Origin of the sequence: Pseudomonas sp. AMR01 (assembly GCF_041946035.1) — a bacterium.
In the GTDB taxonomy this organism is placed as follows: domain Bacteria; phylum Pseudomonadota; class Gammaproteobacteria; order Pseudomonadales; family Pseudomonadaceae; genus Aquipseudomonas; species Aquipseudomonas antarctica_B.
This window is the reverse complement of record NZ_JAUTYR010000034.1, coordinates 1-46,713: the sequence shown is the minus strand read 5'-3', so window position 1 is coordinate 46,713 and position 46,713 is coordinate 1. Positions and strand designations below refer to the sequence as shown.

Sequence of the window (46,713 nt, the reverse complement as noted above, 5' to 3'; positions counted from 1 at the left end):
CCCCAAAACCAGCGGCCGAGGAGTATCTGACTCACCGCATTCTTCCTTTTTAGGGTCGCTTCGCAACCCAACGCGGGCGGTGCGACGATTCGACAAGCCCGCTCGCCACAGAGTACTTATCGCCTGTTCTGTCTAAAGATCTTGAAAGAGCTGGGCGCTAGAACTGAATGTCCTGTGCTTTCACCCGCTTAACAAATGCCCCCGCCAGCGTGGTGTTGTGATGCTCGATGATCGCCTCGGCCTTGAGCGCCGCAGTGTCCATGCAGGTGTGGGCGTCTTCCGGCAGTACAACCGAGAACCCCAGCTCCACCGCCACGCGGCAGGTTGTGTCGACACAAAACTGGGTTTTCATCCCTGCAACCACCAGCTGATCGACCTTCGCTGCTGCGAGGTGTTGCGCCAGGTCTGTACCCAGGAAACAGCTCGGCCGGGTTTTGTTGAACACGTGGTCGTGGGTTACATCGACATCCAGAGCCGGCCACAGCTGCCAGAGCGGGCTGCCGGCCTCGATGGGGGAACCGGCCGGGCCGGTGTGGCGTGCGACGAAGACAGGCGCACCGGCGGTGCGAGCGCGCCAGATAAGTGCATTGATGGTGCCCAGCACACGTTCGCGTTCGAACGGTTTATCCGGGCCATCAAACAGGCCGATTTGCATATCGATGATCAGCAGGGCTGTGTTCATGGTGTTGCTCCTTGTGATCGCCAGGTGGCGGAGCAAAAAAAGCCCCGTCCATTGCTGGCGGGGCCTTTGGTTGTTTACTGGGTGTAGCTAGTTCAAGCACCCACGGCAACCACGCGACCCGCCAGTGGCGGTCGTGGTGGTGCGGGTGAGGCGGCGCTGGATAAGGTTCATGGCCCGATCATGCTGGCACGGGCGCTTGGCTGTCAACGAAGGCATCTGAATTCGTTTCGGGCAAAAGCGTATTTCGTGCGGCCTCAAGGAATTCATCTGACAAGCGACTGCCGCGCGCCACGGTTAAGGTGCCGTTCCTCAGCTAAGTCTTTGCTTATTCAAAAGAATCCCGGACAATTCGGCCCCTTCTATGGCTGGGGCGCTGCCTGTCAGGTTTTCTGACTCGTCCTGGCCGTGTCAATGCGGAGATCCGACCGGATGAATGATCAGGCCAATAGCGTCGACGAACGCTATGAGACGACACCTGCAACCCTCGCAAGCTGGAGCCGCCAGGACACCACCTGGATGCTCGGTCTGTTCGGCACCGCCATTGGCGCCGGTACGTTGTTTTTGCCAATCAATGCGGGCCTCGGGGGCTTTTGGCCGCTGGTGATCCTGGCGCTGCTGGCGTTCCCGATGACGTTCTTTGCCCACCGTGGCCTGACCCGTTTCGTACTGTCTGGCCGTGAAGGTTCCGACATCACCGACGTGGTCGAGGAACACTTCGGCATCAAGGCCGGCGCGCTGATTACCTTGCTCTACTTCTTCGCAATCTTCCCGATCCTGCTGATCTACAGCGTGGCACTGACCAACACGGTCGGCAGCTTTATGGAGCACCAACTGCACATCATGCCGCCGCCTCGGGCGATCCTGGCGTTTGTGCTGATCCTCGGCTTGCTGGCCGTGGTGCGGTGTGGCGAGCAAGTGATCGTCAAGGCCATGAGCCTGATGGTGTATCCGTTTATCGTCGCGTTGCTGTTTCTGGCGGTGTACCTGATCCCGCACTGGACCGGCGGCATTCTCAGCACCGCGCGTGAGGTGCCGGCGCCGTCGGCGTTGCTCAGCACGCTGTGGCTGGCGATTCCGGTGATGGTGTTCTCGTTCAACCATTCGCCGATCATCTCGGCCTTTGCGGTTGACCAGAAGCGCCAGTACGGCGCGAACGCTGATGAGCGCAGCTCGCAGATCCTGTCCCGCGCGCACCTGCTGATGGTGGTGATGGTGCTGTTCTTTGTGTTCAGCTGCGTACTGACCTTGTCGCCGGCACAGCTGGCGGAAGCGAAAGCGCAGAACCTGTCGATCCTGTCGTACCTGGCCAACCATTTCGACAACCCGACCATCGCCTTCGCCGCGCCGTTGATTGCGTTTGTGGCGATTGCCAAATCGTTTCTGGGCCACTACATCGGCGCCAGCGAAGGCCTTAAAGGCCTAGTGCTGAAAACCGGTCGCCGCCCAGCCGCCAAGTCTCTGGACCGCATGACCGCTGCGTTCATGTTGGTGGTGTGCTGGCTGGTCGCCACGCTTAACCCAAGCATTCTCGGCATGATCGAGACCCTGGGCGGCCCGGTGATTGCGTCGATTCTGTTCCTGATGCCGATGTACGCAATCCGCAAAGTGCCGGCCATGGCCAAGTACCGTGGGCAGGCGTCTAACGTGTTTGTGACTGCTGTTGGCTTGGTGGCGATTACGGCGTTGGTGTATTCGCTGATTGGGTAAGCCTGACACGGTAAAAACTGTGGGAGCGAGCAAGCCCGCTCCCACATTTGTTTTGTGGTGTTGCTGAAACCGTATGTCAGGCATAAAAAAACGCCGCGTATCGTGAGATACGCGGCGTTTTTTCACATCAACACCTTAGGCTTGAATCACCGGGATGTTGGCGCTTGCTGCGATTTTGCGGAACTCGGCGATCTGGTCGAAGTTCAGGTAGCGGTAAACGTCACTGGCCATGGTGTCCAGTTTCGCTGCGTAACCCATGTACTCTTCGACAGTCGGCAAGCGACCCAGCGTGGAAGCGACTGCCGCCAGCTCAGCCGAGGCCAGGTAGACGTTGGCGCCGTCACCCAGGCGGTTCGGGAAGTTACGGGTCGACGTCGACACAACAGTCGAATTCGGCTCTACACGTGCCTGGTTACCCATGCACAGCGAGCAGCCCGGCATTTCCATGCGCGCGCCAGCCTTGCCGTAGATGCCGTAGTAGCCTTCTTCGGTCAGTTGGTGAGCGTCCATCTTGGTCGGCGGCGACAGCCACAGACGGGTTGGCAGCTGACCCTTGACCTGTTCCAGCAGTTTACCGGCAGCGCGGAAGTGACCGATGTTGGTCATGCACGAACCGATGAACACTTCGTCAATCTTCTCACCGGCAACGCTGGACAACAGACGGGCGTCGTCCGGGTCGTTGGGTGCGCAGAGGATCGGCTCGTTGATGTCCGCCAGGTCGATCTCGATGATTTCGGCGTATTCCGCGTCGGCATCGGCTTCCATCAACTCTGGGTTGGCAACCCAGGCTTCCATCGCTTGGGCGCGACGTTCCAGGGTGCGTGGGTCACCGTAACCTTCACCGATCATCCAGCGCAGCAGGGTGATGTTGGAGTTCAGGTATTCGGTGATCGACGCTTTCGACAGCTTGATGGTGCAACCGGCAGCCGAACGTTCAGCCGAGGCGTCGGACAGCTCGAAAGCTTGTTCCAGCGTCAGGTCGTTCAGGCCTTCGATTTCCAGGATGCGGCCGGAGAAGGCGTTTTTCTTGCCTTTCTTCTCGACGGTCAGCAAGCCCGACTGGATCGCGTAGTAAGGAATGGCATGAACCAGGTCACGCAGGGTGATGCCAGGTTTCATTTTGCCTTTGAAGCGCACCAGGATCGATTCCGGCATGTCCAGCGGCATAACACCAGTGGCTGCGGCAAACGCGACCAGACCTGAACCGGCCGGGAACGAAATGCCCATCGGGAAACGGGTGTGCGAGTCACCACCGGTGCCGACGGTATCCGGCAGCAGCATACGGTTCAGCCAGCTGTGGATGATGCCGTCGCCTGGACGCAGCGATACACCGCCACGGGTCATGATGAAGTCAGGCAGGGTGTGGTGGGTGGTCACGTCGATCGGCTTTGGATAGGCCGCGGTGTGGCAGAACGACTGCATCACCAGATCGGTCGAGAAGCCCAGGCACGCCAGGTCTTTCAGTTCATCACGGGTCATTGGACCGGTGGTGTCCTGAGAACCCACGGTGGTCATCTTCGGTTCGCAGTAGGTGCCAGGGCGAACGCCTTTGCCTTCTGGCAGGCCACAGGCCTTGCCGACCATTTTCTGTGCCAGGGTGAAACCCTTGCCGGTGTCGACCGGGGCTTCAGGCAGTTTGAACAGGTCGGTAGGGCCCAGGCCCAGCTCGGCACGTGCCTTGTCGGTCAAGCCACGACCGATGATCAGCGGAATACGGCCGCCGGCGCGCACTTCGTCCAACAGCACCGGGGTCTTCATTTCGAAGGTGGTCAGGACTTCGTCGGTTCCGTGTTTGCAGACTTTGCCAGCATGCGGGTACAGGTCGATCACGTCGCCCATGTTCATGTTGGTCACGTCGAATTCGATCGGCAGTGCGCCGGCATCTTCCATGGTGTTGTAGAAGATTGGAGCGATCTTGCTGCCGAAGCAGAAGCCGCCAGCGCGCTTGTTCGGCACGTTGGGAATATCGTCGCCGAAGAACCACAGTACGGAGTTGGTTGCCGATTTGCGCGAGGAACCGGTACCGACCACGTCACCGACGTAGGCAATAGGGAAGCCTTGGCCGCGCATCTCTTCGATCTGCTTCATCGGGCCGGTTTTGCCTTGCTCGTCCGGCACGATGCCTTCGCGAGCCATTTTCAGCATGGCCAGGGCGTGCAGCGGGATGTCAGGGCGGGACCAGGCGTCCGGGGCAGGGGACAGGTCGTCGGTGTTGGTTTCGCCGGTGACCTTGAACACGCGCAGGCTGATCTTGTCGGCCAGGGTCGGGCGGTTTTTGAACCACTCGCCATCGGCCCAGGACTGGATCACGGCTTTGGCGTGTGCGTTGCCGTTACGGGCCTTTTCAGCCACGTCGTGGAACGCATCGAACATCAGCAGGGTGTGCTTGAGTTGGGCGGCGGCGACTGGTGCCAGCTCGGCATCGTCCAGCAGCTCGACTAACGTCACGATGTTGTAGCCGCCTTGCATGGTGCCAAGCAGTTCAACAGCGTGTGTCTTGTCGATCAGGGGGGAAGTAGCTTCGCCCTTGGCCAGGGCAGACAGGAAACCGGCCTTGACGTAGGCAGCTTCGTCAACGCCTGGTGGAATGCGGTTGGTGATCAGGTCAACGAGGAATTCTTCTTCGCCAGCCGGGGGATTTTTCAGCAGCTCGACCAGGCCTGCGGTTTGTTCGGCGTTAAGCGGCTGGGGAACGATACCCAGTGCTGCGCGCTCTTCGATATGTTTGCGGTAGGCTTCAAGCACAGTTATTACCCTCATCAGTGGTCCCACGGGACGCTCATCCAGAAATGACCGGCACGCGTGCGCTCGGGGGCTTTTTGGGCCGCAAAGCCAGCGCTGCCGGCATTTCTCACAGAAGCTGCTTTCAAAGTTTTACGCCTGCAGAGCGGAGCTGATGAGGGTTGGCGCTGGCTACTTACAAGGTAAATAACCGTCGCCAACACCGCTCTGAAGGAACGACTGTGCTCGTGACGCTTTGAAAACAGCTTCCAATGGATTATTGGCGCCTTACAAGGCCGGATGATTCTACGGCAAAAAAAATCTAAAGGTAAGTTGCCAAGCCAAGTTTGCAGGGTGATGAAGGTTAGACAAAGGGCTAACATGGCGCACTGTTTCGCCACATTGCGTGTTGTCGCCCATGTCCAACCACACTATCAAGACCCCCTGCGTCGGCCTGTGCTCCACGGTTTACGGCGATCTCGTGTGCCGCGGCTGCAAGCGCTTCCACCACGAAGTGATCCAGTGGAACGGCTATAACGAAGAAGAAAAACGCGCGGTCTGGCTGCGGCTTGAGCAGCTGTTGGTGCAGGTGATGGCGGGAAAAGTGGAAGTGTTCGACCCCAAGACCCTGCGCGGGCAACTGGAGCAACGCAAGATTCGCTTTGTGCCGCACCAGTCCGAGTATTGCTGGGCCTACCAGTTGATCGCGCGGGGCGCGCGGGTGATTTCCAACCTGGAGGCGTATGGCATGGTGTTGCTGCCGGAGTTTCGCGGTTGGGCGTTGCCGGAGTTGCGGGATGCGATTGATCGGGAGTTTTTTATCCTGTCCGAGGCGCATTACCAGCGCTACATCGCACCCGGGTTTCTGCGCGATGCACTGGCTCCCACACTTTGATCCTCATTGTTTGAATGGTCGCCATCAAGCCTCTGTCGCCAGCTCTTCCAGGTGATCCATCAGCTCCTGCGGCTTGAGCACCAGCACATCGCCTTCCACCTCATCCAGCACCACTTCAGCCGTATTGCCAATCAACGCCCCTGAAATCCCGGTGCGCGCCACTGTGCCGATAACTGTCACGGCCGCCTGCCATTTATGTGCTGCAAACGGAATCAACACATCCGCCGGGCCTTCTTCGATGTGCAGGTGGGCGTCATCCACATCGAATTCAGCCTGGAACGCTTTGCACTGCTCGCGATAGCGCCCTTCAATGGTTTCCTTGAGTTGAAAGGTCGGGTCTGCCGCCGACAGCATGGGTGACGGGTGCGCGCTGATCACGTGCAACTGCGCCTTGGCCAGGTGCGCGATGTCGAAGCCGTGATCCACGATGGTGTTGTGCAATGCCTGGTGTTCGCGGTCGGTATTGCCCACGTCAATGGCCGCCAGTACCACCTTGCCGGCCCAGGGTGTCGCGGTTTTCACCAGCAGCACCGGGGTAGGGCAATAGCGCAGCAGTTTCCAGTCCGCCGGCGTCAGCAGGGCTTTTTTCAGGGGGCTGTCGGGGAAGTGCTGTTTGACGACAAGGCCGCAGCCTTCGGCCTGCTGCACGTCGATGATGGTTTCATGCAGGCTGTCATTCCACGCCTGCTCGGTGGTCACGCTGTAGCCGTCCTCCTGCAAACCGGATTTAAGCAGGCTCAGCAATGCCGAGTGTTCATGCTTTTTATCGCAGACCAGCAAATGCAAGTGCGCGCCGGTGACCCCGGCGATCAGCTTGGCGCGCTTGAGGGCCAGGCTTTCTGCATGCTCGGGCTCAATGACCACCAAAATGCTGCGAATGGCTTGCATGCTCGGGTTCTCCAGATAAAGACGGGGCGTGGAACAACTATAGTTGCTGGCGGGCGTACGTCATGTTGATGCACATCAAGGCCGGTGGCTGGTGGTCTGCGGCGCGGTCGGTATAATCGGCGCCCTTTTGTGATGCTTTTGCCCGTGAGCCCGATGAACCTGCCCGAAATCCACGAATTCCTCGGTTGCCGCACCCCTGACGCCTGGGTCCAGGCCGCGTTGGCCGATCAGGACACCCTGCTGATCGACCACAAGAACTGCGAATTCAAAGCCGCCAGCACCGCCATGAGCCTGATGGCCAAGTACCACGGCCATGTCGACCTGATCAGCATGATGTCGCGTTTGGCCCGTGAGGAATTGGTGCACCACGAACAGGTCATGCGTCTGATGAAAAAGCGCAAGGTCGAACTGCGCCAACTGCATGCCGGGCGTTATGCCTCGGGTTTGCGCAAGGTGGTGCGCACCCATGAACCGGTCAAACTGGTAGACACGCTGGTGGTCGGCGCCTTTATCGAAGCGCGCAGTTGCGAGCGTTTCGAGGCGCTGGTGCCGCATCTTGACCAAGAACTCGGCAAGTTCTACTTCGGGTTGCTCAAGAGTGAAGCGCGGCACTTCCAGGGGTATTTGAAGTTGGCGTACCAATACGGCGACGCCAAGGACATCGCCCAGGTCATCGAGCGGGTGAGGGCGGCCGAGAGGGAACTGATCGAATCACCCGATATCGAGTTCCGCTTTCACAGTGGCGTGCCAGCCTGAGGCGACGGCTATGCCGATCAGCGCGGTGATTGCAGTTAACAGCAGGATCACCGTTTGCGTGCCCAAGGGCGCCGCCAACACGGAAATCAGCAGCCCCGCCAACGGTTGGGACAGGTTGTTGAGCAGTGTGATTACGCCCACAGTCTTGCCAAAGTCCTGCACCGGAATCACCCGTTGACGGGTGCTGCGCAGGTAGACGTTGAACATCTTGTCGAAACCGGTGATCAGCAGGAAACCAAGGGTGTAAGCCCACAGGTTAGGGCTGATCGCGGTGATCAACGCGCCTGCGCCGATCATTGCGTAAGACAACCCGCCCAGTAGTTTCAGCGGCAACGCGGCCCGTGCCAGGTAAAACAGAATCGCGATGGTCACCGCCGCGCCCGCCGCTTGCAGCACGGCATAGGTGTCCTTGCCCGCCGCGAAGTGGCCCGTCACCAGCGCGGCAGAGGTGGCCAGCGTTACGCCGATGATCAGGTTTACCCCAACCGCCAGCGTGATGATTCGCTTCAATTCCACCAGCGTGCGGATATGCCCGAATGCGATGCGCAGTGGTTGCCACCAAATGTCGCGATGTTGCTCAAAGCTTTCCAGCTCCACAGCGCCTGTGCGCTGCCAAACCCGCATTGCCACGTCTGCCAGCACAAACAGCCCGGCCACGCCCAGCACCACCAGATGCCAGGCCCATACCTCCAGCATCAATGCGGCCACCAATGGCCCGAGCACCAGCCCGCTCTGGTCGGCGATTTGTGAATAGGACAGGGTTTTGGCGTAGGTGTACTGTTTGAAAATATGCGGCAGTAACACTTCCCGCGCCATGATGCCCTGGGTGGTCAACACCCCGCATAGCGCCGACAGCGCGACAATCCAGTAAATACCGTCGAACAGCCCATACAGTGCCACTGCCACTACGCAGGCCAGCGCCCGATACACTTGGCTGATATGCAGGATGCGCACCGGCGAGAACTTGTCGCACAAGGCGCCGCACACCGGAAAAGCCAGGTAGCGCGGCAGCGACTCGACAAAAAAAGCCAGCCCCGCCCACGAGACGCTTTGGGTGGTTTGAAACACGATCAACGGCACGATAAACAACAGAATCTGATCGGCCAGCCGTGACAGAAACAGCGAAACAAAGAACGCCAGGTAATCCTTACGCATACAGCTCCCTGTGATTGGCGTTAAAGAGTGCGGGGTATTTGTTAAAAACGCTTAAAAGCATGAAGCTTGGTCGGGCGGTAATGGCCAGGCGCTTCTGCCGCGCAGCTTGCCACCTATAATGCCCGCACTTCAATCTGCGCATCCACACTGAGAATTTATCAGCTTGAGTTGATCCAGCTTAAGCAGCAGGCTGACCCGCGTCAGCGTGCGGGCAGGTGGAGGTGCTGGATTCGGTGTGGGGCGGGGCGTTGTTTCGGATGAGGTGGGGGATGCTGAGGAGTGTGGGCTGGGTTGTCTGCGGTGGCGGTCCTTCGGTCTTTCGGTCGGGGTACATATCCGTTGCTGCGGTGATGGCTTGGATGGGTTCCGCTCTTACAGCGGGTCACTTTTGGCAAACGCCCCAAAAGTAACCAAAAAGTCTTCGCCCCACCACTCGGCACCTCGCTATGGCTCGGTGTGCCCTCACGCCGGCTTGAATCCGTGGGCCGCCGCGATGGGCCATCCTTGGCCCAGCGCGGCTAACCCGGCGTCCTGCCGGGTTACCCACGGATTCAAGCCTGCGTGCGGCCATCGTGGTTAACGGGCGCCTTAGATCAAGATCAAAATCTAAAGCACGGCGGCCTAGTAGCCGACCTGAGTGGTTGAATCAAAAGCGCTGTTTTTGCGAGGGCGGATCGCATTCTTCCTGATGTATGAAGATCCACTGTGGGAGCGGGCTTGCTCGCGAATGCGGTGTATCAGTTGATGGATGAATTGGCTGACCCACCGCATTCGCGAGCAAGCCCGCTCCCACAGTTTTGACCGAGTACAACTTCAATAGCTGCACAAGTCTGCTCTTCTGTGGGAGCTGGCTTGCCTGCGATACAGACACTTCGGTACAGCAGGCAAAACCAGTATTGCGCTCTTCAAAAAGTGACCCGCTGTAAGAGCCAGCCCTTTCAAGGTCTTTGGAAATCTATCTGACAGGCGAACACTATCCCTGTGGCGAGCGGGCTTGCCCCGCGTTGGGCTGCGAAGCGGCCCTAGAGAGGAAGAATGCGTTGAGTCAGACAATCTCCGGCCGCTGGTTTGGGGCTGCTGCGCAACCCAACGCGGGGCAAGCCCGCTCGCCACAAGGTACTTATCGTCTGTTCTACCTAAAGACCTTGAAAGGGCTGGCTGTAAGAGCGGAACCAATCCAAGCCCTAACCGCAGCAACGGATATGCACACCGACAAACCGCCATCTCCGCGCTAAACCCGGAATTGCCGCAACAACCCACCAAGCTGTTCACTCAACCCACGCAATTGCGCACTCGCCACACTCGACTGCTCTGCCGCCAACGCCGTGCTATGCGACAACCCCGCAGCCTGGGTCACATTCTGGTTGATGTCTTCCACCACATGCGCCTGTTGCAACGTGGCGCTGGCAATCGACGCATTCAGCCCATTGAGGTTACGCAATGCCTGGCCAATAGCGTTGAGGCTCTCACCCGCCTGGCCCGCTTGTTCGATGGTTAATTGCGAAGCGCTGTGGCTGTCGCTGATCACCTTCACCGCCGCTTCCGAATGACCCTGCAAACGCTCGATCATCACCTGAATCTCAGCGGTCGATTTTTGCGTACGCTGCGCCAGTAGCCGCACTTCATCGGCCACCACCGCAAACCCGCGGCCTTGCTCACCGGCGCGCGCCGCTTCAATCGCGGCGTTGAGGGCCAGCAGGTTGGTCTGGTCGGCGATCGAGCGGATCACCTCCAGCACGCCGCCAATCTGCGTGCTTTCGCTGGACAGGGTGCGGATCACGTCCACGGCCTGGCTGATCGTGCTGGAAAGCCTGTCGATCTGCTGCAAGCTGCTGTCGATATTCACCTGGCCCTGCTGCGCCTGAGCCTGGGCGTCGCGCATTTCGCTGGCGGCGTGCTCGGCATTTTTCGCCACGTCCTGCACACCGTAGGTCACCTCGTTGATGGCGGTGGCAACCAGTTCCATCTGCTCCGACTGCTTCTGGCTGCGGCTGTGTGCCTGGGTGGCGTTGTCTCCCAGCTCGGTCGAGGACTGCCCCAGCGCGTTGGCGCACACTTGCAACTGGCTGACCACTTGGCGCAGCTTGGCGGTGAAGCTGTTGAAATGCTCGGACAGTTGGGTCACCTCATCACGCCCATGGGTTTCGAGGCTGCGGGTCAAATCGCTTTCGCCGCTGGCGATATCGGCCATGGCGTTCACCGCTGCCTGCAACGGCCGCACGATGCTGCGTGCGATGAGCATCACCAGCAGGGCCATGACCATGGCAATGACGAGACCAATCAGCGAGGCCTTCCACACCTGGCCGTTGAACTCGGCCTGCACGTCGTCCACGTACACCCCGGAGCCGATAATCCAGCCCCACGGCTCGAACAGTTGGATATAGGAGGTTTTTTCCACCGGCGCCTGCGCACCGGGTTTCGGCCAGCGGTAGTTGACGATGCCGGCGCCCTTGGCCTTGGCCAGGATCACGAATTCGTTGAACACCGCAAACCCGTCCGGGTCCCGAATGGCCGAGAGGTTCTGGCCGTCGAGCTTGGGGTTGGCCGCGTGCATGATCATCACGGGGGTCAGGTCGTTGATCCAGAAGTAGTCGTCGTGGTCGTAGCGCAGGCCGCGCACGGCGCTCAAGGCCTGCTGTTGCGCGGCGTCGCGGGTCAGCACGCCGTTTTTTTCCAGGTTCTGGTAATAGGCGAGCACGCCGCTGGCGGTCTGCACCACGTGCTGGGTTTGCTGGCGCTTGGCCTGGTAGAGGTCGTCGTGAATCTGCTTGAGCATCAACAGCCCCAGTGTCAGCAGCATCAACACGGCGACTATCAGGATCAGCCACAACCGGCGGCTGATCGACATGCTGCGCAAACTGTTCATCGTCCTGTCACTCCATGCTTTTTATAATTGTGGGTGCTGCTTCGACATTTCCGGCGCGTCTGATAGGCTTTCGGCCAGCGCGCGGAAAACCTGAGTACTGCCTGATTTTTCACGGAATTTTTGCAGTCCGGCATTGATCAATCGATGCCCGGCACTTCAGTGCGCCTGCGTCAGTGAACGACTAAAAAAGACTAACGAGGCATGCCACGCGCATGACCTTTGGGGGAAATATGGATTTGTGGACCGCCATACAGGCATTGATTCTTGGCGTAGTAGAGGGTTTGACGGAGTTTTTGCCGATCTCCAGCACCGGGCACCAGATTATCGTCGCCGATTTGATCGGCTTCGGCGGCGAGCGCTTTGAAGCGTTCAACATCATCATTCAATTGGGCGCGATCCTGGCCGTGGTTTGGGAGTTTCGGCGCAAGATCCTTGACGTGGTCATCGGCTTGCCAACCCAACGCACTGCGCAACGCTTCACCGTCAACCTGATGATTGCGGTGATGCCGGCCGTGGTGTTGGGGGTGATTTTTGCCGACCTGATCAAGCACTACCTGTTCAACCCGATCACCGTGGCCACGGCCCTGGTGGTGGGCGGCGTCATTATGCTCTGGGCTGAACGTCGTCAACACGCAGTGCATGCGGAAACCGTGGACGAGATCACCTGGAAAGACGCGCTCAAGGTCGGTATTGCTCAATGCCTGGCGATGATTCCGGGCACCTCGCGGTCGGGCGCGACCATTATCGGCGGCCTGTTGTTCGGCCTGTCGCGTAAAACCGCCACCGAGTTTTCGTTCTTCCTGGCCATGCCGACCATGGTCGGTGCAGCGCTGTATTCGGGCTACAAATACCGTCACCTGTTCCAGCCGGATGACCTGCCGGTATTTGCCATCGGTTTTGTCACCTCGTTCATCTTCGCGATGATCGCGGTCAAGGCCTTGCTCAAATTCATCGCCAGCCACAGCTACGCAGCGTTTGCCTGGTACCGCATCGCGTTTGGCCTGGTGATTTTGGCGACCTGGCAGTTCGGCTGGATCGACTGGTCGGCGGTCAAGCCTTGAACATCCAGCACCCGCGTCTGAAAGCGCTGATCTTTGTGCTGCTGTGCGCTGCGCCGCTGCTGGGTTCTACGTTGTTGTGGCATCGCGGCGAGACGGTCATACCGCTGGTGGCGTACGGCGTGGTCAGCGTGGTGGCGTTTCTGTTGTACTGGAACGATAAACACAAGGCGCAAACCGAAGGCCGGCGCACGCCGGAAAACATCCTCCACGCCGTGGAGCTGGCGGGTGGTTGGCCGGGTGCGCTGATCGCCCAGCAAGTGTTCCGTCACAAGACGCGCAAGGTGTCTTATCAGGTGCTGTTCTGGGTGATCGTGCTGCTGCACCAGGTGTTTTGGCTGGACCAACTGTTCCTCGGCGGCACGCTACTTTCAATCCTCTAGACGCAAACCGATCTGCGTGCGCTTGGGCAGTTTGCTCACCACCAATTGGTGGGAGCGCTGCAACAAGCCACGCAGTTCTTCGGCGCCCAGCGGGTAGGGCGTGTTCATGATGATCCACTGCGCCCGCGCCAGATACGGCGCCGGGTGGATGCCGGGGCGGTCGACATGGCCCAGAAACAAGTCCTTGTCGACTTTAAAGGCCAACGATTCGCCACGCAGGTTTTGCAGGGCAAACATCTTGTTGCCGGCAATCGAGAACACGCGCACACCGCCCCATTTGTAGTCTTCCCGCGCGCCGGGCAGGCTCAGGCAGAACGCGGCGACTTGCACTTCGGTCATGTTCATAGCAAACGGTCCCCACAGCCTTTAAAGCCTTCTTCCAGGTAATCGATCCAGGCCCGAACAGCTGGCGAAACGCCGCGCCGATGCGGGTAAACCGCCTGCAACCAACCGCCGGGCAGTGACCATTGCGGCAGTAGTCGCACCAATTGGCCGTTGGCCAGTTCCGCTTCGCAATACATCATCGGCAGTACGGTAAAGCCCAGCCCCTGGATGGCGCAGAATTTGCGCACGATGAAATCCTCGATGCCCAGGCGCGCCTCCATGGCCAATTCCTCAATAGTGCCCTGTGTGTCGATCAGGCGCAGGTGCACCAGGCGGTCGGCATCCAATGCGCCCAGCAACGGCAATTGCTTGAGGTCGTCGACGGAGTTGATCTGCCGACCCTGCATGAACTCCGGGCTTGCGACCAGGATGGTCTGGGACTGGCGCAGGCGCTTGGTCACCAGCAGCGGGTCTTCGTCCCCCAGCTCGCGAACGCGCAGGGCGACGTCTATACCTTCGGCCACCAGGTCCACGCGGCGGTTGACCAGGGTCATATCGAGTTGCACATGCGGGTGCGCGGCGAGGAAGCCTGCGACAATTCCCGGCATCATGTGCTGCGCCATGCCCACCGGGCAGCTGACCCGCAGTCGCCCACGAGGTTCGCTGGACATGCTGGCCACGGCCTCATCGGCCATTTCCGCTTCCAGCAGCATTGCCTGGCAATGGCGCAGGTAGCGCTCACCGACGGCGGTGAGAGTCAATTGCCGGGTGGTGCGTTGCAGCAAGCGGGCGCCGAGGCGCTCTTCAAGCTCGGCAATGCGTCGAGACAGGCGTGATTTGGGTATGCCGAGCATCCGTCCGGCCGCCGCGAAACCGCCGGCTTCCACGACTTTGGCGAAATAGTAGAGGTCGTTAAGGTCTTGCATGGTCTGCCTACTGTCCTGTTTATAGGACAAACTATCGCAATTTCACCGTCTAATCGACTATTGGTTTCATCTGTAGGATCAACCTCACTTGATCGCCACGTCGCGATCCTCATTTGGAGATCCCGCATGAAACTGTTGCATATCGATTCCAGCATCCTCGGCGACAACTCGGCTTCCCGCGCGCTCAGTGCAGGTGTGGTCAAGGCCTGGCAAGCGGCTCAGCCAGGTGTGGAAGTGACTTACCGTGACCTGGCGAGCGAAGGCATCAGCCACTTTTCCGGCTTGACCCTGGGTGCTCTGGGCACCGCTGCCGAATTGCGTGACGCGGTACAACAGCATGAAGCTGAGCTAAGCGCTTCGTCGCTGGCCGAATTCATCGCTGCCGACGCCGTGGTGATCGGCGCGCCGATGTACAACTTTTCAGTACCTTCCCAGCTGAAGGCCTGGATCGACCGCATTGCGGTCGCCGGCCAAACCTTCCGTTATTCGGAAGCGGGCGCTGAAGGCCTGTGCGGCGGCAAAAAACTGATCATCGTGTCAACCGCAGGTGGCGTGCATGCTGGCCAGCCGAGCAATGTGGGTCACGAAGACTACTTGAAGCTGGTGTTTGGCTTCCTTGGCATCACCGACATCGAATTCGTCCGCGCCCAGGGCCTGGCCTATGGTGAGGAATTCCGCGCCAAGGCCCTGAGCGACGCCAACGTAGTGATCAGCGAACAATTGTTCGCCGCCGCGTAAGGCTTGTGTAAATTTCGCCTCTGCCCGGTTTCAATCTGAAACAGGGCGCCTAAACTCTGTATTCTGATCGCCTCAAAACGACCGGAATACGGAGTTTTTTCGTTTGCCCGCTGTCTCTACTTTGGCCCAGGTTATGCACGCATGGGTATATCACCCGGTGCGAGCGCCTTGAACCATGGACTTTTCAACTAGACATGCCGCGGATGTTGAACGTAGCTGCGCAGCAAAGGTGGACATCCCCATGATGCGTCTCTGTGCTGTTTTGGTTCTTTGCCTGCTCGGTGGCCTGATTTCAGTGCAAGCCGCCCCCGCGCCGCCCCCGCATTGGAGTGTGGGCTTTCATCGCATGTCATTCCTCGACCCGCTGGATTCGCAGCCGATGAACGCCATCGCGTTTTACCCCTCCACTGACGACGAACACTCGACGCAGCTGGGCCCTTACCATGTCTCGGCCACTCAAGACGCTAAGGTCGCCATGGGGCGTTTTCCGATGTTGATGCTGTCCCACGGCAACACTGGCACGCCGTTGGCCCTGCATGACCTGGCCACGTCCCTGGCACGCAAGGGGTTTGTGGTGGTGGCCGTGCTTCATCCTGGCGACAACTACAAGGATCACAGCCGTCTGGGCACCGTGAGCAACTTGTATGGGCGGCCTATCCAGATTTCCGAAGCGATCACCGCCACCCTCGGCGACCCGATGCTGTCGCCGTTCGTCAACGTTGATCAAGTGGGCGTCATCGGCTATTCGGCCGGTGGCGAAACCGCGTTGATCCTGGCGGGTGCCAAACCTGACTTTGACCGCCTGCGCCGGTATTGCCAAGAACGCCCGGAAGACCGAGATGCCTGCACCACCAAAGGCGAGCTGGTGGTTGACCGTGACGACCTGCAACCGCACGCCGACCCGCGCATTCATGCGTTGATGCTGATGGCCCCGCTGAGCCTGATGTTCGGCCGCCACACCCTCGCCGATGTGCACGTGCCTGTGCTGCTCTACAGCGGCGATGGCGACCAACTGGTGGCCGTGGACAAGAACGCCGCCGCCCTGGCGCGCAAGTTGCCCGAACCTCCGGATTTCAAACTGCTGGCCGGTGCCGGACACTTTGTGTTCATGGCGCCGTGCGACAGCGATCAATTGGCCGCCATGCCGGCCGTGTGCACGGATGCCGACGGGGTTGACCGCGAAGGCATTCACCGCGACCTGATTTCAGCCGCGGGGCGTTTCTTCTTGCATACCCTGGACCTGTCGACCCGGGCTGGCTTGCAGACGGCTGATCAATAAGCGCGGCGTTTGAGCATCACGGTCAGGCCCAGCGCCGCGACTGACAGCAACGCCGCACAAAAGAAGATCCAGCCGTAGCCAAGGTTCAACGCTACGGCGCCCATCAATGGCCCGGCAATCGCCAGGGCCAGATCAAAAAACACCGCGTAAGCACTCAACCCTGCGCCCCGGCTGCTGTTGGGCACCTGTTTGATGGCTTCCACGCCCAGCGCCGGGTACACCAGCGACAAGCCGAAACCGGTCAGCCCGGCGCCGATCAAGGCGACCCCGGTTGTAGGCGCCAGCCACAGCAGGGTCAGGCCCAGGGCTTCGATGGTCATGCAGGCAATCGCCGCACTGAACCCGCCAAAGCGGCTGATGGCCGAGATAAACACCAGTCGCGAAAGGATAAAGCACAGCCCAAAGACCGTCAGGCAATACGCCGCGCCGGTCCAGCCACGGTTGAGGTAATACAGGGTAATAAAGGTGGTCAGCGTGCCGTAGCCGATTGACGCCAGGCACAGGCTGGCGCCAAACGGCGCGATGCGCCCGAACACGTTCCAGAACGGCAGGCGCTCGCCGCGCACCACGGGTACCGAGGGTTTGTTGCGGATCAACACCAACCCCAGCGCAGCCAATACCGATAAGGCGAGGCCAAGGCTGATGTAGCCGTATTCGGCGACCATTACCACGCCCAGCGGCGCGCCAATTGCGATGGCGCCGTAGGAGGCGATGCCATTCCAGGAAATCGACCGCGCGGTGTGTTCCGTGCCGACGGCGCCCATGCACCAACTGATGGTGCCCACACCGATGAGGCCCTGGGCCACGCCGAGCAACAGCCGGCCGGCGATCAGAATGCCTAGGCTCAAGGCGGGCATGCTCTCGACCAGGGTGGCTAAAAACGTCAGCACGCCGCTGAGCAGAATCCCGGCAAGGCCCAACACAATCGCGCGCTTGGTGCCTACGTTGTCCGACATGCGCCCGGCCATGGGACGGCTGAGCAGGGTGGCCAGGTATTGCGAGCCGATGGTTACCCCGGCCACTACGGCACTGAAGCCCAGTTGCTCATGGACATAGCCCGGGATGACCGCGATCGGCAGGCCGATGCAGATAAAGGCAATGAAGGTGTAGAAGACGATTGAGACGATCTGCAGGGTGACCGACAGTGAGGTGGGGGAGGCGGCAGGCATGGGAACTCGTTCGCGGGCGGGCGGTGAGGGCATGATGGCAAGGGTGCAGGGGAAAGGAAAGCAGCCTAACTACTTTCTTGGGTGACGTTGATTCTTGTGGCGAGCAGGCTTGTTGTGGCGAGCAGGCGTCTTGTGGCGAGCAGGCTTGCCCTGCGTTGGGCTGCGCAGCGGCCCCAATAAAAAACACCGCGTTCTGCCTGGCGGAACGCGGTGTTTGATTTTAGGGCCGCTGCGCAGCCCAACGCAGGGCAAGCCTGCTCGCCACAACAAGCCTGCTCAGCACAGAGGGTGGGTTCGTTAGAACACCACGCCTTGGCTGCGCAGGTAGTCGTCGTACGTGCCGCTGAAGTCGATCACGCCGCTAGGGCTCAGCTCGATGATGCGGGTAGCCAGGGACGATACGAACTCACGGTCGTGGCTGACGAAAATCAGTGTGCCAGGGTAGTTTTCCAGCGCCAGGTTCAGCGCTTCGATGGATTCCATGTCCAAGTGGTTGGTCGGTTCGTCCATGATCAGCACGTTCGGCTTTTGCAGGATCAGCTTGCCGAACAGCATGCGGCCTTGCTCACCACCGGAAATGACCTTGACCGACTTGAGGATCTCGTCGTTGGAGAACAGCATGCGGCCCAATGTGCCACGGATGACTTGCTCGCCCTGGGTCCACTGGCCCATCCAGTCGAACAGGCTCATGTCGTCTTCGAAGTCGGACGCGTGGTCCTGAGCGTAGTAGCCCAGCTCGGCGGCGTCGGTCCACTTGATGCTGCCGGCGTCCGGGGTCAGTTCGTTGACCAGGGTGCGCAGCAGAGTGGTTTTACCGATACCGTTCGGGCCGATGATCGCCACGCGCTCGCCGGCTTCCACCTGAAAGCTGAAGTCCTTGAACAGCGGCTTGCCGTCGAAACCTTTGGCCATGCGATCGACGATGACCGCCTGACGGTGCAGCTTTTTGTTTTGTTCGAAACGGATAAACGGGCTCACGCGGCTCGAAGGCTTGACTTCGGCCAGCTGAATCTTGTCGATCGCCTTGGCGCGGGAAGTGGCCTGCTTGGCTTTCGAGGCGTTGGCCGAGAAGCGGCTGACGAAGGATTGCAACTCGGAGATCTGCGCTTTCTTCTTGGCGTTGTCCGACAGCAGTTGCTCGCGGGACTGGGTCGCCACGGTCATGTACTCATCGTAGTTGCCCGGGAACAGACGCAGCTCGCCGTAGTCCAGGTCAGCCATGTGGGTACACACGCTGTTCAGGAAGTGACGGTCGTGAGAGATGATGATCATCAGGCTCGAACGCTGGGTCAGGATGTTTTCCAGCCAGCGGATGGTGTTGATGTCCAAGTGGTTGGTCGGTTCGTCGAGCAACAGCACTTCCGGGTCGGAGAACAGCGCCTGAGCCAGCAATACGCGCAGTTTCCAGCCTGGGGACACTTCGCTCATCGGGCCAAAGTGTTGTTCCAGGGGAATACCCAGGCCCAGCAGCAGTTCGCCGGCGCGGGATTCGGCGGTATAGCCGTCCATCTCGGCGAATTCGGTTTCCAGCTCGGCCACGGCCATGCCGTCGTCTTCGCTCATTTCCGGCAGCGAGTAAATTCGGTCGCGCTCGGCCTTGACCTTCCACAGCTCCTCGTGGCCCATGATCACGGTGTCGAGCACGGTGAATTCTTCGTAGGCAAACTGGTCCTGACGCAGTTTACCCAGGCGTACGTTCGGCTCCAGCATGACCTGGCCGCCAGACGGATCAAGGTCGCCGCCGAGGATTTTCATGAAGGTCGACTTGCCGCAACCGTTGGCACCGATCAAACCATAACGGTTACCGGCGCCGAACTTGACCGAGACGTTCTCGAAGAGCGGCTTGGCGCCGAACTGCATGGTGATGTTAGCTGTGGAGATCAATTACTTTACCTATCAATGGGTTGCGAGCGTGGCGGCAGGAGCCTTCAGGCATGCGTCAACAGCGACATCAAGGCGCGAAACCCGGTCGCTGAGCAGAATATGTTGGATGTGTGTTGGAATTTGGCGCGCATTGTCGCATATGTCAGGCGACAGTTGTAATGCGTGCGAACGATGGTTTTCGCAGGGTCTCGGGCATTGCCAGCCATAACAGCGCCAAGGCTGCAGCCGCCACACCCGCCAGGGTCAGGAATGCGGCGTTGTAGCCGGCCTGTTGCACCACAAAACCCGCCAGGCTGCTGCTTAACGCCGCGCCCAGGCCGAAGACCGTAGACAGCGCGCCCAGGCTGACGTTGAAGCGCCCGGTGCCTTGGGTCAGGTCCTTGACGATCACCGGGAACAGCGCGCCAAAAATCCCCGCGCCAATGCCATCGAGCATTTGCACCGCCACGAGCCAATAAGGGTCACTGGACAAGGTGTACAGCACGCCGCGCAGCGGCAGAATCATGAAACCCGCCAACAGCAGCGGTTTGCGCCCCCACACATCGGCCTTGAGCCCCACCAGCCAGGCCATCGGCACCATCACCAACTGCGCGGCGACGATGCACGCGGACGTCAGCGGCGTGGCCATCTGCAGGTTGATTTGCGCCAGTCTCTGGCTGACCAGCGGCAGCATGGCGGCGTTGGCCAGGTGAAACAGCGCGCAACAGACGGCGAACATCAGCAACGGGCGGTTAGCCAGCAACACCTTCACGCCGGACGGTTGTTCATGATCGCCGCTGTGCGCCGGGTCAAAGCCCCGGGCCACCTCGTGGTCGATTGCCGCTGCTGGCACACAACTGATCGCCACAACGCTGGCCACTGCCATAAAGGCCATCAGGTAAAACACCACCACTGGACCATACAAATACGCCAGGCCGCCTGCCAGCATGGCCGCCACGGCGTTGCCGGCGTGGTTGAAGGTCTCGTTGCGCCCGGTTCGGCGCGTGAATGCGCGAGGCCCGGTAATCCCCAGGGAGATCGCCGAAATGGCCGGGGCAAACACTGACGCGGCGACCGCGCTGGCCGCCTGGGTCAGCGCCACCCAACTGAATGAACTGACAAACGGCAACAGCAAACAACTGACGGTGACCAGAATCGCCGCAGTCGCCACGACTGCGCGTTTGCTGCGGGTGCGATCAATCAGCGCGCCTGCCGGGCCCTGAGTGAGCAGGGCGGTAATACCGGCCAGGGTCATGACCACGCCGATACTGGCCGGGTCCCATTTATGCACGGCCAACAGGTAGATCGCCAGGTACGGCCCAAGCCCGTCGCGCACGTCCGCCAGGAAAAAATTGAGGCTGTCCAGTGACAGGTTGCTGCGCAGGTCGGAGTGTTGAGCCACGGCGAGGTCTTCAAAAGCAGCGTTCAGGGGCTGAACACTTATAGGTTTAGTGACCTATGGGTTTTGCCATAAGTTTCAGCCCTTTCAAGGTCTTTAGATACAACAGGTTATAAGTACCCTGTGGCGAGCGGGCTTGTCCCGCGTTGGGCTGCGAAGCAGCCCCAAAACCAGCGCCCGAAGAATGCCTGACTCACCGCGTTGTTGCTTTTAGGGTCGCTTCGCAACCCAACGCGGGCGGTGCGACGATTCGACAAGCCCGCTCGCCACAGGGATAGTGCTCGCCCTATCAGACAGATTTCCAAAGACCTTGAAAGGGCTGCCCATAAGTTTCCGAATGCTGAGAGTTTCACCCGCAAGGTATTTGGTTTATTTTTCGGTTCCCGCTGTACTGACGCTCTGGAGACGCAATGGATATGCCCTCAGCTGAACAGGCTATTAGCAGCAACAAGGACGCTTGGGACGCATCAGCCCAACTGCACAAAGACACCGCCACCTGGAAGACGCTGCTCGAATCGGTCGCTGACGCCGAATTCTCCTGTCTCGATGCGACCCTCACCGGTCTCCTGGAAAGCGTAGGCATCACCGGCAAGGACGTGGTGCAACTGTGCTGCAACAACGGCCGTGAAAGCCTGTCGTTGTTCAGCCTCGGTGCCCGCTCTGTGGTGGGTGTCGATCAATCCGGCGCCTTCCTGCAGCAAGCGCGTGATCTGGCAGAGGCTTCGCCTTACGGCCCTGAATTTGTAGAAGCCGATATTCATCACTTGCCCGAGCGCTTGCTCGGCCGGTTTGATGTGGCTCTGGTGACAATTGGTGCAATGAACTGGATGCCGGATGTGGCGCTGTTTATGCGTCATGTAGCCAGTACCCTGAAGCCCGGCGGCACTTTGGTGATTTACGAGACTCATCCGTTCCTGGAGATGTTTGATCCCCGGGCCGCAAACCCGATGCTGCCCGCCAGTTCGTATTTTCAGCGCGACCCGTTCGTGCTGCAGTCTTCCATTGTTTACGAAGGGCAGGCCGAGGTGGCCGGGCCGACATCCTATTGGTACGTGCACACCCTTGGAAGTGTGGTCAGTGGGGCAATTGCTGCGCAGCTGCGCATCACGCATTTGCAGGAGTACCCACACTCCAACCGCGAAGAGCTCTATGACAAATATGAGCACCAACCCGCACAGCTGCCATTGTGCTTCACGTTGACCGCGACCAAGGCATACGCCTGAAGCACTTTGCCGCGCGCAAAAAAAAGCCCGCGAGGAGAGGCGGGCCAAGTGATTCACTGGAGTAGGTAGGCCTCACCCTATAGGCCGAGAAGTGAAGAGGGCGTGAAAATCGTGTCGCAAGTTCGGATGCGATTCAGCTCAGGCCCTGCGCACAAACGTGCGCATGGTTTGCCCGGGGCCGGTGCTGAAGACGCTTGGCCGCGGCATGCCTTCATCTGCCGCGATAAACACAAAATTTTGCGCATCCAGGTAATAGCTGGCGGGCAAGGGCTTGCCTGCGTCATCGCCGATGGAATCCACCCAGGTAATGCTTTTGGGCGTGGTGGCACTGTCCAGCACAAACCGTCCTGCCAGCAACACATCGCCAGTGACGGTGGTCACCTCGAATCGGTCATCTGTGATGGTAGTGATTGCCCCGGGCGCGCTGTGCGCATCGATGGGGTTAAGCACGCCGCTGTCTTCAAGAGAGGTTTGCTCCCATGTGCCTTGAAGCGCCTGATAGTCGGGGTCAAAAAGCGTTGTCATGCAAATTCCTTATTGCTGAGAGGGGGCGAGGTGACTAAAAGCCAGCGAGAAAATGATCGCAATCGTAACAGTGAGCATGCAGAACCCATGCAATAGGACTTATTCCCTAGCTGACAGGGATTTGACTGTTGTGTGATGATGTATGTCCTGCGCCATTTTGTGAATGCTCCTACACGCTTTTTAGCATTCGTCTGTCAATGACATGAAGCAGAAACAATTTCCGAAAAGACGGACTTTTCGTTACGCCAACAGGTCGGATTCTGATCTGAAGATGTTCAAAGGGCGTTGTCCCTGATTTTCCAGGTCATGCTTTCTCCACGGAGTAATGGCTTTTTAATGTTATTTCATAGGTGTTCTAATCTTGAATCGAACTTCACCACTCAACGTCCCTGCAACGCCTGATGAAATTGACTTGTTCGAGATATTTCATTCCATCTGGCGACAGAAAAAACTGGTAGTGGGCTGTACGATTGTGGCTGGGCTGTTAGGCGCAGGTTACGCATTCCTGGCCCCCAAAATTTATGAAGTCAGCAGTGTGCTCCGGCCTGCGGCAATCAACGAACTGGATGCCCTGAACCGTTCGGAAGTCTATAAGTTGCCTCCGGCAGACGCGCTGGCAAAAGTGGGTACGCAACTGGATTCCTACGGCGTGCGCCTGGAGTTTTTCAAAAGCCACGAACAACTGTTCAAGGCCTTTCAGAAGCCCGGGCAAACCCTCGAGCAGAGTTTTGAAGACTTCAACCGAAATTCGGTCAATTTGGTGTTGCCCGACCCGAAACGCGCGGACTTGGCCAATAGCTACCTGCGTCTGGAGTTGCAATATCCCTCGGACATCGATGGGGTAGCCATTCTCAACGGGTTCGTCGATTACGCCATTGCGGCCGAGCGCGAGCAGGTGGGTGCCGACCTTAAGGTAATTGTCAACAACCGTCTGACTGAGCTCAAAGGCAAGATCGACGCCGCCCGCGCCAACTACGACACTGAAAAAGAATCGAAAATCGCCAAGCTGCTTGAAGATGACAGAATCAAGCGTGCCCGCTTGCAGGATGAGCTCAACGGGTTGCGCTTGCAGATGAAAATGCAACGTACGAACCGTTTAGCCGAGCTGGCTGAGGCGATCAGCATCGCCAAGTCTATGGGGATCAGGACGCCGACGACGCCATCTTCCATGGGCGATACCTCGCGTGAAGGTGCCGGGCAGGTGATGCGTACCGAGGTCAACAACCAGAATATCCCCTTGTTTTTCCTGGGCACAGAGACGCTGGAAGCTGAACGTGCTGCATTGAAGCTGCGCACCAGCGATGACTTCACGAACGGCCGCATTGCTGAAATTACCAAGGAACTTGAAATGCTGGAGACCAACCGCGAGGTTGAGACTCTGCAAAAACGTTCGAACGAGGATATTTTCCTGCGAGACGTCGAACCATTGCGTGCCGAAATTGCCCGACTGCGCAGCCTCAACATTGATATGACCAACTTGAAGCTGGTCTCTATCGACCGCCGCGCTCAGGAACCACTGTCCCCAATCAAGCCGAAAAAGTCTTTGGTCCTGGCAGTGAGCCTGGTCATCGGCTTGCTGATCGGGATGTTTGTGGCGTTCGTTCGCCATCTTGTTCTCACCCGACGTGCCAGCGGGGCCACTGTGCCGGTGATTTCTCGCGCTGAACGTCAAGACGACCCGCGGTCGCTGTAACAAAGCCTGCGCGTGGGCGTGCGCAATGCACGCCCACGTTGTGTGGAGTTGAACGTGTGGACAGCTTTTCACAAATCTTAGTTAACCTTTGGTTACAAACTGTGGCTAAATAACTGCCAACGAGCTCTGACCGGATTGTCGCCAACCGGTTCAGGCGCCAACGTGTAACTGTGATTTCAGGCGCTGCTATTTCATCCTCGGCCGTTGTGGGCACGCAGGAGCAGCCTGTTCTCTACTGACTTGTGACGAATACTTTGAAACTCATCATTGTTGCTCTCTACGTTGCCTCCATCGCGTATGTACACTTGCGTGGCCGGGTGCGACACAAGCTTGGGCGCCAGCTCAGCGATCACTCGACGTTCCTCGCGCCGATAAACTGCTTCCTCTATTTGTTCTCCCCGCAGCCAAGTCGCCCGTTCCTGTCGCCCAGCGATTTCCCTGACCTGAGCCCGTTGCAGGAGCATTGGCAGGAAATCCGCCAAGAGGCCCAGAACCTGATGCGCGCAGGCGAGATCAAGCGCTCCGACCAATACAACGACGTGGGTTTCAACTCGTTCTTCAAGTCGGGCTGGAAGCGTTTCTACCTCAAGTGGTACGGCGACAGTCATCCTTCCGCGACGAAACTGTGCCCGCGCACCACTGAGCTGGTGCAAAGCATTGGCTCGATCAAGGCCGCCATGTTCGCCGAGCTGCCGCCGGGCTCCAAGCTGGTACGCCACCGCGACCCCTACGCGGGTTCTTACCGCTATCACTTGGGCCTGGATACACCCAACGATCCTGGCTGCTATATCAATGTGGATGGCGAGAACTATTACTGGCGAGATGGCGAGCCGGTGATCTTTGACGAGACGTACATCCATTACGCTGAAAACACCACGCAGCAGAACCGTATCATTCTGTTTTGCGACATTGAGCGACCCATGAAGTATCGCTGGGCGGAGGCGTTTAACCGTTGGTTCAGCCGTAACGTGATGGCGGCTGCGGGCTCGCCCAATGATGAGGGGGATAAAACGGGCGGTTTGAACCGTGCCTTTACTCACCTGTACAAGATTCGTCTGCGCGGCAAAGAGCTGAAAAAACGCAATCGCACGCGCTATTACCTGGAAAAGTGGGCGATTTTTGCCGGCTTGGCGCTGATCTTTATCCTGATCTGAAACCTGTCGGGGGCGCAGGCCATTACGGTGGAGTCGCGCCCAGTTTGTCCCACATCTTCTTGCCAATCTTCTGCCTATTGGCGTACCCGGCCCACGGGTCAGCCTTCAAACTCTGCAAGCGCTCTTGCAGATTGGCCACCGTCCATTGCTGTGCGCCCCGCAACCCTTTCAATTCTCCTCGACTGACCGGCACTGACACCGGCAAGCCCGGCCGCGCGCGCACTGAATACGCGGTGACGGTACTTGCGCCGCGCGCGTTGCGCAGGTAGTCGATAAAGATCTTGCCCACACGGTTTTTCGGGCCGGACGTGGCGGTAAAGCGCTCGGGCAGTTGACGAGTCATGAACTGCGCGATGGCCTTGGCGAAGGCTTTTACGGTGTCCCAGTCATCCCGGCGCGCCAGCGGTATGACCAAATGCAAGCCTTTGCCGCCACTGGTTTTGACGAACGCGTCCAGGCCCAGCTCGTCCAGCACGGCTAACGTCAGTTGCGCGGCCTCCAGCATGGTTTTCCATGGCAGCGCCGGGTCCGGGTCGAGGTCGAGTACAAAAAGGTCGGGGGTCTCGATTTTGTCCGAGGTAGCGCCCCAGGTATGCAGCTCAACTGTGCCCATCTGCACGGCGCCGACCAGAGCGCCGACGGTGTCGATTTCCATCAGCCGTGCATGGCCAGGGTCCAGCGCCGGGTCCAGCTGCTTGATATGGGGAATGGCCAAATGCTCGGAATGCTTTTGGAAGAACTGCTCGCCCTCGATCCCGGCGGGCGCGCGCAGCAAGGACACGGGGCGGTGGCGCAGGAAGGGCAGGATCCATTCGCTGATGCCTTGGTAAAACGCTGCCAGCTGCTGTTTTTGCGTTCCGCTTTGCGGGTCAATAATGCGCTCGGGATGAGTGATATTGCCCGTGACGGCGGCTTTTTTGGCTGCGGGTGGCTTGAGTGATTTTGCCGTGCGGGGTTGCTCATGAATGATCTGCGAGGCTGGCTTATCGGTGCGCAGTGCCACGAATGATGCGTGGCGCACCACGCCTTCGCGGGTCCATTCGGCGAACTGGACTTCGCCGACCAGGCGCGGCTCAATCCAATGCACGCCGCGTGCCTGGGTGCTTGTAAGCGGTTTTTCCAGGGGTGAAGTTTTGCGTTCCAGAGGCTGGAGCTGTCCGTAAATGGCTTTCAGTGATGCCTGATCGAATCCGGTGCCTACGCGCCCTGCATAGACCAGCCCGGTGTCGTCATTGACCGCCAATAACAGCGCCCCGAAGCCACTGCGCGAGCCCTGCGGGCGTGTGTAGCCAACGATCACGAATTCCTGGCGCAAGCGGCACTTGAGCTTGATCCAATCGGTATTGCGCGTGGACATGTAAGGACTGCCCAGGCGCTTGCCGATGATGCCCTCCAGCGCCAGGTCGCAGGCACTTTCGAAGATGTCACGCTGATTGGCAACAAACGCTTCGGAAAACCGCAGCAGTTTGCTGCGGCTGCCGGACAGCGCGGACTTCAGCGCGGCACGGCGCGCCTCAACGGGTTCGTTGCGCTGATCGTGCCCGTTTAGGAACGGCGCATCAAACAGGTAATACACGATGTCCAGGCTGCGGCCGATATCGAAGGCATTTTGCAACGCCTGAAAATCCGGCAACCCGTCACCGTCTAGGCTCACCATTTCGCCGTCCAGCCAGCTGTCCTCCAGCTTGAGCGCTTGCAGGGCTTTGACCTGGCGGGGCAGGCGCTCGGTCCAGTCGTGGCCGTTGCGTGTGAACAGGCGGACTTCACCGTCACGGATGCGCGCCAGCATGCGGTAACCGTCGAATTTGATTTCGTAGTGCCAGTCGCCGTCCGGCGCGCGGTCGACCAGGGTCGCCAGTTGCGGCGTGAATTGGTCGGGAAGGGCAGCGAGGATTTTCTTGCGCTTTGCCTTGGCTTTGGTGCGTTCAGGGGCTTTGGACTTGCCGACGGTGGCTTCGCTGATCACGCTTTTCGGCTGGGCCACGACGATATTGTAGTCGGCGGCCGGCCGGGCTTGCTCATCCTTTTCCTTGATCAGCAACCATTGTTCCTTGTCGCCACTGCCCTTGAGGCGGGTGCGTACCAGCGCCCAATCGCCGGAGAGCTTTTCGCCGATCAGGGTGAATTTGAGTTTGCCGGCCGCGTAGGCGGCGTGCGGATCTTCGAGGGGTTGCCAGACGCCGCGATCCCACACGATCACATCCCCCGCGCCGTATTGGCCGGGGGCGATGTTACCTTCAAAACTGCCATAGCTCAGCGGGTGATCCTCAACGTGCACCGCCAGACGTTTCTGAGTCGGGTCCAGGCTGGGGCCTTTGGGCACCGCCCAGCTTTTAAGCACGCCGTCGAGTTCCAGGCGAAAGTCATAGTGCAGGTTGCGCGCGTCATGTTTTTGGATCACGAACGTCAGCGCCGACGCCTTGCGTTTGCCCGCAGGTGCTTCGCCTGCGGGCTCTGCAGTGATCTTGAAGTCGCGCTTGCGGTTGTACTCGCTCAAGGGTTTCGACATGGCGGTTGCCCTGAATCAGGAGGCCTTGGTGGATTTCTTCGCCGCAGGCTTTTTGGCAGGCTTGCCCGCCAGGCTGCGTTTGAGCAATTCCGTCAGGTCGAGCACATCAGCGGACTTGCGCTCTTCGCCACCTTTAGGGGTTTCCACGTCTTCGATCTTGCCGGCCTTGGCCTTCTTCTTCACCAGCGCCATGATCTTTTCCTGAAAGCTGTCGCGGTACTCGCCGGGCTGCCAATCCGCACTCATGTCTTCCACCAGGCGCTTGGCCATGTCCAGTTCACCCTTGGCGAGAGTGGGCTTAGTCACGTCGCTGCTCAATTCAAGTTCGTCAAGGCTGCGCACCTCGGCGGGCCAGCGCAGCATCACCAGCACCAGCGCCGATTCCAGTGGCATCAACGCCGCCAGGTGTTGCTTGGTGTGCAGCACCACATTGGCCAGAGCGACCTTGCGGGTTTTCTTCAGGGTTTCACGCAGTAGCGCATAGACCTTGCCGCCGCGTTTATCCGGCGCGAGGAAGTAGGGCGTGTCGATGTTTTGCAGCGGGATCTGATCACTGTCGACAAACGCGATAATTTCGATGGTTTGGGTCGACTCAGGGTGCGCCGAGCGAATCTCCTCTTCGCTGAGGACCACGTAGCGGCCTTTCTCGAAGGCCACGCCCTTGACGATATTTTCCTTGGTCATTTCCTTGCCGGTGACCTTGTTGATGCGCTTGTAGCCCACCGGGTCCATGGTGCGTTTATCCAGCCAGTCAAAGTCGACGCCCTGGGAGGACGTCGCCGAGACCAGTGAAACCGGGATATGGACCAAGCCGAAACTGATTGCGCCTTTCCAGATTGCCCGCGGCATGTGTGCGATTCCTTAAGTAGTCCCTGTGTTCAGGTGACTCGCTGACGCGAGCAAAAGTTTCGACGCACGGATGCGCGGACAGATCGTGTTACACCTGATGAGAAAGTATTTAGTGTCACAGGCCGAACCCAAGGCGTAGCGTGTTATCGAAAGCACGTACTACTTGTCCCGGAGAGACTTCGTCATGAACAGCTGCATGCGTCATCTCGCAGTGCTTGCATTGGGCCTGGCATTTGTTCCACTCGCCCAAGCGCAAACCCTGCCGGGTCGTAGCGACTCCAACAACAGTCCAATTCATCGGGCTAACCCCAACAGCATGCAGGGCACCCAGCCCAATGCGCCGGCCACGCGAGGGATTCAGACCGGGCCGACCAGCCCCGCACCGACCGTGGAAAACGGTGGCATCGGCAATCGCTATCCCAAGCGCGATGCGCCCCCGAGCCGCCCTTCGACCGAAACCAAAGCCCCCACTTATGATGCCAACGGCAATCGCCGGTAAGGATTTCGCCTTATGTTCGTACGCAAAACCCTGTTAGCGGCCATCTGTGCCAGCGTGATTCTTCCTCTGTCGGCGGTGTATGCCGCCGACGCCCAGCAGTTTCCCAGTGAGCAAGGCAGCATCACCGCTACGCCGATCGCCAAGGGCCTTGATCATCCCTGGGCCGTCGCGTTTCTGCCGGACAAGCAAGGCTTCCTGGTCACCGAACGCCCAGGCCACCTGCGATTTATCAGCCCGGACGGCAAGCTTTCGGCGCCACTGACGGGCGTGCCCCAGGTGTGGGCCAAGGGCCAGGGCGGGTTGCTCGATGTGGTGCTGTCGCCAGACTTCAAGCAGGACCGCATGGTTTACCTGTCGTACGCAGAAGGCGGCGGCGAAGGCGGCAAGGCCGGCACCGCCGTGGGGCGTGGGCGTCTGGCCGATGACTTGAGCGGTTTGCAGGACTTCAAGGTGATCCTGCGTCAGGAACCCAAACTGTCCACCGGCAATCACTTCGGCTCGCGCCTGGCGTTTGACCGTGATGGCTACCTGTTTGTGACGTTGGGTGAGAACAACGACCGGCCGACGGCGCAGGATCTGGACAAGCTGCAAGGCAAGGTGGTGCGGATCTTCCCGGATGGTCGTGTGCCGGATGACAACCCCTTTGTCGGCCAGTCGGGTGTGCGGCCGGAGATTTGGTCCTACGGTCAGCGCAATCCTCAGGGGCTGGCGCTGAACCCCTGGAGTGGCACCATTTGGGAGAACGAACATGGCCCGCGTGGCGGGGATGAAATCAATATCATCGAGCGTGGCAAGAATTATGGTTGGCCGCTGGCGACCCACGGCATCAACTATTCCCTGACGCCGATTCCCGAGGCCAAGGGTAAGACCGTAGAAGGCACGGTGCCGCCTCATCACGTGTGGGAGAAATCTCCCGGCATCAGTGGCATGGCGTTTTATGACGCTGACCGGTTCAAGCCTTGGCAGCACAATCTGTTCATCGGGGCGTTGGCGAGTCAGGAGCTGATTCGTTTGCAGTTTGACGGTGACAAGGTGATTCACGAGGAGCGGTTGCTTGGGGACTTGAAGGCACGCATTCGCGATGTGCGGCAAGGGCCTGATGGTTATTTGTACGTGCTGACGGATGAGGATAAAGGGGTGTTGTATCGCGTGGGGTTGAATCAGGATTAGTGGGTTCCGCTCCAGCAGCAGGTCCCTTTTTTTGAACCGCCCCAAAAGAGTCCGAGATGTAAGGAGATCCAAATGTGGGAGCGGGCTTGCTCGCGAATGCGGTGTGTCAGCCACTGAATTCATCAACTGGCACACCGCATTCGCGAGCAAGCCCGCTCCCACATTGACCTCGGTTTTGGTCTTAGACCCAACTCTTTCAAGGTCTTTGGACAGAACAGGCGATAAGTACTCTGTGGCGAGCGGGCTTGCCCCGCGTTGGGTTGCGAAGCAGCCCCAAAAACAGCAGCCGAAGAATGCCTGACTCACCGCATTTCTCCTTTTAGGGTCGCTTCGCAACCCAACGCGGGGCAAGCCCGCTCGCCACAGGGATCGTGTTCGCCCTACCAGACAGAGTTCCAAAGACCTTGAAAGGTTTTGGTCTTAGACCTTAAGCCTAAACACCCATCAGCTCTTAGAGCCCCAACTCAGACAGCCCCGGATGATCATCCGGTCGCCGCCCCAACGGCCAATGAAACTTGCGCTCACTCTCCTTGATCGGCAGGTCGTTGATGCAGGCAAAACGATTGGCCATCAACCCGTTTTCGTCAAACTCCCAATTCTCATTGCCGTACGAGCGAAACCAGTTTCCCGAATCGTCGTGCCATTCATAGGCATAACGCACTGCAATCCGGTTACCGTTAAATGCCCACAGTTCCTTGATCAACCGATAATCCAGTTCTTTGGCCCATTTACGCGTCAGAAACCCCTTGGCCTCTTCGCGGTTATGCGCGAACTCGGCACGGTTACGCCATTGCGTGTCCAGGGTGTAGGCCAGAGACACCCGTTGCGGGTCCCGGGAATTCCAGCCGTCTTCGGCCAGGCGCACTTTTACGATGGCGGACTCACGGGTAAACGGCGGCAGGGGTGGACGTGTTTCAGCAGTAGAGGTCATTCGGCATCTCCTTCATACACTACGGTTTAATCGAGCGTTGCGAGGCGTGTGGGCTCACAGTCCCAGTAGCTTTCGCGCCATGCATTGGGCGTTATCTGCGGCGGTGATATCACCCATCACCAGGGCGACGGTAATGGCGCCATCGATCAGTATCAGCAGTTGCGCGGCCTGCCGCTGCGGGTCGGAGGTGCCGTGGGCTTCACACAGTTCAAGGGCGTACTCGAACAGTTTCTGTTTATGCGCCTTGGCCAGCAGGCGCACCGGGTCTTGCGGGTTGCCGGTTTCGCCACTGGTGTTGATGAAGGCGCAGCCGCGAAAATCCGCCGAGCCAAACCAGGCCTTGAGGGCACTGAACACTGCCAACAGGCGTTCACCGCTGCCTTCGCTGCGCTCCACTTCGTCACGCAGCCACTGCATCCAGCGTTCGTCGCGGCGTTGTAACGCGGCAATCACCAGTTCGTCTTTATTGGCGAAGTAGCGATAAATACTGTTGCGCGAGACACCGGCGGTTTTCACCAACAAATCCATGCCAGTGGCGGCGATGCCATGGCGATAGATTAACTTTTCGGTGACGTCGAGGATAACGTCGCGGGTTTCATTACTGATTATATCGTTCATGATTTAGACAGTAGAACGATCGTTATTCTTGGTCAATTAAATTTTTTCCATGCCGCGCGGCGAGACCTGAGCACCCCCATGGTGTAAGCTCGGGGCCTCTTCGGATTCGACCCATTGCGAGCCTTATGCCGTCGTTCTTCAAACGCTCCCTGTTGCCCAAACTGCGCGGTTTTCAATTGTCCCCCGATGCCATCGAGGTGCTGCCCAGCGCCGATGCCTATCGCCGTTGCCTGCTGGAAAAAATCCCCCAGGCCACACAGCGCATCTACATCGTTGCGCTGTACTTGCAGCAGGACGAAGCGGGGCAGGAGATCTACGATGCCTTGCACGCCGCCAAGGCTGCCCGGCCAGCGTTGGACATTGTGGTGGTGGTCGACTCGCTGCGGGCCCAGCGCGGTTTGATTGGCGCCGGCAAGCAGCCAGGCAACAGCGCCTGGTATCAGGCCATGACCCAGTCCCACAGCAGTGAAGTGCCGGTGTATGGCGTGCCGGTGCAAACCCGCGAGCTGTTCGGCGTGCTGCACCTCAAGGGTTTTGTGATCGACGACAGCGTGCTGTACAGCGGCGCCAGCCTGAACAATGTGTACCTGCACAAGTTCGACAAGTACCGGTTTGACCGCTATCACCTGATCCATAGCCAGCCGCTGGCAGATTCGATGCAGCACCTTATCGAGCATGGCCTGGTCGCGTCCAAGGCGGTGCATCGCCTTGACCTGCCGAACCCGCCGACTACCCGCAGCCTGCGCAACGATATCGGTGACCTGCGCAGCCGTTTGAAGCACGCCGCCTACGACACCACGGCGGGGCAATTGCCCAATGGCCATCTGTCGGTGAGCCCGTTACTCGGGGTAGGCAAGAACAATGCTTTGAGCCGCGTCATTCTCGAATTGATCGCCAGCGCCCAACACCAGCTGACCATTTGCACGCCTTACTTCAACCTGCCATTGCCGGTGACCCGGGAAATCAACCGCGCCCTGGCGCGCGGTGTGAAGATCGACATCATTGTCGGTGACAAAACCGCCAACGATTTCTATATCCCGCCCAGCGAGCCGTTCAAGGTGATTGCCGCGCTGCCGTACCTGTACGAAATCAGCCTGCGCCGCTTTGCCAAACGCCATCAACCCATGATCGAAAGCGGCCAGTTGAACCTGCACCTGTGGCACGACGGTGACAACTCCTATCACCTTAAAGGCATGTGGGTCGACCAGCGTTACACCTTGCTCACCGGCAACAACCTCAACCCGCGTGCATTCCGCCTGGACCTGGAAAACGGCCTGTTGATCGATGATCCGCAGGGGCAATGGCTGGCGCCGCGCCGCCTCGAACTGGCGCAGATTTTCCAGCACGCCACGCGCATCGAGGGTTACCAGCAATTGCAGACACTGGTGGACTATCCGCCAGCGGTCGGCAAGTTCCTGCGCCGGGTGAGCCGGGTGCGCATCGAGCGGTTGCTATACCGCATTCTGTAGCCGTTTAGCTGCGTCTTGCTGAGACCGCGCCCGGACGGGCGCGGGATGTTGATGCTTGGGATTTTCCTTACACCGCCGTCAGAGTCGGAGTCTTAAGGTCGCCTGTGCTGCTCTGGATTTAGAGCAGTAGCTTCATCCATCCAAACTCAGTGGGAGAGTCGTTATGCCAATTTCCGGCATTAGTGCTTCCAGGACGTTTAATTTCAGGGATGTTATCAACTCGCAAGCCTCGGATACGCTGGCCGCAGAGCCAGAGACCCGCGCCAAACGCAGCCCGCCGCAGGGTACAACCCCACAGAAAAAAAGGCCCGGTTGGGCTTTTCTACCGCAAACCGCCCGCAGCAAAAGGCTCACGCCACTCGGCGACCGCAAACTGCAAGACGCCCTCAGTGGTGCGGCCTTCGGCGCGACCGCAGACAAGCGCGTGCATGTGCCGACCACCGCGAGCATTTTTCCCGCCTTTGACGCCTATCGCAGCACAATCAACAGCCCTCAAGCCGCCGCCTGGTTCCTCAAGCAAGGCTTGGACATGTCCACGGTTGTCGTTAAACCCGACTCAGTGTCGGGCAACGTCACGCGCGATGGCGTCACCCGCCTTGCAACGTTCACCCCCACGGATGCATCTGGATGGTGGCGGCTCAGCCCCCGAATCAACGCCGCTGCGGCGGCCCTTGATGTACAAGGCACGGGGTTGCCTTACATCAACGAAGGCAGCGATATGCTGTCGCGCAACACGGTTTTACAGGCGTATGGCATCAAACCTCCCGCCAGCGACAGTGATCTTTGGCGAGTACAAAGTGAACTCGCCGCATCGGATTGGTTTTCTCTGCCGGCCAACACCAAGGCTCAACTTGAGCAACGGATACTCACCGCCAGAGCCCTGGTCGACACCCTCGACGAGCGCAGGAGCCTGGCCAGTCAGCTGGGCGCACTGCTGGGCGACAAGCCTGACGATGAGGCAATCACACTGGCCGGAATTCAGGCGCAGATTGGCAGCAGTTCACCGCTTGCCAGCAAGGCGGCGGCGACTGCTCCGATCGAGGCCGTGCTGCAAGCGCACGCCCTGGCGTTGCCGAAAACGGCGGGAGAGCTGCGCAACGCCATCCGTTGGCTCAACGCCTCGCTGCCGCCGGCGCCGGCCTTGGGCAACTATGCGCAACTGATCTCAAGCCCATGGGCGCCGGGCGGTTTGTCTGGCCCCGACAAGGATTACCTGGCCGGGTTGAGCGATACGGACCCTGCTCACCGAAATCCGTCACGGGATTTGCTGTCGGCGGGCGTTGCCAACACGGGCTCCGTTGATGAACTGCGTACCCACGCTGAGTCTTTTATCACCCAGGCGCTCTATCGAGGCCGTCCGCAGGCGACGTGGGCGCACATTGCAGCGAGTCGACAGTTCCTGCCAGCGTCTGGCGAGCAAGGGCTCTCGACGGACGAAATCCAGCAGTGGGCCATGGCGGCGATCATGCTGCAGATTGACCCCCAAGCGCCCGGTGAGCCTGGGTTCATCGCCGGTTATGACATTTACCAGCCCGCCAACAATGGCCGCTCCCTTGCCGCCGTGCGCGAGGACATAGAAGCGCACCTCGCGCAAAAGTTGGGCGCCGATGCCAAGGTGGCTCCGCTGGTGGCGCATTTGTTCCTGGCGAGCGCTGCCCCGGAGTTTCTGGTTCCGGGCGTCTCGCCCACATTGCGCATGGGCACCACCGAATGGGCAGACTTGCGCCTGGGCGTCGCATTCGCCGAGCGTCAGGGCGGGCCGGGGTGTTCTCGTGCCATGAATTACCAGGAAATCCTTTCCCTCACGCGGTTGGACCCCCGTTCGCCGGAAGAGGCCGCCGTGCTGGATAACTACGCGATGGCGGCTCTGCTCGACTGGGGCATGATGCAGGGGCTCTACACCAAGCCGGTAGACGGCGTTTACACCCCCCAGCATTACCAAAAGGCTGCCAATGCCTTTGAGTCCCAGCGCGGGCAACTGCTTCAGGCCCTTGAGGCATTCAAGACGCCGCTGCCGACTCGACGGGACTTGGCCATCGCTCAATTGCACACGGCGTTTCCAGAGTACAGCGTCCAACAGCTGCAAGGGCTGCGAGTGCACATCGCAGACCCGAATGAGCGGCGCAGCATGAAGCTGTCGGAGCCCAGAACCCGCTCCCTGGTTGAAACCTACATGACCGGGGACCTGAAAAAGGACCGCTGGATGCTGTTGGCGCCGGGTGAGCAACCGCCTCAACTGACGAAACCGAAAACCCCTTACGCGGCTGCGATAGGGCTTAGCCCGGCTGATAAAGCCGCCGTGGAGCGCAATGTGCAGGCCTTGAACGTCAAGATCGACACATTGCCGGATGTGCAAGCCAGGGTTGGCGCAGAAGTCGACGCTTACCTGTCCAGGCTTAAACAGGGCCTGAGTACCGTGACCCGTCAGATGATTGCCAACTTGCCGCTGGCTGATCGTCAGGCGCTGGAACTGGGCAGTGTTGAGTTGTTTGCCTTGCGCGAGCAAACCGACAGCGTGCCCACGGTGGATCAGACGCCGGGGCAGGTGGAGGAACGGCGAGGGCGCAAAGGCACGGTGATGCGTTGTGAATACAACGGGGTGATTCGCTACTTCGAAGTCTTCCCGGACAAGATGCTGATCATCAAACGCGAGGGTCTACCCGATACATTGAACCTGGGCGGCACCTTGCACGATCACCCAAAAACCTATGGCCCATGGGCGCCAACCACCACTCAGTTGCAGAACGGGGCGGTGGAACCTTTCGATTTCACAGCCTACAGCACAGACGCTCTGCCCAGGTCCGGCACGACGTCGCCGGGCATCATCATCGATAAACTCGGTGACACCCTGCCCGCAGCGCCAACGGCAGTGACGGGGGATGAGGCCAGCGTTGTGCCCAATAGCTTTACCTCTGAGCGCAGTCAGGCGATTGTCGACCGCATCATGCAAGGCAACTTTATCCATCACCGAGACACGGTGTTGAGCGCCGCCGAAGGTAAGTTGCCTCTTGAGCAACGTCGCGAGGTATTAAGCCGCAACGACAGCATTCTGCTGGGCATGATTCCTTTTGTAGGCGCAATCATGGATCTGACCAAGGGCAATTGGGTCGAGGGCACACGCGGCCTGATAATTGACACTGTCGGCGCCTGGGTGGGCGGCGCTGGCGCGACGCTTGGGCCGTTGGTGAAATCCACCAAAGTCGTTGCGCCTTTCGGTGCCAAGGCTTTTCGTGTGCTGGAAAAGGGCGTTGCCGTGGTCAGTGGGTTTTTGAACCCGCTGGATGGTTCGGCCGATCTGCTGTTCGCCGGCGCAAAAGGGATTTTTTCCGTGCCCAAACTGTTGAGCAAGGGGCCAAAGCCAGCCATGTTGAAGACGTTGGGCGGCGTGGAGGAAAAGCTGCGCACCTACCTCGGCGTGAGCAGCGGGGTTCAACAACGGGCGGCGTCCCAAAGCGCACGGCCGCAGGCTGCTACTTCCGACGGGCAATATCATGGGATCAGTGTAAAGGCGATGCAGGTGGATGGCCTTTGGTATGCGACTGATCCGAAAACCGGGCTGCCGGTGGGTACGCCGCTGGAAGGGTTTTTCACCATTTGACGCCATCACGACGCTCAACATGACCCAGGCCTGATTCAGGCCTGGGTTTTTTTTGAACGGATAGGTCGGAATATGCTTTTCAGTAACGTTCAGCTTTCCGTGTTGCGCATTCGGACGACTCCTACAGGCCCGAATGATATGACCTCATAGGCTCCCGGTTGATGGTTCTTAAGGACAAGAACTCTTGCGATTTCAACCGTTAAGAGAACTTGAAATGTCTGTAAACACTGTAAGTAACACCGTCATGCCTGCTCGTATTCCGACGATAGGCAACGCCAGCAACTCAACGCATCAACCGGCCCCTGCACCAGGGCCGCAGGACGGCCCTGGCGAGACTGGGCAGTCGGTGGTCTCGGGCGTCCCAAGACATCGGGATGGACAGCTCACCCAATTAAAACTCGAACAATCACTGCCACGCCTCAAGCGTGAGGTTTCGTCCGAAACGCCCACTCACGTCGCTGATACCGAGCGTAAAAGCCCGGTTTTCCCTGCTCCCTCCGCTGCCAAAAAAGCGGACGATAAAGCGCGCAAAGCCCTCGCTCACTGGCTCAAAACCGGCAAACTCAACGCCAACCCCATCCCTTCAAACTCATCTATCAAGCCCTTTGTCGAGGCCTACAAGGACGCCCTGCGTGAGCCACAGGTGCAGGCCTGGTTGAAATCAAAAGGCCTGGACTTGTCGACCGTGCGAGTCTTCAGCGACGCGGTTGAGGGGGCGGTGGTTGTCGACGGGGTAAAGCAAGTTCGCAGGTTTACCACGACAGACGGCTCTGGCTGGTGGGAGGTCGGCGCCAAGGTCACCGAAGCGGTGAAGGCACTGCATCCCGGTTATATCGGGGTTTCGTTGCCACTTGAAAAAACCGGCGAGTTCCTCGACGCAAACGTGCTGTTTGGTTTTTACGGTGTTGAAGCGCCAAATAGCCACGATGACAGAAAGAAGATTTCCAAGAAGCTCCACAAGGAAGGTTGGCCGGCGATAACCGACGAAAAACGCAGCCTATGGAACGAGCAATTCAACACACTCCAGCAAAAAATCAGTGATGACGATGTTCGGTCGCGCCTGGCGTCACAACTGCAAGCGCTGCTCGAGGAGAAAGTCGGGACAGAGGCATTCGATTTGAGCGCGGAGCGCGCAGTCGTGTATCCGCAATCGTCTTTGGCGCAAAAAAGCCAAGTGCCGCGTGAGCGTTTTGTCGAATGGTTGGACGCGCCGCTGTTCAAGGCGTTTATCAAGAAAATCGGGTACGGCGGGAGTGAAAACGACTACAGGATATCCGACGGAACGCTCGAGCTGCGTCGTGGTTCCGGCAACAATTGGATTTCCTTGCAACCCTATCTGGACGATGAGATCAACAAGGTCATGGTGGGCGGTAGCCCGGACGAAAAAGCCGCGATCAACCGTTTCAGTCAGCAATTTGATCAGTTGGTGGCCTTCAGTAGAACCACCGGGAATACCTTGTATGCGTCGGCGACATACGACGTACGCCAGGTGCTCGAGTTTTCCGGGCTGGGTTGCCCCGGTACGGCCACACAACTGAACTCAGCGATTGGCTGGCTGGCCACTAAGCTGCCGCCAGCCCCTGTGGTGGGTGATTACGCCGGCCTGTCGCCTTATAGCTGGGAGCCGGGCGCGCTGTCGCCCGGTGATGTGGCGCTGCTCAAAGAACAGTCGACGCAGGCCGGATCGGTCACCCAATTGTTGGTCAGCCATTTGGCGCGGCACGACGTGCCGAATGATCCGCACCTGGAACTTCAAGTGTTCTTCGACTCACCGGAAGCCGTCGCCAAGGCGCAGGAACTGGCAGGTGTGTTGAAGTTGGCCGAGGTGGCTGATGGCAAGGTGCTCTCGAGAGCCACCCGTCATCAGCTGTTGGCCTGCGCCATCAAGGCTGGCGTCACTGCTGAAATGCCCGGTAAACCTGGAGTGGTGGCCGGATACGCGCTCTATCAGCCGGGCAACCTTGGCCGCACCCTGAATGAGGTGCGAGCCGACGTCGAAACCCACTTGCAACGCCAGGGTGCCAATGCCAAGACGGCGCCGCTGATTGCCCATATGCTGCTGGCACAGGCGGCGCCTGAGTTCTTGATCAACCCTGACCCCAACATTTCGTCAGATGCCCCGGCAGCGCTGAAACTGTCACCCGGGCAAGTCAGCATCGGTTCGACGTCCTGGATGAACCTGCGTCTTGGCTGTGCCATGGCTGATGCGCTCGGTGGCAAAGGCAGTTCGCGGTCACTGAACATTACTCAGGCTCAAGCCCTTGCACGGCTCAGTCCTATGGGAGCCGAGCAAGAACAGCTGATCAAGAGCCTTGGGGTGCCTCCGTTGCTCGATTGGGCCGTGATGAATGGCGTATTCCCCAAGACCTCGGATGGGCGTTATTCGCCAGGCGATTACACAGCGGCTGCGCAGGCGTTCACAGACCGGGAGAGAGGCGTCTATGACGCCTTCCAGAGCATGACGAGCGAGCCTCCCAGCCGAACAAACCTGCTGGTAGATCAACTGGCAATACTGTTCCCTGAGATGACCAAAGATGAGATTCGTACATTCAAGCTTGAGCTTGTTACCGATACTCCTTTTAACCCACGCCAGCACGGGCACCTGGAAACCCGTCAGCCGCTGTTAACCGAATTGCTTTTGACCGGGCAAACCAAACAGGACCCGCTTTTTGTCTTTCAGAAGTGGCTGAACGAACTGTTCTCCGGCGAGAAAAAATACACCTTCACTCACCCGCTTATTTCTCAGGAAACTTTCAACGAGCGCATCAAAAAACTGCCGGATATCGCCCCCATGGTGACGCCAGCTGTGGATAAATACCTGGCCGACAGTCGAACTGCACAAGAAACCATGGTTCGGCTGACGATCGCCAATGCACCGCTGGACGTGCGCAAAGCGCTGGAAGCGGGCGATGTAGAAATCTTCACCTTGCGTGACGAGACCGGAAAAACTCTGGATGAGGACCAGGGCGCCGACTCGAAGGTGTTTGAAAAACGCGCCAAGCAAGGCGTGCTGTTGCGCTATAAAACCCCAGGGACACCGGACGGGTATACCTACCTCGAGATGTTCCCAGGCTCTTTGAAAATAGAAAAGCGACACCTGCCGTTCTCCAGCCTGAAACTGAATGGGGAAATTCAAAACATCCAGGTACCTTTTAATGTTTTCGCCTACACCATGGAAAATTTTCGAAAGGCGACCCCGGTGGACTTTGACCTGCGGGCTTACCAAACAGGTGACGCACCCCGCCCTGGAGTGCGTACGAACGCAATCATCGAAAAGTTCGGAAAGACGCTGCCGGGGCGCACTCAGCCCCCGCGCTTTGCGACGTCGTCGGAGCATGCCCCAAACAGTTGGTCCTCGACTAAAACCCGCGATATTGCAAAAGCGATTGTTGATGCCACGTTCGATGTAAAACGCGAAGCGTTGATGGAATACGCCAACAAGCCCACAGCACTTCAGCGAAGACGCACCTACCCGTTCGATTCCGGACAGGTCTTTACCCGGGAGAACCTGAGAACGGTGCTAAGCCTTATCCCGTTTGTCGGCGGGATTGCCGACATAGCCGACGGTAAGTTGGCGGCGGGGCTCACGGGGCTGGTGATTGACTTTGCATCGTTCGCGGCGACGGGCGGGCTCCCAGGCGCCGCAAAATTTTTCCGGGGTCTCAAGGCAGTTGTCCGGTTTAACAACCGTGCATTCGGCGTGCGGGAGGTGAAGGGCGCCTCGCCGTTTTTCCGCAGTGTGTTCAACCCTTTCGATGGTTCGCTTGATGTAATCAGGTCTGGCCCTAAATTGGCAAAGGCAGCCAGGAAGATACTGGCGGGTGAGAGGGTTGTTGTGAGCGAGGGCTTTTTTCTGACGACTACTGCGTTTGAGAAGTGTCGCTGGGGCGTGGGAGCCTTCGATACCCTGGTTCCTGAGACCTTGGGTGAAGCCGCGAGTAAGTACCCGGGGAGCCAGACTGGCTATAGTCAAAACTGTGCGGTCTACGCCGTGCAGATAAACGCCAAATGGTACGCGATTGACCCTGCCACTCAAAAACCCACCGGAGCACCGCTTGAAGACTTCCAGCCGGATGCTCCCGTGAGCTAAATGTTGGTCGCCCCTCGGTCGCGCAGTGCGCGATACGAGGGAGCAGGTCAGTTCAGGCCCAATTTGCCACGCAGGGTCGACAGGTCTTCCGCGAGGGTGTTGACCGGACCCACCAGCGCCTTGCGGTCGTTTTCCTTGACCTTGTCGTAGGTCTCATACCCGCCATCCTTGGTTTTGTACTTGGCGAGTATTTTGTCCACGGCGGCGAAATTCTTGTCGACCTTGGCCAGGAAGGCTTTGTCTTGTTTCTCGATCTGGCCACGGAACAGGTCGACGATTTTCTTCGCACCGTCGATGTTGCCCTGGAAGTCATACAGGTCGGTGTGGCTATAACGGTCTTCTTCACCGGAGATTTTGGTGGCAGCGACTTCTTCGAGCAGCGCTGCAGCACCGCCGACGACTTTTTCAGGCGGGAAGGTCAGGCCGTCAACGCGGGTTTTGAGGTCGTTGACGTCGGTGTTGAGCTTGGCGGTCAGCGCTTCCAGGCCTTTGGTGGTCTTCTCGGAGAACAACACGTATTCGATGCGGTGAAAACCGGTGAAGTCTTCAGCGGTCACGCCTTTTTCGTGGTCGTCGACACGCGAATCAATGGAGGCGTCGAGGTCGCTGAACAGCTCGGCGATCGGCTCGATGGACTCATAGTGCACGCGGGTCGGTGCGTAGAGCTTTTGCGCTGTGGCCAAGTCGCCCTTGTTGATGGCGTCGGTGAAGGCTTGGGTCTGGGTGACCAGCTCGCCGATTTCTTCGGTGACGTAAATCTTGTAGTCCGACACCGGGCCTACCAGGTCCAGCGGTGCGGTAGCGGCGAACGCTGCCAGCGGCGAAAGGGTCATTAACAACGACAACGCAATAGTCGACTTCTTCATGGGACGGTATCCGCTCTGGTTTGTTTTAGGTGTTGGCAGTGGTTTGAGGATGCGTTGCAGCGAGCAGCGTGCGCCCAATGAAATCCTTGGGCCCTGCGACACCTGGCAAGGTGAAGAAATACCCGCCGCCGACCGGCTTGAGGTATTCCTCCAGGGGCTCGCCGTTGAGCCGGGTTTGCACGCTGATAAAGCCTTTCTCCAGGTCAGCCTGGTAGCAGATGAACAACAGCCCCATGTCCAGCTGACCGTTTTTGTTGACGCCGTTGGAGTAGTTGAACGGCCGACGCAGAATCAGGTTGGCCTGGGTCTGCGGGGTGCGCGGGTTGGCCAGGCGGATGTGGGCATCGAGCTTGGTCAACTTGCCTTCCGGGTCCTTGCTGTAATCGGGAACCTGGGTTTCTTTATCGCCATCCATCGGTGCGCCGGAAGGCTTGACGCGGCCGATGATGCTTTCCTGCTCTTGCAGCGGAGTACGGTCCCAGCGCTCGACGAAGTTGCGGATGATGCGCACCACTTGATAGCTGCCGTTGGCCGCCCAGGCCGGTTCTTCGCTTCCAGGTTGCACCCAGACAATCTGGTCCATGGCCTTGTTATCGGTGGAGTTCGGGTTGGCCGAACCGTCACGAAAACCGAGGAAATTGCGCGCACTTTGTGCCGGCTCGCCAGGTTTGACGGGTGCCTGGGGCGGCACGCTGCCTTCCTGCTTCCAGCGCACCAGCAGCAGGTCGGGCAGGTTTTTGACGATGTCGCGCAGGGCGTGAATGTTGGTATCAGTGGTGTTAGAGCAAAACTGCAGGCTCAGGTCGCCGTGGCACTGCGCCGGTTCCAGTGCGTCATTGGGAAAGCCGACCATGCGGCTCAGGCGCTTGGGCTTGACCGCCGTCAGGCCGAAGCGCTCATCGAACAGCGACTCGCCAACCGACACGGTGATGGTCAGGTTATCCGGCGTGACCACCGGGCCGAGGATGCCGGAATCGGTGGGCGGCAGTTTCGGATCGACTTGCGGCACGGGGCCGCCGGTCATCAGGAACGCGATGCGCTCGTTCAAGGTGCGAAACAGGCGTTCGAGGTCGTCGCGGTCGCTGGCCAGTACATCGAACGCCACCATCATGCCGCACGCCGGGCGCGGCGTGACGATGCCGGTCTGGTGCTTGCCGAAAAAGTCGTGGTGGTCCTGGGTCTTGTCACTGCGCGGCGCCGTGGTGACCTGTTCGGCGGCGGCTGCCAGCGCAGGGCAGGTCAAGGTGCTGCCGGCAATCGCGGCGCCGGTCGCGGCCATGCCCAACAAGACACGGCGGCGCTGAAGGTTAAGCTGTTCTGAATCACTCATCTGTGCGGTCGTCTTCACTGCAGGCCGGAAAGGCCAAGGGCGGGGTCGATTCCATCGAGTGCAACGGCCAGAGCCTTGGCCTTGTCGGCGATCTGCTTACGCTGATCGGCCGTAACGCTGTCGTACGCGCTGTAGCTGTTATTGACTTTGAACCCGTCGAGTTCGGCATCGAACGCGGCGAGGGCGCTGTCGATCTTCGGCAACAGGTCGTCGGCGGATTGGGTCAGCAACGGGCGCATCAGCTCGACCACTTTGTGCGCAACGTCGAGGTTGGCCGCGAAACCGTTCAGGTCGATATGGCTGTAGCGTTCCTCTTCACCGCTGGCGGCGCGCACCTCGGCCAGGCTGTTGAGGTTGCGCACCACGATGCTCACCAGTTGCTCCGGTGGCAGCGACTGAGCCAGCAGCTGCGCCTTGAGGGTGGTTACGTCGGCGACCAGGCGCTGCGCAATCGGCGCCAGGCCGTCGAGGCTGCGTTGCTGGAACAGGCTGTACTCAATGCGGTGGAAGCCGCTGAAGGCCGGGTCCTGCTCGCGCTGTTCAAAGTAGTCGGCGCGGGCGTTGATCGCGTTGTCCAGCTCGGCGAGGCGTTGAGCTGCCGGCGCCAGGCGCTGGTAAGCCTCACGGGCTGGCACATACAGCGCCTGGGCCTGGGCGATGTCGCCGGCATCGATGGCGTGTTGCAGCGCCGTCGCCGCCTTGACCAGCGCACTGCCTTGGCCGCTCAGGTACACGCGAAATTCCGACAGCGGGCCAATAAACGCCACCATCGACGGCTTCGCCTTGGCCTGGGCGTCGGACTCGGCGGTCGGGGTCACATGCAAGGTGCCGCGCGGGTTGCTGAGCAGGCCGCAGGTGATTGCGTAGTCGCCGGGCAACAGGTTGGCATTGATGATTTGGCTCAGGCCAGGGGCGATATTTTCCCGCTCCTCGATCACCAGCACGCCGTCGAGAATTTCCCACTCCACCGCGCGGTCGGAGCGGTTGATGATGCGAAAGCTCGCATGCCCGGCGGGCACAGTCAGCGCGTTGGGCTCGCAGGCATGGTCGTGAATCGTCACGGTGATTTCATTGCTGTTGGTTTGGCGCTTGGCCGCCGCCAGTTGCGAGGCGTAGTAGAACAGGCCACCGGCGGCGATCATCACGACCACCGAGCCGGCCACCGCCCAGCGCAGGGCGCGGGCAGGCGGAGCCGGTTGAGGAGTTGGGTTGGACAAGAGACGGTCCTTACTGGCTGGAAACGGAAGAGGTGTTGGCAACAGGCTTGGGCGGCGCTGAGGGCAGGAAAAACATCACCAGCGCCACCACCAGGTAAATCAGATAGGCGCCCAGGGTGCTCACGGTCGGCGCCTCCTGGTAGCCGAACATCCCGGCGAGCACCGAACCCAGCGGGCTGTCCATCGGCAGCACGGCGCTGAAGTCAAACAGTACGGTTTGCAGGTGGTTCCACACCCCGGCTTCGTGCAGTGCCTGCACCGAGTTGGCGAGAATGCCGGCGGCCACAACCAGAATGAACAGGCCAGTCCAGCGGAAGAACGCCCCGAGGTTCAGGCGCATGCTGCCGGAATAGATCAGGAAACCGACGATGATTGCCAGGATCAGGCCGAGCAGGGCGCCAATCGGCGCGCCCGGGCCTTCGCTCTGCTGGAACACGGCGAGCAGGAAGAACACCGTTTCCAAACCTTCGCGGGCCACGGCGAAAAACACCATGGCAATCAGCGCGAACACCTGGTGCTTGGAGCCGGCCAGGGCGTGGTCCAGGGATTCATGCAGGGAATGCTTGATGGACCGCGCGACTTTGCGCATCCAGAACACCATGGAACTGAGAATGCCCACGGCGACAAGGCCGACCACGCCTTCAAACAGTTCCTGTTGTTTTTGCGGAAACTCAGCGCTGACCAGCTCCAGGCCACCACCGACCAGCAACGCCAGCGCGGCGGCGAGGAACACGCCGACCCACACGGCGGGCATCCACTGACCACGGCCGGTCTGTTGCAGGTAACTGGCGATGATGCCGACGATCAACGCGGCTTCAATGCCTTCGCGCAGCATGATTAGAAAGGGAACAAGCATTCAGCACCGCATCAAGACTGTTGGGATGCTAATTTGTAACATAATGATACTCATTACTAAACAGTCAATGTTGACCTTTGCTGAACCGTTGCTGAACGGTGGTGGCGGAGCGCAACCACCCTTATGATGCACGCCACGTTTATGCAGAGCTGAATAGCCGAATTCCCATGGCGGAAAAAGACACCATCTCCATCCACCTTGTGCGCGAAGCGTTGTTGCAGAGCTGCGCGCCGGGTGCGGCGACGCTTGAGGCCTTGGGCAAAGTCGGAATCGACCCGGCCTTGCTCGCGCTGCCCGCTGCACGCGTGCCGGCCACGGCGTATGCCCGCCTGTGGCGCCTGCTGGCGCGGCGTATGGACGATGAGTTTTTTGGCATGGACCCGCGCAAGCTCAAGTCTGGCAGCTTTGAGTTCCTGTGCCGTGTGGCCATGGCGCAGCCGAACCTGGGTGCGAGCCTGGAAGCGGGTTTGGGTTTTTTGTCGTTGATGCTTGAGCATCTGCCGGCGCAATGGGTGCGGCAGCAGAGTCTGGCGGAAATCGTCTTGCTTGAACCTGAAAGTCAGCCCAAGCGGGCATTTACCTACTTTGCCTACTGGATGATTGTTCATGGCGTGGCGTGCTGGCTGGCGGGGCGGCGGATTCCCATTCTGGCCATTGAGCTGCGATGCCCGCAGCCGGATTTTTGTGATGACTACCAGGTGATGTTTTCTGACAACTTGCGCTTTGATCGGCCGCGTACGCGGATGATCTTTTCGGCGGATTGTCTGGATTTGCCGATCAAGCGCAGCCCTCAGGAACTGCAGCGGTTTCTGGCGCATGCGCCGGCCAATATCCTGGTTAAATACCGCGACCCGCAAAGCCTTGCCGCGCGAATCAAGCACGACTTGCGGCAGATGCCTCCCGACACCTGGCCGGAAACCGAGGGCCTCGCCGCCAGCCACTGCATCTCGGCTTCGACGCTGCGTCGACGTCTGGCAGAAGAGGGGCAGACGTATCAGGGGCTTAAGGACAGCGTGCGCAAGGAGTTGGCGATTGTGTGGCTTGCGGAGCCACACGTGAGCTTTGCCGAGATCGCCGGGCGGTTGGGGTTTGCCGATGCGAGTTCGTTTTATAAGGCGTTTCGCAAGTGGTCTGGGTCGAATCCGGGGCATTATCGGAGTTTGATTTTGAATGAGGGGTTGGGGCGGTAGGGGGTGCGTGTATATCCGTTATTTAGGTAACGGCTGGTATTGGTTCCGCTCTTACAGCGGCTCACTTTTGGAAAGACCCAAAAGTAAGCAAAAGGTCTTCGCCCCACCACTCGGCAC

The 46,713-nt window shown here is 59.3% G+C and carries 35 protein-coding genes and 1 pseudogene; 16 read left to right on the top strand and 20 right to left on the bottom strand.

The annotated features are described in order from the left end of the window. Positions 1-157: 157 nt before the first annotated feature. Complete coding sequence (locus Q7C20_RS22135; protein WP_375070220.1) at positions 158-682, bottom strand: cysteine hydrolase family protein; 525 nt, start codon at positions 680-682, stop codon at positions 158-160. Between the two features lie 429 nt (positions 683-1,111). Here Q7C20_RS22135 and Q7C20_RS22130 point away from each other — a divergent pair, with 429 nt between their 5' ends. Further along, the gene (locus Q7C20_RS22130) at positions 1,112-2,389 is read left to right on the top strand and encodes a serine/threonine transporter (protein WP_348061578.1); all 1,278 of its coding nucleotides are present in this window, start codon (positions 1,112-1,114) and stop codon (positions 2,387-2,389) included. 135 nt (positions 2,390-2,524) lie between these two features. Here the strand turns inward: Q7C20_RS22130 and acnB are convergent, their stop codons facing one another. Then, the gene (acnB, locus tag Q7C20_RS22125; protein ID WP_375070224.1) at positions 2,525-5,134 is read right to left on the bottom strand and encodes a bifunctional aconitate hydratase 2/2-methylisocitrate dehydratase; all 2,610 of its coding nucleotides are present in this window, start codon (positions 5,132-5,134) and stop codon (positions 2,525-2,527) included. Positions 5,135-5,528: 394 nt separating this feature from the next. Here acnB and Q7C20_RS22120 point away from each other — a divergent pair, with 394 nt between their 5' ends. Beyond that, positions 5,529-6,005, top strand: a complete 477-nt coding sequence (locus tag Q7C20_RS22120; protein WP_375070218.1) for a DUF1289 domain-containing protein — start codon at positions 5,529-5,531, stop codon at positions 6,003-6,005. A gap of 24 nt (positions 6,006-6,029) precedes the next feature. Here Q7C20_RS22120 and Q7C20_RS22115 read toward each other — a convergent pair whose 3' ends face one another. Next, entirely contained in the window at positions 6,030-6,893 is an 864-nt protein-coding gene (locus Q7C20_RS22115; protein ID WP_375070216.1) for a universal stress protein, read from the bottom strand. Positions 6,894-7,046: 153 nt separating this feature from the next. Here Q7C20_RS22115 and Q7C20_RS22110 point away from each other — a divergent pair, with 153 nt between their 5' ends. Beyond that, positions 7,047-7,649 (top strand): tRNA-(ms[2]io[6]A)-hydroxylase, encoded by a 603-nt coding sequence (locus tag Q7C20_RS22110; protein ID WP_375070215.1) that lies wholly within the window; start codon positions 7,047-7,049, stop codon positions 7,647-7,649. Here Q7C20_RS22110 and Q7C20_RS22105 read toward each other — a convergent pair. The 3 genes and pseudogenes from Q7C20_RS22105 to Q7C20_RS22095 all read right to left on the bottom strand — a co-directional run. Then, entirely contained in the window at positions 7,605-8,804 is a 1,200-nt protein-coding gene (locus Q7C20_RS22105) for an MFS transporter (protein ID WP_348062126.1), read from the bottom strand. The two genes, Q7C20_RS22110 and Q7C20_RS22105, sit on opposite strands and share 45 nt — an antisense overlap. Before the next feature lie 1,231 nt (positions 8,805-10,035). Continuing rightward, positions 10,036-10,770, bottom strand: coding sequence for a methyl-accepting chemotaxis protein (locus Q7C20_RS22100; protein ID WP_375070222.1), 735 nt, complete (start codon positions 10,768-10,770; stop codon positions 10,036-10,038). 120 nt (positions 10,771-10,890) lie between these two features. Next, positions 10,891-11,580, bottom strand: a pseudogene (locus Q7C20_RS22095) (cache domain-containing protein); the annotation flags it as partial. Between the two features lie 320 nt (positions 11,581-11,900). Here Q7C20_RS22095 and Q7C20_RS22090 point away from each other — a divergent pair. Then, a complete protein-coding gene (locus Q7C20_RS22090; protein WP_375070212.1) occupies positions 11,901-12,731 on the top strand; it encodes an undecaprenyl-diphosphate phosphatase in 831 nt (276 codons plus the stop codon). Continuing rightward, complete coding sequence (locus tag Q7C20_RS22085; protein ID WP_375070211.1) at positions 12,728-13,111, top strand: DUF1294 domain-containing protein; 384 nt, start codon at positions 12,728-12,730, stop codon at positions 13,109-13,111. The genes Q7C20_RS22090 and Q7C20_RS22085 overlap by 4 nt, the downstream gene beginning before the upstream one ends. Here Q7C20_RS22085 and Q7C20_RS22080 read toward each other — a convergent pair. Next, on the bottom strand, positions 13,100-13,450 hold the full coding sequence (locus tag Q7C20_RS22080; protein ID WP_348061924.1) for an MmcQ/YjbR family DNA-binding protein: 351 nt from the start codon (positions 13,448-13,450) through the stop codon (positions 13,100-13,102). The genes Q7C20_RS22085 and Q7C20_RS22080 overlap by 12 nt on opposite strands. Before the next feature lie 2 nt (positions 13,451-13,452). Then, complete coding sequence (locus Q7C20_RS22075; RefSeq protein ID WP_348061920.1) at positions 13,453-14,361, bottom strand: LysR substrate-binding domain-containing protein; 909 nt, start codon at positions 14,359-14,361, stop codon at positions 13,453-13,455. 126 nt (positions 14,362-14,487) lie between these two features. Here Q7C20_RS22075 and Q7C20_RS22070 point away from each other — a divergent pair, with 126 nt between their 5' ends. Together Q7C20_RS22070 and Q7C20_RS22065 are read left to right on the top strand one after the other, a co-directional pair. Continuing rightward, positions 14,488-15,099, top strand: a complete 612-nt coding sequence (locus tag Q7C20_RS22070) for an FMN-dependent NADH-azoreductase (RefSeq protein ID WP_375070209.1) — start codon at positions 14,488-14,490, stop codon at positions 15,097-15,099. A gap of 241 nt (positions 15,100-15,340) precedes the next feature. Continuing rightward, entirely contained in the window at positions 15,341-16,378 is a 1,038-nt protein-coding gene (locus Q7C20_RS22065) for an alpha/beta hydrolase family protein (protein ID WP_375070207.1), read from the top strand. Here Q7C20_RS22065 and Q7C20_RS22060 read toward each other — a convergent pair. From Q7C20_RS22060 to Q7C20_RS22050, 3 genes are all read right to left on the bottom strand, one after another. Next, positions 16,372-17,547 carry an MFS transporter gene (locus Q7C20_RS22060; protein WP_375070206.1) on the bottom strand — a complete coding sequence of 392 codons (1,176 nt, stop codon included), beginning with the start codon at positions 17,545-17,547 and terminating at the stop codon, positions 16,372-16,374. The two genes, Q7C20_RS22065 and Q7C20_RS22060, sit on opposite strands and share 7 nt — an antisense overlap. A 297-nt stretch (positions 17,548-17,844) precedes the next feature. Beyond that, entirely contained in the window at positions 17,845-19,431 is a 1,587-nt protein-coding gene (locus Q7C20_RS22055; RefSeq protein WP_375070204.1) for an ABC-F family ATPase, read from the bottom strand. A gap of 142 nt (positions 19,432-19,573) precedes the next feature. Further along, complete coding sequence (locus Q7C20_RS22050) at positions 19,574-20,812, bottom strand: MFS transporter (protein ID WP_375070202.1); 1,239 nt, start codon at positions 20,810-20,812, stop codon at positions 19,574-19,576. 407 nt (positions 20,813-21,219) lie between these two features. On the opposite strand from Q7C20_RS22050, the gene Q7C20_RS22045 reads away from it, so the two are divergent. After that, a complete protein-coding gene (locus Q7C20_RS22045; protein ID WP_375070200.1) occupies positions 21,220-22,032 on the top strand; it encodes a class I SAM-dependent methyltransferase in 813 nt (270 codons plus the stop codon). A gap of 138 nt (positions 22,033-22,170) precedes the next feature. Here the strand turns inward: Q7C20_RS22045 and Q7C20_RS22040 are convergent, their stop codons facing one another. Next, positions 22,171-22,557, bottom strand: a complete 387-nt coding sequence (locus Q7C20_RS22040) for a TIGR03067 domain-containing protein (protein WP_375070198.1) — start codon at positions 22,555-22,557, stop codon at positions 22,171-22,173. A gap of 361 nt (positions 22,558-22,918) precedes the next feature. Between Q7C20_RS22040 and Q7C20_RS22035 the strand changes: the two genes are divergently transcribed. Both Q7C20_RS22035 and lpxO read left to right on the top strand, forming a co-directional pair. Continuing rightward, on the top strand, positions 22,919-24,250 hold the full coding sequence (locus tag Q7C20_RS22035) for a Wzz/FepE/Etk N-terminal domain-containing protein (protein ID WP_375070196.1): 1,332 nt from the start codon (positions 22,919-22,921) through the stop codon (positions 24,248-24,250). A 254-nt stretch (positions 24,251-24,504) separates the two neighbouring features. After that, complete coding sequence (gene lpxO / locus Q7C20_RS22030; RefSeq protein ID WP_375070194.1) at positions 24,505-25,404, top strand: lipid A hydroxylase LpxO; 900 nt, start codon at positions 24,505-24,507, stop codon at positions 25,402-25,404. A 22-nt stretch (positions 25,405-25,426) separates the two neighbouring features. On the opposite strand, the gene ligD is transcribed toward lpxO, so the two are convergent. Then, a complete protein-coding gene (gene ligD / locus Q7C20_RS22025; RefSeq protein ID WP_375070192.1) occupies positions 25,427-27,913 on the bottom strand; it encodes a DNA ligase D in 2,487 nt (828 codons plus the stop codon). 15 nt (positions 27,914-27,928) lie between these two features. Further along, on the bottom strand, positions 27,929-28,762 hold the full coding sequence (locus tag Q7C20_RS22020; protein WP_375070191.1) for a Ku protein: 834 nt from the start codon (positions 28,760-28,762) through the stop codon (positions 27,929-27,931). Positions 28,763-28,946: 184 nt separating this feature from the next. Here Q7C20_RS22020 and Q7C20_RS22015 point away from each other — a divergent pair, with 184 nt between their 5' ends. Both Q7C20_RS22015 and Q7C20_RS22010 read left to right on the top strand, forming a co-directional pair. Continuing rightward, entirely contained in the window at positions 28,947-29,261 is a 315-nt protein-coding gene (locus Q7C20_RS22015; RefSeq protein ID WP_375070189.1) for a hypothetical protein, read from the top strand. A gap of 12 nt (positions 29,262-29,273) precedes the next feature. Further along, positions 29,274-30,431, top strand: a complete 1,158-nt coding sequence (locus tag Q7C20_RS22010) for a PQQ-dependent sugar dehydrogenase (RefSeq protein WP_375070187.1) — start codon at positions 29,274-29,276, stop codon at positions 30,429-30,431. 451 nt (positions 30,432-30,882) lie between these two features. Here Q7C20_RS22010 and Q7C20_RS22005 read toward each other — a convergent pair whose 3' ends face one another. Next, positions 30,883-31,362: a DUF1348 family protein gene (locus Q7C20_RS22005; RefSeq protein WP_375070185.1), complete on the bottom strand. Its 480-nt coding sequence runs from the start codon at positions 31,360-31,362 to the stop codon at positions 30,883-30,885. Between the two features lie 54 nt (positions 31,363-31,416). Continuing rightward, positions 31,417-31,980, bottom strand: a complete 564-nt coding sequence (locus tag Q7C20_RS22000) for a TetR/AcrR family transcriptional regulator (RefSeq protein WP_375070183.1) — start codon at positions 31,978-31,980, stop codon at positions 31,417-31,419. A 125-nt stretch (positions 31,981-32,105) separates the two neighbouring features. On the opposite strand from Q7C20_RS22000, the gene pssA reads away from it, so the two are divergent. The 3 genes from pssA to Q7C20_RS21985 all read left to right on the top strand — a co-directional run bounded on the left by pssA (position 32,106) and on the right by Q7C20_RS21985 (position 41,137). Continuing rightward, positions 32,106-33,449: a CDP-diacylglycerol--serine O-phosphatidyltransferase gene (gene pssA, locus Q7C20_RS21995; protein WP_375070182.1), complete on the top strand. Its 1,344-nt coding sequence runs from the start codon at positions 32,106-32,108 to the stop codon at positions 33,447-33,449. A 163-nt stretch (positions 33,450-33,612) separates the two neighbouring features. Continuing rightward, a complete protein-coding gene (locus Q7C20_RS21990; RefSeq protein WP_375070181.1) occupies positions 33,613-37,047 on the top strand; it encodes a hypothetical protein in 3,435 nt (1,144 codons plus the stop codon). A gap of 244 nt (positions 37,048-37,291) precedes the next feature. Continuing rightward, positions 37,292-41,137, top strand: coding sequence for a hypothetical protein (locus Q7C20_RS21985; RefSeq protein WP_375070179.1), 3,846 nt, complete (start codon positions 37,292-37,294; stop codon positions 41,135-41,137). Between the two features lie 47 nt (positions 41,138-41,184). Here Q7C20_RS21985 and efeO (Q7C20_RS21980) read toward each other — a convergent pair whose 3' ends face one another. The 4 genes from efeO (Q7C20_RS21980) to efeU are packed head-to-tail and all read right to left on the bottom strand — an operon-like array spanning position 41,185 to position 45,406. Then, on the bottom strand, positions 41,185-42,003 hold the full coding sequence (gene efeO / locus Q7C20_RS21980; RefSeq protein WP_375070177.1) for an iron uptake system protein EfeO: 819 nt from the start codon (positions 42,001-42,003) through the stop codon (positions 41,185-41,187). 25 nt (positions 42,004-42,028) lie between these two features. Continuing rightward, positions 42,029-43,333, bottom strand: a complete 1,305-nt coding sequence (efeB, locus tag Q7C20_RS21975) for an iron uptake transporter deferrochelatase/peroxidase subunit (RefSeq protein WP_375070176.1) — start codon at positions 43,331-43,333, stop codon at positions 42,029-42,031. Positions 43,334-43,347: 14 nt separating this feature from the next. After that, complete coding sequence (efeO, locus tag Q7C20_RS21970) at positions 43,348-44,550, bottom strand: iron uptake system protein EfeO (RefSeq protein ID WP_375070174.1); 1,203 nt, start codon at positions 44,548-44,550, stop codon at positions 43,348-43,350. 10 nt (positions 44,551-44,560) lie between these two features. Continuing rightward, the gene (efeU, locus tag Q7C20_RS21965) at positions 44,561-45,406 is read right to left on the bottom strand and encodes an iron uptake transporter permease EfeU (RefSeq protein ID WP_375070172.1); all 846 of its coding nucleotides are present in this window, start codon (positions 45,404-45,406) and stop codon (positions 44,561-44,563) included. A 167-nt stretch (positions 45,407-45,573) separates the two neighbouring features. Here efeU and Q7C20_RS21960 point away from each other — a divergent pair, with 167 nt between their 5' ends. Further along, positions 45,574-46,596: an AraC family transcriptional regulator gene (locus tag Q7C20_RS21960; protein ID WP_375070170.1), complete on the top strand. Its 1,023-nt coding sequence runs from the start codon at positions 45,574-45,576 to the stop codon at positions 46,594-46,596. The last annotated feature ends 117 nt before the right edge of the window (positions 46,597-46,713 follow it).

Excerpts from the sequence above, each read along its gene's own strand:
- Q7C20_RS22135 (WP_375070220.1), bottom strand. The coding sequence starts at position 682 with ATGAACACAGCCCTGCTGATCATCGATATGCAAATCGGCCTGTTTGAT.
- Q7C20_RS22130 (WP_348061578.1), top strand. The coding sequence starts at position 1,112 with ATGAATGATCAGGCCAATAGCGTCGACGAACGCTATGAGACGACACCT.
- Q7C20_RS22120 (WP_375070218.1), top strand. The coding sequence starts at position 5,529 with ATGTCCAACCACACTATCAAGACCCCCTGCGTCGGCCTGTGCTCCACG.
- Q7C20_RS22115 (WP_375070216.1), bottom strand. The coding sequence starts at position 6,893 with ATGCAAGCCATTCGCAGCATTTTGGTGGTCATTGAGCCCGAGCATGCA.
- Q7C20_RS22110 (WP_375070215.1), top strand. The coding sequence starts at position 7,047 with ATGAACCTGCCCGAAATCCACGAATTCCTCGGTTGCCGCACCCCTGAC.
- Q7C20_RS22105 (WP_348062126.1), bottom strand. The coding sequence starts at position 8,804 with ATGCGTAAGGATTACCTGGCGTTCTTTGTTTCGCTGTTTCTGTCACGG.
- Q7C20_RS22100 (WP_375070222.1), bottom strand. The coding sequence starts at position 10,770 with ATGGAACTGGTTGCCACCGCCATCAACGAGGTGACCTACGGTGTGCAG.
- Q7C20_RS22090 (WP_375070212.1), top strand. The coding sequence starts at position 11,901 with ATGGATTTGTGGACCGCCATACAGGCATTGATTCTTGGCGTAGTAGAG.
- Q7C20_RS22080 (WP_348061924.1), bottom strand. The coding sequence starts at position 13,450 with ATGACCGAAGTGCAAGTCGCCGCGTTCTGCCTGAGCCTGCCCGGCGCG.
- Q7C20_RS22075 (WP_348061920.1), bottom strand. The coding sequence starts at position 14,361 with ATGCAAGACCTTAACGACCTCTACTATTTCGCCAAAGTCGTGGAAGCC.
- Q7C20_RS22070 (WP_375070209.1), top strand. The coding sequence starts at position 14,488 with ATGAAACTGTTGCATATCGATTCCAGCATCCTCGGCGACAACTCGGCT.
- Q7C20_RS22065 (WP_375070207.1), top strand. The coding sequence starts at position 15,341 with ATGATGCGTCTCTGTGCTGTTTTGGTTCTTTGCCTGCTCGGTGGCCTG.
- Q7C20_RS22060 (WP_375070206.1), bottom strand. The coding sequence starts at position 17,547 with ATGCCTGCCGCCTCCCCCACCTCACTGTCGGTCACCCTGCAGATCGTC.
- Q7C20_RS22045 (WP_375070200.1), top strand. The coding sequence starts at position 21,220 with ATGGATATGCCCTCAGCTGAACAGGCTATTAGCAGCAACAAGGACGCT.
- Q7C20_RS22040 (WP_375070198.1), bottom strand. The coding sequence starts at position 22,557 with ATGACAACGCTTTTTGACCCCGACTATCAGGCGCTTCAAGGCACATGG.
- ligD (WP_375070192.1), bottom strand. The coding sequence starts at position 27,913 with ATGTCGAAACCCTTGAGCGAGTACAACCGCAAGCGCGACTTCAAGATC.
- Q7C20_RS22020 (WP_375070191.1), bottom strand. The coding sequence starts at position 28,762 with ATGCCGCGGGCAATCTGGAAAGGCGCAATCAGTTTCGGCTTGGTCCAT.
- Q7C20_RS22015 (WP_375070189.1), top strand. The coding sequence starts at position 28,947 with ATGAACAGCTGCATGCGTCATCTCGCAGTGCTTGCATTGGGCCTGGCA.
- Q7C20_RS22010 (WP_375070187.1), top strand. The coding sequence starts at position 29,274 with ATGTTCGTACGCAAAACCCTGTTAGCGGCCATCTGTGCCAGCGTGATT.
- Q7C20_RS22005 (WP_375070185.1), bottom strand. The coding sequence starts at position 31,362 with ATGACCTCTACTGCTGAAACACGTCCACCCCTGCCGCCGTTTACCCGT.
- Q7C20_RS22000 (WP_375070183.1), bottom strand. The coding sequence starts at position 31,980 with ATGAACGATATAATCAGTAATGAAACCCGCGACGTTATCCTCGACGTC.
- pssA (WP_375070182.1), top strand. The coding sequence starts at position 32,106 with ATGCCGTCGTTCTTCAAACGCTCCCTGTTGCCCAAACTGCGCGGTTTT.
- Q7C20_RS21990 (WP_375070181.1), top strand. The coding sequence starts at position 33,613 with ATGCCAATTTCCGGCATTAGTGCTTCCAGGACGTTTAATTTCAGGGAT.
- Q7C20_RS21985 (WP_375070179.1), top strand. The coding sequence starts at position 37,292 with ATGCCTGCTCGTATTCCGACGATAGGCAACGCCAGCAACTCAACGCAT.
- efeO (WP_375070177.1), bottom strand. The coding sequence starts at position 42,003 with ATGAAGAAGTCGACTATTGCGTTGTCGTTGTTAATGACCCTTTCGCCG.
- efeB (WP_375070176.1), bottom strand. The coding sequence starts at position 43,333 with ATGAGTGATTCAGAACAGCTTAACCTTCAGCGCCGCCGTGTCTTGTTG.
- efeU (WP_375070172.1), bottom strand. The coding sequence starts at position 45,406 with ATGCTTGTTCCCTTTCTAATCATGCTGCGCGAAGGCATTGAAGCCGCG.
- Q7C20_RS21960 (WP_375070170.1), top strand. The coding sequence starts at position 45,574 with ATGGCGGAAAAAGACACCATCTCCATCCACCTTGTGCGCGAAGCGTTG.